Annotated in this window: 43 protein-coding genes (1 of these 43 running past the window's edge); 29 read left to right on the top strand and 14 right to left on the bottom strand. The window is 32.4% G+C overall.

The window, feature by feature from the left end; genetic code table 11:
* Positions 1-42: 42 nt before the first annotated feature.
* A complete protein-coding gene (locus LPB87_RS10215; RefSeq protein ID WP_230727831.1) occupies positions 43-435 on the bottom strand; it encodes a helix-turn-helix transcriptional regulator in 393 nt (130 codons plus the stop codon).
* A 231-nt stretch (positions 436-666) separates the two neighbouring features.
* On the opposite strand from LPB87_RS10215, the gene LPB87_RS10220 reads away from it, so the two are divergent.
* From LPB87_RS10220 to LPB87_RS10230, 3 genes are all read left to right on the top strand, one after another.
* Positions 667-1,722: a serine hydrolase domain-containing protein gene (locus LPB87_RS10220; protein WP_230727832.1), complete on the top strand. Its 1,056-nt coding sequence runs from the start codon at positions 667-669 to the stop codon at positions 1,720-1,722.
* A 58-nt stretch (positions 1,723-1,780) separates the two neighbouring features.
* Complete coding sequence (locus LPB87_RS10225; protein WP_230727833.1) at positions 1,781-2,287, top strand: GNAT family N-acetyltransferase; 507 nt, start codon at positions 1,781-1,783, stop codon at positions 2,285-2,287.
* 153 nt (positions 2,288-2,440) lie between these two features.
* Positions 2,441-2,989 (top strand): HutD family protein, encoded by a 549-nt coding sequence (locus tag LPB87_RS10230; protein ID WP_230727834.1) that lies wholly within the window; start codon positions 2,441-2,443, stop codon positions 2,987-2,989.
* A gap of 148 nt (positions 2,990-3,137) precedes the next feature.
* Here the strand turns inward: LPB87_RS10230 and LPB87_RS10235 are convergent, their stop codons facing one another.
* On the bottom strand, positions 3,138-3,722 hold the full coding sequence (locus LPB87_RS10235) for a Crp/Fnr family transcriptional regulator (protein ID WP_230727835.1): 585 nt from the start codon (positions 3,720-3,722) through the stop codon (positions 3,138-3,140).
* 164 nt (positions 3,723-3,886) lie between these two features.
* On the opposite strand from LPB87_RS10235, the gene LPB87_RS10240 reads away from it, so the two are divergent.
* On the top strand, positions 3,887-4,996 hold the full coding sequence (locus LPB87_RS10240; RefSeq protein WP_230727836.1) for a pectate lyase: 1,110 nt from the start codon (positions 3,887-3,889) through the stop codon (positions 4,994-4,996).
* A gap of 172 nt (positions 4,997-5,168) precedes the next feature.
* Here the strand turns inward: LPB87_RS10240 and LPB87_RS10245 are convergent, their stop codons facing one another.
* From LPB87_RS10245 to LPB87_RS10255, 3 genes are all read right to left on the bottom strand, one after another.
* Entirely contained in the window at positions 5,169-5,552 is a 384-nt protein-coding gene (locus tag LPB87_RS10245; RefSeq protein WP_129537894.1) for a DUF3037 domain-containing protein, read from the bottom strand.
* A complete protein-coding gene (locus LPB87_RS10250) occupies positions 5,542-6,324 on the bottom strand; it encodes a HipA family kinase (protein ID WP_230727837.1) in 783 nt (260 codons plus the stop codon). The genes LPB87_RS10245 and LPB87_RS10250 overlap by 11 nt, the downstream gene beginning before the upstream one ends.
* 1,061 nt (positions 6,325-7,385) lie before the next feature.
* The gene (locus LPB87_RS10255; RefSeq protein WP_230727838.1) at positions 7,386-8,231 is read right to left on the bottom strand and encodes an NAD(P)H-hydrate dehydratase; all 846 of its coding nucleotides are present in this window, start codon (positions 8,229-8,231) and stop codon (positions 7,386-7,388) included.
* A gap of 280 nt (positions 8,232-8,511) precedes the next feature.
* Between LPB87_RS10255 and gcvT the strand changes: the two genes are divergently transcribed.
* The 17 genes from gcvT to LPB87_RS10340 all read left to right on the top strand — a co-directional run bounded on the left by gcvT (position 8,512) and on the right by LPB87_RS10340 (position 40,221).
* Positions 8,512-9,594: a glycine cleavage system aminomethyltransferase GcvT gene (gene gcvT / locus LPB87_RS10260; protein ID WP_230727839.1), complete on the top strand. Its 1,083-nt coding sequence runs from the start codon at positions 8,512-8,514 to the stop codon at positions 9,592-9,594.
* Between the two features lie 188 nt (positions 9,595-9,782).
* A complete protein-coding gene (locus LPB87_RS10265) occupies positions 9,783-11,813 on the top strand; it encodes a S41 family peptidase (RefSeq protein ID WP_230727840.1) in 2,031 nt (676 codons plus the stop codon).
* Between the two features lie 257 nt (positions 11,814-12,070).
* On the top strand, positions 12,071-12,784 hold the full coding sequence (locus tag LPB87_RS10270) for a YebC/PmpR family DNA-binding transcriptional regulator (RefSeq protein ID WP_129537889.1): 714 nt from the start codon (positions 12,071-12,073) through the stop codon (positions 12,782-12,784).
* 1,079 nt (positions 12,785-13,863) lie between these two features.
* A complete protein-coding gene (locus LPB87_RS10275) occupies positions 13,864-15,930 on the top strand; it encodes a fibronectin type III domain-containing protein (protein WP_230727841.1) in 2,067 nt (688 codons plus the stop codon).
* Between the two features lie 4 nt (positions 15,931-15,934).
* Positions 15,935-21,160, top strand: coding sequence for a T9SS type A sorting domain-containing protein (locus tag LPB87_RS10280; RefSeq protein ID WP_230727842.1), 5,226 nt, complete (start codon positions 15,935-15,937; stop codon positions 21,158-21,160).
* A gap of 3 nt (positions 21,161-21,163) precedes the next feature.
* On the top strand, positions 21,164-26,140 hold the full coding sequence (locus tag LPB87_RS10285) for a fibronectin type III domain-containing protein (RefSeq protein ID WP_230727843.1): 4,977 nt from the start codon (positions 21,164-21,166) through the stop codon (positions 26,138-26,140).
* Entirely contained in the window at positions 26,137-26,652 is a 516-nt protein-coding gene (locus LPB87_RS10290) for a hypothetical protein (RefSeq protein ID WP_230727844.1), read from the top strand. Before LPB87_RS10285 ends, LPB87_RS10290 begins: the two co-directional genes overlap by 4 nt.
* A 35-nt stretch (positions 26,653-26,687) precedes the next feature.
* Entirely contained in the window at positions 26,688-27,047 is a 360-nt protein-coding gene (locus tag LPB87_RS10295) for a hypothetical protein (protein WP_230727845.1), read from the top strand.
* Positions 27,044-27,565 carry a hypothetical protein gene (locus LPB87_RS10300; RefSeq protein WP_230727846.1) on the top strand — a complete coding sequence of 174 codons (522 nt, stop codon included), beginning with the start codon at positions 27,044-27,046 and terminating at the stop codon, positions 27,563-27,565. Before LPB87_RS10295 ends, LPB87_RS10300 begins: the two co-directional genes overlap by 4 nt.
* Positions 27,566-27,569: 4 nt before the next feature.
* Positions 27,570-28,376, top strand: a complete 807-nt coding sequence (locus tag LPB87_RS10305) for a deaminase domain-containing protein (RefSeq protein ID WP_230727847.1) — start codon at positions 27,570-27,572, stop codon at positions 28,374-28,376.
* A 4-nt stretch (positions 28,377-28,380) separates the two neighbouring features.
* Positions 28,381-28,644 (top strand): hypothetical protein, encoded by a 264-nt coding sequence (locus LPB87_RS10310; RefSeq protein ID WP_129537879.1) that lies wholly within the window; start codon positions 28,381-28,383, stop codon positions 28,642-28,644.
* A gap of 5 nt (positions 28,645-28,649) precedes the next feature.
* Positions 28,650-29,159 (top strand): hypothetical protein, encoded by a 510-nt coding sequence (locus LPB87_RS10315; RefSeq protein WP_230727848.1) that lies wholly within the window; start codon positions 28,650-28,652, stop codon positions 29,157-29,159.
* A 209-nt stretch (positions 29,160-29,368) separates the two neighbouring features.
* Complete coding sequence (locus tag LPB87_RS10320; RefSeq protein WP_230727849.1) at positions 29,369-30,217, top strand: hypothetical protein; 849 nt, start codon at positions 29,369-29,371, stop codon at positions 30,215-30,217.
* 25 nt (positions 30,218-30,242) lie between these two features.
* Positions 30,243-31,562: an IPT/TIG domain-containing protein gene (locus tag LPB87_RS10325; protein WP_230727850.1), complete on the top strand. Its 1,320-nt coding sequence runs from the start codon at positions 30,243-30,245 to the stop codon at positions 31,560-31,562.
* Positions 31,563-31,635: 73 nt separating this feature from the next.
* Entirely contained in the window at positions 31,636-32,979 is a 1,344-nt protein-coding gene (locus LPB87_RS10330) for a PKD domain-containing protein (RefSeq protein ID WP_230727851.1), read from the top strand.
* Positions 32,980-32,986: 7 nt separating this feature from the next.
* Positions 32,987-35,443: a hypothetical protein gene (locus tag LPB87_RS10335; RefSeq protein WP_230727852.1), complete on the top strand. Its 2,457-nt coding sequence runs from the start codon at positions 32,987-32,989 to the stop codon at positions 35,441-35,443.
* A 122-nt stretch (positions 35,444-35,565) separates the two neighbouring features.
* On the top strand, positions 35,566-40,221 hold the full coding sequence (locus LPB87_RS10340; protein ID WP_230727853.1) for a hypothetical protein: 4,656 nt from the start codon (positions 35,566-35,568) through the stop codon (positions 40,219-40,221).
* 388 nt (positions 40,222-40,609) lie between these two features.
* Here the strand turns inward: LPB87_RS10340 and LPB87_RS10345 are convergent, their stop codons facing one another.
* Complete coding sequence (locus tag LPB87_RS10345) at positions 40,610-41,650, bottom strand: cysteine synthase family protein (RefSeq protein WP_230727854.1); 1,041 nt, start codon at positions 41,648-41,650, stop codon at positions 40,610-40,612.
* A 71-nt stretch (positions 41,651-41,721) separates the two neighbouring features.
* On the bottom strand, positions 41,722-43,782 hold the full coding sequence (locus tag LPB87_RS10350) for a S9 family peptidase (RefSeq protein ID WP_230727855.1): 2,061 nt from the start codon (positions 43,780-43,782) through the stop codon (positions 41,722-41,724).
* Positions 43,783-43,921: 139 nt separating this feature from the next.
* Between LPB87_RS10350 and LPB87_RS10355 the strand changes: the two genes are divergently transcribed.
* Positions 43,922-44,242: a YbaB/EbfC family nucleoid-associated protein gene (locus LPB87_RS10355; RefSeq protein ID WP_129537871.1), complete on the top strand. Its 321-nt coding sequence runs from the start codon at positions 43,922-43,924 to the stop codon at positions 44,240-44,242.
* A gap of 225 nt (positions 44,243-44,467) precedes the next feature.
* On the opposite strand, the gene LPB87_RS10360 is transcribed toward LPB87_RS10355, so the two are convergent.
* Positions 44,468-45,487: a GntG family PLP-dependent aldolase gene (locus LPB87_RS10360; protein ID WP_230727856.1), complete on the bottom strand. Its 1,020-nt coding sequence runs from the start codon at positions 45,485-45,487 to the stop codon at positions 44,468-44,470.
* A 152-nt stretch (positions 45,488-45,639) separates the two neighbouring features.
* Here LPB87_RS10360 and prfB point away from each other — a divergent pair.
* A protein-coding gene (gene prfB, locus LPB87_RS10365) for a peptide chain release factor 2 (RefSeq protein ID WP_129537869.1) occupies positions 45,640-46,735 on the top strand; the annotation gives its coding sequence in 2 pieces (ribosomal slippage) (positions 45,640-45,702 and positions 45,704-46,735; 1,095 coding nt in all).
* A 42-nt stretch (positions 46,736-46,777) separates the two neighbouring features.
* On the opposite strand, the gene LPB87_RS10370 is transcribed toward prfB, so the two are convergent.
* Positions 46,778-47,686 (bottom strand): phospholipase A, encoded by a 909-nt coding sequence (locus tag LPB87_RS10370; RefSeq protein ID WP_129537868.1) that lies wholly within the window; start codon positions 47,684-47,686, stop codon positions 46,778-46,780.
* A 321-nt stretch (positions 47,687-48,007) separates the two neighbouring features.
* Here LPB87_RS10370 and lpxD point away from each other — a divergent pair, with 321 nt between their 5' ends.
* The 6 genes from lpxD (at position 48,008) to hemN (ending at position 53,901) form a co-directional block, all read left to right on the top strand.
* Positions 48,008-49,006: a UDP-3-O-(3-hydroxymyristoyl)glucosamine N-acyltransferase gene (gene lpxD, locus LPB87_RS10375; protein ID WP_129537867.1), complete on the top strand. Its 999-nt coding sequence runs from the start codon at positions 48,008-48,010 to the stop codon at positions 49,004-49,006.
* 170 nt (positions 49,007-49,176) lie between these two features.
* Entirely contained in the window at positions 49,177-50,805 is a 1,629-nt protein-coding gene (locus LPB87_RS10380; RefSeq protein WP_129537866.1) for a carboxyl transferase domain-containing protein, read from the top strand.
* Between the two features lie 109 nt (positions 50,806-50,914).
* Positions 50,915-51,337, top strand: coding sequence for a DoxX family protein (locus tag LPB87_RS10385; protein ID WP_129537865.1), 423 nt, complete (start codon positions 50,915-50,917; stop codon positions 51,335-51,337).
* Between the two features lie 107 nt (positions 51,338-51,444).
* Positions 51,445-51,792: a hypothetical protein gene (locus LPB87_RS10390; RefSeq protein ID WP_129537864.1), complete on the top strand. Its 348-nt coding sequence runs from the start codon at positions 51,445-51,447 to the stop codon at positions 51,790-51,792.
* A 115-nt stretch (positions 51,793-51,907) separates the two neighbouring features.
* Complete coding sequence (locus LPB87_RS10395; protein WP_129537863.1) at positions 51,908-52,384, top strand: hypothetical protein; 477 nt, start codon at positions 51,908-51,910, stop codon at positions 52,382-52,384.
* Positions 52,385-52,536: 152 nt separating this feature from the next.
* Positions 52,537-53,901, top strand: coding sequence for an oxygen-independent coproporphyrinogen III oxidase (hemN, locus tag LPB87_RS10400; protein WP_230727857.1), 1,365 nt, complete (start codon positions 52,537-52,539; stop codon positions 53,899-53,901).
* Between the two features lie 8 nt (positions 53,902-53,909).
* Here the strand turns inward: hemN and LPB87_RS10405 are convergent, their stop codons facing one another.
* From LPB87_RS10405 to LPB87_RS10425, 5 genes are all read right to left on the bottom strand, one after another.
* Positions 53,910-54,611: a sulfite exporter TauE/SafE family protein gene (locus tag LPB87_RS10405; RefSeq protein ID WP_129537861.1), complete on the bottom strand. Its 702-nt coding sequence runs from the start codon at positions 54,609-54,611 to the stop codon at positions 53,910-53,912.
* A gap of 169 nt (positions 54,612-54,780) precedes the next feature.
* Positions 54,781-55,230, bottom strand: a complete 450-nt coding sequence (locus LPB87_RS10410; RefSeq protein WP_129537860.1) for a FixH family protein — start codon at positions 55,228-55,230, stop codon at positions 54,781-54,783.
* Between the two features lie 12 nt (positions 55,231-55,242).
* Positions 55,243-56,661, bottom strand: coding sequence for a cytochrome c oxidase accessory protein CcoG (ccoG, locus tag LPB87_RS10415; RefSeq protein WP_129537859.1), 1,419 nt, complete (start codon positions 56,659-56,661; stop codon positions 55,243-55,245).
* A gap of 4 nt (positions 56,662-56,665) precedes the next feature.
* Positions 56,666-57,607, bottom strand: coding sequence for a cbb3-type cytochrome c oxidase N-terminal domain-containing protein (locus LPB87_RS10420; protein WP_230727858.1), 942 nt, complete (start codon positions 57,605-57,607; stop codon positions 56,666-56,668).
* A 28-nt stretch (positions 57,608-57,635) separates the two neighbouring features.
* On the bottom strand, positions 57,636-57,671 hold the 3' portion of the coding sequence (locus LPB87_RS10425; RefSeq protein WP_129537857.1) for a CcoQ/FixQ family Cbb3-type cytochrome c oxidase assembly chaperone. 135 nt of this gene lie beyond the right edge of the window; 36 of the gene's 171 nt are visible here — the last part of the coding sequence; its start codon lies off the right edge, out of view — the gene reads right to left on this strand; it ends in the stop codon at positions 57,636-57,638.

Genomic DNA, 57,671 nt, shown 5'->3' on the forward strand with positions numbered 1-57,671 from the left:
ATTTAAGACCTCTTTTTATTTATTTAATATATGTTTAAACGTTTATTTCCCGTTTAGTAATTTCTCTAAATATTCAACTTTATCTTTTTCAGCTTGCACCAAGCGTTCGTAAAGTTCAACTACTTTATCAAGAGGATTAAAAGTGCAATTATAATTAAGTCCAGCATTTACAATACCATTATCATGATAAGTATTACCAATAATATTTAAAACCGCTTCTTCCGAAAAGTTTTTAATTGCTTCAACAGAAACTCCAAGAGCTTTTGCAATCTCAATTAGTTTTTGTTCGTCTACAGTTTCGCTGTTTTCAATAGCCGAAATTGCCTGCTGATTTGTTCCTAAAGCCTGTGCCAGAGCTTCCTGTTTCATATCTTTAAGCTCTCTGATACGGCTTATATTTCTGCCGATATGTTTTGGTTTTATTGCTGTATTCATAATTCAAAGATATTTAAAATTCTTAAACGAAAATAGATTTCCGTAAAAAACAAGCCTATTTCTGTAAGATACTCTTTTCATAATCAAGATAAATTGACAAATTCGGCTTTAGCCAAAAATACAAAAGATTCGGCTAAATATTTATTATTTACCGAAAACAGATTAACAAAGATTCTATTACTTTTACATTTTATCCCTTATCATAAAACACAAAAGTAATTTTCTTAAAAAATGAAGAACAAGCTACGTTTTCTCCCTATTGCCCTACTTGTATTTTTTGTATCAAATCAAACAATTTTGGCACAAGCCAAAGACAATTACAGCACTCGGATTGATAGTCTGATTCAAACTACTTCTGTTCGTCCGTTTAATGGTAATGTACTACTAACTCAGAATGGAAAAACTAAGTATTCAAAAGCTTACGGTTATTCTGATTATGCAAAAAAAACTCCTCTTAAATTAAGTGATCATTTTGTTATTCTATCCAATAGCAAGCAAATAACTGCTGTTTTGATTCTTCAGGAAGTCGAAAAGGGTAAAATCGTTTTAAATACTCCTATAAAAAAATATCTTCCAAACTTAAAACAGCCTTGGGCAAGCACCGTAACTGTAGAGAATTTACTAAATCATACTTCAGGTATTGTCGATTTTGAGAAACCAACAGCTTTTCCTGTCGGAACTCAATTTAAATACACCGATTTGAACTATATCTTGCTAGGTCAAATTATAGAAAGAGTAACCAATAAAACCTATGAAACTGTTGTAAACGAATTGTTCAAGAAAAACAAAATGAAAGATAGTTTCTTCCCCAACGCGTCTAACCAAAAAGAGATTATAAACGGCCGACAATATTTCAAAGACAATACAACCAAAGAAATTCATGGTATTGTTATTCCCAAAGAACGAATTCCTGCAGCAGGACTTGTAAGTACTGTTACAGATTTGGCACTTTGGAATGATTTACTACATAATGGTAAACTTTTGAATAAAGCTACTTATGGCCGAATGACCACTTATACTATTACTAACCAACACCCTGTTTTTGGTGATACAGCAATCGGGTATGGATATGGTATTCGTGTAAACGATAAAACTAAAATTAAAGAATTTGGCCATACCGGAATTGTACCCGATCAAGGATTTACATCGGTTAACTTATATTATCCTGAAACTAAAACTAGCATCATTGTTCTGGAAAACCAAACATTTGACAATTTTGATATTACTTATTATTTTGAAGCCAAAATTAGAGAGATTGTGTTGAAAAGTAGGTTATTGAAGAAATAATGAACTTTAAAATATCTAATTTTACATATAATAAAAAAGAAGAAGAAAAATTTTACGCATGATTACAAAAGCAACATTACAGGATATCCCAGCATTAAATGCATTAATAAATTCAGCTTACCGCGGTGAATCTTCAAAAAAAGGCTGGACTACCGAAGCTCATTTATTAGAAGGAAAAAGAACAACCGAAGAAGAATTAACAGCAATCTTTTTAGATCCTAAAAATACATTTCTGAAATATACAGAGAATGACAAAATTATTGGTTCTGTTTTGTTAATAGAAAAAGAACATCAATTGTATGTAGGAATGCTAACTGTTTCTCCTGAATTACAAAATAGCGGTATCGGAAAAAAGATGTTAGCAGAAGCAGAAGTTCATGCTAAAACTTTAGGATTGTCAACTCTTAGTATGACAGTTGTTTCAGTTCGTTCGGAACTTATTGCATGGTACAATCGTCACGGTTATGTAGATACTGGCGGAAGAGAACCTTTTCCTGCAAGCGATATTCATATTAACGTTTCTGATAAACCTTTGGAATTTATTCATTTAGAGAAAAAGATTTAATTATTTAACCACAAGTTTGTAAGACACCCAGAAAAATTAACCGCAAAGAAATACGCGAAGTTCCCTAAGATATTGGTGTTATCTCGCTAAAAAAAGCTTTGCTTCTTTGAACCTTAGAAAATCACATTTGATTTCTTATCAAAAACAATAAAAATGAATATAAGCCTTTTTCCTAAAAAAGATAGTGCAGTCTCTATTTGGAGTGGTGGATTGACTTATGAATATATGATATATCCGAAAACAGCAAATTATGCTGATAGAGATTTTATATTCAGAATAAGCAGTGCTACAATAGAGCAAGAACCCTCAATTTTTACAAGATTTAAAGGTTATCACCGATACTTGGTTATGCTGGATAACAGCCTGCATGTTGAGGTTAACAAAGAAAAAAAATTGTATGAGAAGTATGAAATCATGGAATTTAATTCGGATGATGAGGTGACTTCTTATACAAAAGGTATCGATTTTAATTGGATGGTTTCTGAAAAAGCATCCCATCACAAACTAAAAATAACGAGCAGTAATCAGAATTCTAATGCTCCACTAGTTATTTTATTTTCTTTACATGCAACCGTTATTAAAATTAATGAGAAGCCATACGTTCTACATCCTTATGATTTGTTAGTCATAGAAAATGAAAAAAGGGAAGATATACTGCTTCATTTTTCTAATGAATGCCTCTTTGGGATATTGGATATTTAATCCAGTTAATCCTTTATTCCGATAGCTATCGGGATACGCAAAGGTCGCTAAAGTATTATCTCGCTAAGACGCAAAGAAAAAACCTTTGAACCTTTTTCCGATAGCTATCGGAACTCTGCGCCTTTGAACCTTTGAACCACTCAAAAATCTAAACATTTCTTTTGATCTTCGATAAAAATTCATGAGAAACTCCAAGGTATGAGGATAGATTTTTGTTATTTATTTTCTGTGTTTTCTCAGGATGTATTTTTATAAATTCGAGATACCTTTGTTTCGATGTTTTATTTAAAACGTCTAAAAGCCTTTCTTGTATGAGTACATTGGCACTTTCTATCATTGCAATATGAAATTGAATTAGTTTTGGTATTTCTTTAAACAATAATGTTTTATTTGATTTATTGATAACCAATATCTCACTATCTTCTATCGCTTTAATATTGTATTTGGTAGGTTTCTGATGATAGAAACTTTCAATATCACACATCCAATCATTTTCGAAAGCAAAAAAGAGAACTGTCTCACTTCCACTTTCGTTTAAGATATATATTTTAAATGCTCCCTTCAAAATGAATCCTTCGTAAACACTATTAGAATTTTGAATCTGTAGAAACTCATTTTTCTTTAATTTAACGAATTCTGTTTTTTCAATAATTATATTCCATTCCGTATCTGTAAGGGCAATTTTGCGCTCAATATTATCCCTTAATAGTTTATACATATGGTTATTTTTCATTTTTAACAAAAACATTATAACTATTTAATTCACACTATATTTATAGATAATAAAAAATAAATGTAATCGATTACTAAATTAATAAAAAAGATAGAACTAGTTCAATTTTTTTAAAATATTTTATAAAGACTTTTGGTGTATTAATTAACCCCAAAATATCTATTATGAAGATTAAATCAACTTTATCAGCGTTATTACTAACTCTGATTTTAGGCTTTGCAAGTTGCAATAGCGAAGAAATTACTGCTACGCAAAATAGTGATAGCAACGCAAGTACTATTTTATCAACAAGTCAAAATCTTACTGCCAAAGTTGGCAATTGTGCCGAGGTTCCGGGATGGGCATCTCAGAACGGAGGAACTACTGGTGGTGGCAATGCTGCCGAAACGGTTGTTACCACCTACGCTCAATTAAAAGCTGCTATCGAAAATAGTGCTGTAAAAGTGGTAAAAGTTACTGGTACTATTACTATTACGACAAGATTATCTTTTCAGGATCAATCTGGCAAAACAATTTATGGTGCTAGCGGTGCAAAATTGGTTTCTACGGATCAAACTAAAGCAAACTCTGGTATCATCAATATTAAAAGATGTACCAATATTATCATCCGAAATTTAATTTTTGAAGGTCCTGGTGCTTATGACACTGATGGTTGGGATAATGCTATTATAGACGACTGTCGAAATGTATGGGTTGATCATTGTGAGTTTAGAGATGGTGTAGATGGTAATCTTGATATCAAAAACAAGTCAAATTACATTACTGTTTCTTATACAAAATTTGCCTACTTAAAACCTCCTAAAGCAGGTGGCTCTGGCGGAACTGATGATCACAGATTTTCTAACCTAATTGGTTCTAGCGATAGTGCTACGGCTGATCGTGGAAATTTAAAAATTACTTTTGCCCGTTGCTGGTGGGCTCCTGGCTGTAAAGAAAGAATGCCAAGAGTACGTTTTGGTCAAGTACATATTATAAATAGCTATTTTAATAGTACTGTTAGCAACAAATGTATTGCTGCTGGTTTTGAAGCTAATATCCGTGTAGAAAATAATGTATTCGAAGGTGTAAAGACTCCTATTGATTTAATGACTGGTTATACTGCTGTAACTGCTATTGGAAATGTGTTTACTAGCACAACTGGAAATACTGTTGGAAGCAATACCGCTTTTACTCCTCCGTATGCTATTGTGACTCTTGCTGCATCAGCAGTTAAAGCTGATGTTACTGGTGGAGCTGGCGCTACATTTACTGGTAATACTTGCGGATCTTTCTAATTTAATTTAACCACATAAGTTATGTAAATGCATTCAAGCTATTAGTGCTTAGATTTATTTATATGACTTATATGGTTTCTTTTTTTAGAATAAAATTTAAGATTTTAAACGCAAAGTGCGCAGTCCTGATAGCTATCGGAACTCTGAACCTCTGCACCTTTGTCCCTTAAATTTATAGAACCAATTCCTCAAACAATCTCTGAATCGTTTTATCCAAATCCTGACATAAACCCGGATGTGGTCTTGAGGTTTGAATTGCCGAACTACGTATAGCTGTTAGCCATCTAAATCGCTCAGGAATTTCCATTTGTCCAATGGGTCCGCCATCTTTGGCTCCATTGGCTATTTTTTCTAATGAGGTTAAATTACAATGCAATTGTTCGACATCAAAATCGGCTGAAAGAGCTTGGATTCTAGCATCGTTTATATGGTATAATACTTTTATAAATTTGGCTCTTTTACAAAATAATATAACACCTATATTTAGGAATTCTTCGCGCTCTACTCTTGGTACAACCCGAATTACGGCATATTCATATAAGTGACTATCTTGCATTTTCGGCTTGTTTTACAAAAATTTCAGAATGGTCTAATCGTGTTTGCAAGAATTGTAAATATACATTTCGCAATCCTTCGGGTGTTTCATCGGTATCTTCCCAATGAAGCCATTCGTCTGGAATAAGCGCTACAATTTCCTGTAATAATTCGGGAGTTAAAACTGCTTTATATTCTGAATCAACTTCTTTTAAAAGTGATGCCTGTGGCAACAATACGTGATCTTTTATTAATGCAAATGGACTTTTGGCATGTTGTTCCCAATTGTTCCATGAATGATGAAAGTACAAACAAGCACCGTGATCTATTAACCATAGTTCTTTATGCCATATTAGCATATTTGTATTTCTGAATGTACGATCTACATTGGTAATAAAAGCATCTAACCAAACGATCTGTGACGCTAATTTAGGATCAACCACTGTTACAACTGGATCAAAAGTAATTGCTCCTGATAAAAAATGTAAAGCCAAATTAAGCCCTTGGCTTCCTTGTAGCAAATCCTGAATTTCCTCATCGCCTTCGGTTCTGCCAAAAGCTTCGTCGAGATTGGCAAATACCAATTCAGGAATCTGAAGTTTTAATACATTAGCAATTGCCCCACCTACCAATTCGGCAATTAGTGCTTTTACGCCATGTCCAGCTCCTTTAAATTTTAGAACATATTTAAAATCATCATCTGCTTCGGCCAAAGCGGGTAACGAACCGCCTTCGCGTAACGGACTTATATATCGCGTTACGTTTACCGTTCTTAGATCGAGTTTGTTTTTCATAGTCTGCTTTACTAGAATACAAACTTACTAATTTAGATTTGTTAGTCTTCTGTGATTAGTTAGATTTTTAGAATTCTTAGATTATATAGAGAAAAGAGTATAGAATATAGAAGAAAGAATATAGAAGAAAGACTTAAAGAAGTTGTTTGCTAGGTTTTTAAAAATCTATACGCATTCATTATTAAACCATGTCGGTAAAGACTCATCGCAATGCGTCTTTTACAATATGATTCAGCGTTGCGCTTAATTTGGTTCACGCAGATTTTGCAGATTCAGCAGATTTTTTTCTCTGCATTGGTTTTAGGATTTTGTTTGTGGAATTTATTGTGCTCCTTCGACTCCGCTCAGGAGGACAATCTGAGTAATCTAAAAAAACATCATTAAATCTTATTTCATCAGTACGTTAATTTTGGTTCACGCAGATTTTGCAGATTCGGCAGATTTTTTTCTCTGCATTGATTTTAGGGGTTTGTTTGTGGAATTTGTTGTGCTCCTTCGACTCCACTCAGGAGGACAATCTGAGTAATCTAAAGAAATATCTTTAAATCTTATTTCATCGTTATGTTAATTTTGGTTCACGCAGATTTTGCAGATTCGGCAGATTTTTTTCTCTGTATTGATTTTAGGATTTTGTTTGTGGAATTTGTTTGTGGAATTTGTTTGTGGAATTTGTTTGTGGAATTTGTTTGTGGAATTTGTTTGTGGAATTTGTTTGTGGAATTTGTTTGTGGAATTTGTTTGTGGAATTTGTTGTGCTCCTTCGACTCCGCTCAGGAGGACAATCTGAGTAATCTAAAAAAACATCATTAAATCTTTTTTCATCGGTACGTTAATTTTGGTTCACGCAGATTTTGCAAATTCAGTAGATTTTTTTCTCTGCATTGATTTTAGGATTTTGTTTGTGGAATTTATTGTGCTCCTTCGACTTCGCTCAGGAAGACAATCTGAGTAATCTAAAAAAACATCATTAAATCTTCTTTTTAAAATCTTAAATCTAAACTCTTCCTTCTATATTCTATTCTCTATACTCTTTACTCTTTCCTCTATACTCTTTCCTCTAACTAATCTAATGATAAAAACGCTTTACCGAGATTAGCAATAATATCGGACGCTATAAATGACTGGTATCCTGTTTCGGGTAGAGCCATAGTAGCGGTTAAACCATGTAGATATACTCCTATTTGTGCGGCTTGAATAGGCAGATATCCTTGAGCTAATAAACTAGTGATTATTCCCGTTAGCACATCGCCACTTCCTGCGGTTGCCAATGCTGCATTTCCTGTTGTATTTTGGTAGATGTCTTCTCCATTTACAATTTGTGTTGGTGCGCCTTTCATAACTATGATTATTCCGTATTGCTTAGAAAATTCTATCGCTCTTACATGTTTTTCAATTTCGGAATTCCAACTTCCTATTAAGCGTTCTAGTTCTTTGGGATGTGGTGTGAGTATTGTATCCTGTCGTAGTAAATTAAACCATGATTTATTTTGTGATAGGATATTTAGTGCATCGGCATCGATAACTAGGGGTATTTTGTTTGTTTTTAAAAACTCATAAAACGCTCTTTGTGTATCGGGCTCCTGCCCTATTCCTGGGCCTATTCCTATGGCTTGAGGTTGGATATCGAATATGATTTCGGATATGTATTTTTCGTGTGTTGTGGTTACAACCATTACTTCGGGGATTGTAGATTGGAGGATTTCGTAGCCACATTTTGGAATGTATGTAGTTACGAGTCCACAGCCTGATTTTATACAGGCTTTGGATGCTAAAACGGCTGCACCTATCTTTCCATAACTTCCTGCAATTATTGTTGCGTGCCCTTGTATTCCTTTGTGTGTTTTAGGATTTATTGGTTTATAAATCTGTTGAATCTCTGCTTGGCTTATCAGAATGGGTATTTTCATGAAAAAGGTATTTTTATTAAAATTACAAAAAAACATGATTCTAAAATCACATCTATTCCCTGATATGCTTTAGCCCTGATTACTTGACTAATATTTTTATTTTAATAAGTGTTCAGTGAACTGTGTTTGCAGTGGCATCCTTTATGTTTTTCCTTTAAAAACATAAAGATATAGCGAATAGCAGGAAACAGCTCCTAATTTTTGCGATTTTTATAATTCTGAGTACTTGTTTACAACATTTTTTGAATAAATTTGCGATTAACTTTTATAAACACACACAATGAAAAATACTGCGCTAACGCACATACATGAGGGTTTGGGAGCGAAAATGCTGCCTTTTGCTGGTTATAATATGCCTATTTTATACGAAGGTGTAAATGCTGAACACGAAACTGTTCGTACTGGTGTGGGCGTTTTTGACGTTTCGCATATGGGTGAATTTTTATTAACTGGCCCAAATGCTTTGGCTTTAATTCAGAAAGTTACTTCTAATGACGCATCGACGCTAACTATTGGTAGAGCTCAATATTCTTGCTTACCTAATAATGATGGCGGAATTGTAGATGATTTGATTATTTATAAAATGAAAGAGGAAGAGTATTTACTTGTTGTAAATGCTTCGAATATTGATAAAGATTGGAATTGGATTTCTTCTCACAATGATGTAGGTGCTGAAATGAAAAACCTATCAGATGATTACTCTTTGTTAGCAATTCAAGGGCCTAAAGCTGTTGAAGCAATGCAAAGTTTAACTGCTGTAGATTTAGCTGCTATTCCATATTACCATTTTGAAGTTGGTACTTTTGCTGGAGTTGAAAATGTAATTATTTCAGCTACTGGTTATACCGGTTCTGGTGGTTTTGAAATTTATTGCAAAAATGATGAGGTTGAACACATCTGGAATAAGGTCTTTGAAGCTGGTGCCTCTTTTGGTATTAAACCAATTGGATTGGCCGCTCGTGATACTTTACGTTTAGAAATGGGCTTCTGTTTATACGGAAATGATATTGATGATACCACTTCTCCACTTGAGGCTGGACTGGGTTGGATTACAAAATTTACGAAAGATTTTACTAACTCTGAAAATCTAAAAAAACAAAAAGAAGCTGGTGTTACCAAAAAACTTGTTGGTTTTGAGATGCAGGAACGTGCTGTACCAAGACAAGGGTATGAAATTGTAGATGCATCTGGAAATGTAATTGGAATTGTTACTTCTGGAACGATGTCTCCTTCTATGGGGATTGGTATTGGTCTAGGATACGTTACTATTGCAAACAGCGCTGTAGATAGTGCTATCTTTATTAGAATTAGAAAAAATGATGTTCCTGCGAAAGTGGTAAAATTACCTTTCTATAAAAAATAATTTATTTTAAAGCCCAATACCGAAATACTGCTTATATAGCACAGCTTAAAATGATTAGCTTAGTTTTATCTTTAAAATCGGTCAAATCTGTAGCTGTATCCTATTTCGATAGTAACATTTTAGTGAGATTATACTCGTTTTATCAAAAAAATTAGTGTAATTTTAGTTTAAATGTTGATACTCGATTTATGAAAAAATTTTCATTGGTATTTCTGCTTCTTAGTTTTTCTCTGTTTGGTCAAAATAGTGATTCTACATGTGAGATTTTAACTAAAATAAATACGCTTATTCAAAGCGAACATATACAACCTAAACCGGTAGATGATAGTCTATCGGTTTTTGTTTTTGACAACTTGATTGATAATCTTGATCCTTCTAGAAACATCTTTCTGAAATCAGAATATGATGTTCTTGTTAAAAAATACCGTTTGAATATCGACAATCTAATTCTTAGTAAAGATTGTTCTTTCTTGAATGATATCATTTCTAAGTATAAAAATGGACTTATAAGAAATAAAGTTGCATTAGAGAAAATTTTAATTGAACCTATTGACTATTCTGCAAAGGATACAATTCGGTTTTATAAAAAATCTTTTCCTGTATATATGAAGGAAAATGAAGTCGAGAAAGTATGGCGCAAGAAAATGCGCTATGAAATATTAGATCAAATAGCTGAGGTAAGCTCTAATTTGGATTCGCTTAAAACAAATTTTAAATCTCTTGAAGCCACTTATAAGAAGTCTATACTTGATAATGAAATATGTCGAATTAACACACTCTTGCAAACAGAGAAAAAACCTCAAGAAAAACTTTACAATTACTTCTGTACTTACTTTGACCCTCATACTGCCTATTTTAGTGATGATTCAAAATCTAGTTTTGTTGCTTCTTTATCTAAAGAACACTTATCATTGGGATTAAGTGTTAATCTGAATGAAAAAAACGAAATTATTGTTGCCGAATTGGACCCAAATGGACCCGCATTTCAAACAGGTCAAATAAAAAAAGGAGACCAAATCATCTCTATATCTAGCCAAAAAGAAACCTTGAAAGTTTCCTGCGCTACTCTTGAATCTATTTCGACTATGATCTTATCTGAATCGAACAAAAGCATCACGTTTACTCTTAAAAGAAATTCTGGAAAAAGTTTTGATGTTTATATCGAAAAACAAATCATGAAAGATGAAGAAAACTCTGTTTTTAGTTTTATAATAGGCAAAGAAAGTAAGATTGGTTATATAAAAATTCCTAGTTTTTATGCCGATTTAGAAGGTAATAGTGGAAAAGGTTGTGCTGATGATACTGTCAAAGAAATTCTGAAATTGCAAAAAGATAATATTAAAGGTCTTGTAATTGATTTAATTGATAATGGTGGTGGATCTATGGAAGAGGCTATAAAATTAGCCGGAATGTTTATTGACAGTGGCCCTATATCTATTGTTGTAGACAATAAAAATGAACAATCTGTTATTAATGATCCTTATAAAGGAATGCTTTATAAAGGCATTGTTGTTGTTCTGGTTAATGGCAATACAGCATCGGCAAGTGAGTTTTTCGCATCGATTATGCAGGATTACAATCGTGCTCTTTTATTAGGAAGTACTACATTGGGAAAAGCAACTATGCAAACGATACAGTCACTAGATGAGAATAAAAACACAGATTTCTTGAAAATAACAATTAATAAGTTCTATCGAATAACAGGCAAAAGTCACCAATACATAGGTATAACTCCTGATGTCGTTCTGCCTGAATTCTATGAAAACATTATTGCTAAAGAAAAAAACTTTCCTACAGCTATCAAAAATGACTCTATTGTTCCTATTCTAAAATTTAGACCTTACGTAAAAAGAAGCTTAATAAATAGACTTGCTGATGATAGTAGCATCAGAGTAGCTGCTAGTGATTATTTTAATAATATAATTACAATAAACAAAAAAATAGACCAACTGGTTAACACACCTCGAACAGAGATTCCTATGACTTTAGACACTGTCTTTGATCAGAAAAAGACACGAACTAGCTTATGGGAGGAAATAACCTCTTTTAATACTAAGAATGATCCTCTAGATGTATATAACTCGACAGTAAATAGATTCCTTTTAGGGATTCATCCTACTGAAAAAATCATGAATCAATATCAAATTGATAATCTTAAAACTAATCCTTACTTAAACGAGGCTGTAAATATTATCAATGATTTTAATGCAGCCAGGTAATGGTTAATCTCTGTTTGTAGTTTAAACTTTATGGTTAGATCCTGATGCATACTATCTTTTTTACTGGTATTACTTACTCACTTCTGAACTATAAACTGGTGCTAGATACTGAGCCTGTAAACTATCTGCCATGTAGTATATAATCTCTATTTACAGTTTACAGTCACCTGTTTACATTTCACCAAAAAAAATATAGTGTTTGTTTTTATAAAATAACTAATAACTGTATTTTTGCAACTCAAAATAAAAAATCAGCAATGGGAAGAGCGTTTGAATTTAGAAAAGGTAGAAAAATGAAGCGTTGGTCAGCAATGGCCAAAACATTTACCCGAATTGGTAAAGATATTGTAATGGCCGTTAAAGAAGGTGGTCCTAATCCAGATGCCAATTCTAGACTTAGAGCTGTTATACAAAATGCAAAAGCTGCCAACATGCCGAAAGACAACGTTGAGCGCGCAATAAAAAATGCCAGTAATAAAGATACTGCCAACTATAAAGAAATTTTATTTGAAGGTTATGCTCCTCACGGAATTGCCATTTTAATAGAAACTGCATCAGATAATAATAACCGTACAGTAGCCAATATTCGTAGTTATTTTAATAAATGTAACGGAACTATGGGTACACAAGGTTCTGTTGAATTTATGTTTGACCATACTTGTAATTTCCGAATTCCTAAAGGTGATCTTGATCCTGAGGAATTAGAATTGGAATTAATTGATTTTGGTGCTGAAGAGGTTTTTGAAGACGAAGACGGTATTTTAATCTACGCGCCTTTTGGAAGCTTTGGAGCACTACAAAAAGAACTTGAGAACAGAGGTATCGAAATTTTATCTTCTGGTTTTGAGCGTATTCCTCAAATAACAAAAGAACTTACTGAAGCTCAAATTGCCGATGTAGAAAAACTTATCGAAAAAATTGAAGAGGATGATGACGTTATGAACGTATATCATACTATGAAAGAAGAATAATTTTTTCTTTTATTATAAACTAAACTCCAGAGCAATCTGGAGTTTTTTTGCTTTAATAATGAATTTAAAAAACTACAATAGAGCTCCTTATAGAATAGCTTCTCAAATTCATACCTAGAAAAGGGATTCTCTTATAATCAGTTTATTACTAGTATCTTGTTCAAGTTCTGACGACAATAATGACAAACCAGTCGTTGACGATACCGTTTTAATTTTACCTCAAACTGAGAAATATACTTCCACCTCTCATCCAGAAGAGAATAATATTACCACTTATACTTACAATTGAAATAAAATTGTAAGTGTTGATTATAGTGAGGGTAACAAAACAACAAGAGAAAAAGACGGAATTACAGTAGAAACTACTACTTATGAAAACACTTATAACAACAATAACTTTTTAACAAAGCAAGTAAGCAGTGGTGAAACCTTTGAATACACTTATTAGCCCAAAAACTATTTAAGCACATTTTAAAAAAGAGGATTTCATTTTATAAAATGCAACCTCTTTTTTCTTTGTGTTTTTCTAAAGAAATTACTCAAACTCCTTAAATATTTTTCAATTTAAAAAACTAACTTACAAACTATTAACCCCTAAAATATTCATAATTACAGTACTTACCCTGCTCTAAACACTTCAATTTATATATTGATTTTCTTTTATTAATCCTTTTTTTCTTACTATTAAAAGCTTATTGTGATACTTTTATATTTTATAATTACACTAAAATCGAAAAAAAAAGAGTCAGTTTACATAAATTTAAAAAATTGCTTGTCGTAGTATATAGTAAAATTTACTCATATGATCTTAAAAAATAGATTCTAATACACTAACCTACAATTCACTAAAAATAAATATTGTTACATATAAAAAAAACATACAGTTTATTTTATACAAATAAATCCAATTTATTGAAGTTTTAGTACCAAAAAGTTAATTCAATAATTGACTTTGCTAAAAAAAATATCCCTCCCCTAAAAGCTGTAAAGCCCTTTATTTCGGAAGATTTTTAGTGTAAAAATATTGTTAATTAAACATTAAAAAGCTAGTTTTGTAGCTTTTAAAATTATTCCATAGAATGTTGAAGATAAAATTACTTTTCTTACTAATTATTTCGTGTTCATTAGGTTACAGTCAAAGCAAAAATGCAAAAATAATGATCAATGCCAGAGCTCAAAAAGATAACATTTTGATCCGTTGGGCTATTAATTCTCCAATAGAATGGCAAAAAGCAAATAAAAAGGGATTTGTAATTACTAGAACTACAATACTTCGAGATGGCAATGTTTTGCCTAAACCCGATAAAATAGTACTTACGCCAAAACCACTTCTTCCAGAACCTCTGGATTCATGGCTTGACTTAGCACAAAAAGATAATAATGCGGCTATAATTGCACAATCTATCTACGGAGAAAGTTTTGAGGTAACTGGTGCCAAAGAAGGGGAACTTGCTAAAATAGTAAATATGGCTGATGAGCTGGATCAACGGTATACTTTTGCTTTATATGCGGCCGATATGAGTTTTACTGGTGCAGTAAAAGCGGGTTGGGGATTTGTAGATACCAACGTTAAAGCAAATGAAGTGTATGCTTATCAGGTAAGTGTTTTTGAAAGCCCAAAAGTTAAAGAATCTTCTTATATGATCGGTTTAAAAGACTTTAGTGTTTTACCCGCACCAACAGATTTTATTGCGATTCCTGATGATAAAAAAGTACTGCTTTCCTGGGATTACGAAACCTTTAAAAGAATATATACTTCTTTTATGGTCGAAAAATCTTCTGATGGGATCAACTATACCCCAATAGCAACTACACCTTTAGTTAACCTGAATGATAAAGACGAACATCCATCTAAAACCATGTATTATATTGATACGCTTAGTGTAAACGATAAAATGTATCAATATAGATTATACGGTATAACCTCATTTGGAGAAAAGGGAGAAGTAACAAAACCAATTACTGCAACAGGAGTGGCTGCTATCGTTACCACTGCAAGGCTTATCGATTATAATATTGTGAACTCTAATGAAGTTAATTTGGAATGGGAATATCCTGTAGCGTCCGAAGGCTTTATTCAGGGCTATGAAATTAACCTAGCAGATAATGACAAAGGTCCCTATAAAGTGGTTTCTAAAATGATTCCTCCATCGGAGAGAAAACTCAATTATAAAGAAAATTTATTTCCATCTAATTATTTTACCATATCTGTTGTGGGTAAGAATAACCAACGCTTAACCTCACAGAGCATGTTGGTTCAGCCTGTAGATTCTATACCACCAGCAAAACCAATCGGGCTTGAAGGTGTAATTGATAGTCTTGGAGTGGTTCGTTTGAAATGGAAACCAAATCAGGAAAAAGATTTGCGTGGATACCGAATTTTAAAAGCTAATAATGCTGGTGAAGAATTTGTAGATATTTATCATAAATCCTATGTAGGCAATGATTACAAAGACAGTGTGAGCCTTAAAATGACAAATAGTAAAGTGTATTATAGAATTGCTGCTGAGGACATGAGGTTTAATATTTCAAAACCATCCGATATTTTAATTTTAGATAAACCCGATAAAATTCCCCCTGCAGCACCCATTTTTAAAGACTATGAAAATAAAGACGGTAAAGTACATCTAAAATGGATACGCAGTTATAGTGAAGATGTAGTAGGACACAGTCTAAGAAGGAGAGAAAAAGGGCAGGAAAAATGGCTGGAGATTAAACAAATAAACGATACCATTCAGGAATATACAGATGACAGGATAGAGAACAAAAAAACATATCAATACGCTATTCTAGCTAGGGACAAAAGTAATCTGTGGTCATCATTAGATCATTCTATAATAACGGTACAAGTTTTGGATTTTACACCTGTAAAAATAATTACATTTTTGCAAGGACTACCCGATCGGGAGAATAAAAAAATAGTCCTGACATGGAATTATAATAAAAGTAAGGACAAAGTAATCAGTTTGAGTATTTATAAAAATGTAAAAGGTACGCCACCAACATTATGGAAAGAATTAAATGGTACTGTTTTTACTATAGAAGATAAAAATTTAAATATAAACTCGGAATATGAATATCATTTAATTCCTAATTTAGAAAATGATAGCCCTACAAAAGTCGAAACCCTAACAGTTATATATTAAGCCTATGAAGAATTTTTACTTATTGATAATTTTATTGGTTTCGGGTTTTAGTTTTGCTCAGATTAATTTAACAGGTGATGCTAATTACAAATTAAATATTATAGGATATCAAGGTAGGGATAGTGATGGATGTGGTAACATTGATGGACTAAAGCATATTAAAGCAACTCGACGTGATGGTAGCACTTTTTTCATATTTAATGGAAGAAAAATTTTTGATAATGTAGACCATGAGTCCGTTTACACCAAAAATAACCCTATTGTAAACTTAGAATTTTATAAGGTAGTAAAATGGAAAAACTGGGCAGGTAACTGTGATGGTGGACCAAACCACAATTATGATAATGTTAAAATAGATAATACTTGTTTTTCTTCCTACCAAGCTGATGCTGGAAGCTCTTTAGCCCAATTAACAGTCACTTCTAAACCTAGTGTTGTAATTAATGAGTCCGATGAACCATTATATCTAGACGAAACAGCAAGCCTAAAGATTGCATTGCCAGACAATCTTACTAAAAATCATTATAATTGGAAGTTTAGAGTAGGTAATGGACCTGACCAAGATATACCTGCACCTTTTAATCATAGTTCTATCTTAAATATTAAAGGAGGAGATTTTCTAAAGCAAGAAGATTTTGGAAAGACTGTTAATGTTTGGCTAAACATGAATTGTAGTGCTGGTGGTGAACAAGCGAAAGGATATGCTAATAGAGAAGCCCATGTACAAACCCTAAATTGCATAAGCAAATGCCCTAGTATTAATTTTGGTTGTAGATTAAGGTGTAAAAAAAACACACCTAATCTTTACAATGCAATTTACACACCTGAACTACAAAAAAAATATAAAAGTCTTGACTCGAATCCTATTTCATTCGTTTATTTAAAATCTGCCCCAAAAGTTATCTCTAAAATCTCAACTGATGCAAGTTGTTATGATGAAAATGATGGGTCTGTTAAGATTACATTTAATAAACCTTTATTACAAGGAGAAAATTTGGAATATTCTTTGTTAGTGAATGATACACCTAAAATATCTGGTAAAGTTACTATGGATGCAAATAACTCATTTACAATTTCAAATTTAATTCAAGGTGATTATACTTTTCAATTAATTGGTTTTTATGACGGCTCTAATACTCAAACTATTACTCCTATTCCTGTAACATTCCTAATAGAAAAGCCAACCCCAGTAGATTTTTTTTTATCATCTACAGATGTACAATGTTATGGTGGTCAAGACGGAACTATAACTGTTACGCCTACTGGAGGAACCCGCACCACAGGAGGTAATGATTACTATTCAACAGATAATGGGCAAACCTGGATTCCTTTTCCTAATAACAAACCACATATTATTACCGGTTTAAAACCTGGTACATACAAAGTTAAAGTAAAAGATATGAATGGCTGTATAGCTAAAACTCAAAAATTAGTAAATGGAGTGATAAAACTTGGTGAAGATAAAATAATAGAAAAAACAATCTCAGAACCATTAGTACCTTTAACTCTAAAGTATACATTCAAAAAAGACCCCACTTTTTACGGAGCGGCCAACGGAAAATTAGTTACCGCCATATCTGGTGGGACTATTAATGATGACAAATCCTATGGTTTTGAATGGAAAAATAGTATTGGTGTTGTTATGCCTGCAACAGCTCAGTATAATTCTGCTGATAAAACATATAATATTACATTAGAAAATGCTCCTGAGGGAGAATACAAACTAACTGTAAAAGATAAAAATTACAATAACGCCATAAATAAAAAAGGCTGTTCTATTATCGAGTCCTCTCAAATATTAACGCAGCCCGAAAAAATTAAAATTACTTTACAAGAAACACAACCTATTTCTTGTAACACTGAAAATTCAGAATCAGATGTAAATAAATTCTCAGACGGGATTTTAAAAGCAACAGTAAGTGGTGGTATTCCATTTTCAGGAACAGTAAATAATGGATTACCTTATATCTTTATTTGGTCAAAATATAATACTATAACAGGGTTATGGGAGGAATTGTCAGAATATAAAACAGCAACTGCTGAGAATCTTTCAAAAGGAAACTATTCATTAAATATTATTGATGCTAACGGCATAGTACAGGGAACTTATAATACTACAGATTTAGTAACAGCTACTCCAACAACAAAAGAAATAGTAGAACCTGCTAAACTAGAACTAACATTTGATTCTGGAAATATTTCTTGTCACGCAGGAAATAATGGATGGGTTCAAGCGAATGTTACAGGAGGATCTAGTCCTTATAGCTATACTTGGTACAATACAGGTGAAGGAATTATTGACCTAAATAAAATATCTCATTTAACTGCAGGTACCTATACTGTTGAAGTTATTGATGCAAAAGGCTGTTTTACAAAAGGGAGTATTGTAATAAGTGAACCTGAATTTCCTGTCGCAATTGAGTATATAGACATTTTTACTCCTACTTTTTCAGGAGCAACCAATGGAAGAATTGTAGCTAAGATAACAGGAGGAACACCAAATGATGATAAATCATATCATTATCAATGGAAAAACTCGGCGGGAGTATTACAAACTACAACTGCAGAATTAAAAGATGGATTTTATACTATTACTCTAAATGGTGTTCCTGCCGATGCTTATTTTTTAACGATTAAGGATAAAAATTATAACGAAGGAACAACTCAAATTATTAATTGTTCCGTGTTAGAATCAGAAGTAAAACTGACCGAACCAGATCCACTTGTAGTTACCTTCGAAATTAAACAAACCATTTCTTGTAATACAAGTAACGAATTTGGAAATGATAAAGATACAACGCCAAAAGATGGTCAACGTGACGAGTCGCAAGATGGTATTTTACTAGCCCATGTAACTGGAGGAACTCCACTGGCCTCTTCTGCAAATAATGGATTGTCTTATTATTTTTATTGGAAAAAACAACAGGCAGATGGTTCCTGGTTAGCTTTGCCTAACATTACAAGTGAAACAGCCTCAAACCTTTCTCATGGAAATTATGCGTTGAATGTAAAAGACAGAAACGGCATTATGTTAGGAACTTATCTTAACAATGTGCTCACACAGGAAATTGATGTTACACAATTAATGCAGGAACCTCCAAAATTAGCTGTAACTATAACGCATGGAGATGTTTTTTGCAATGGCGGAAATGACGGTTGGGCTACAGCAAATGTTGTGGGAGGAACGCCTCCTTATGATTATAGATGGTCTAATGAAGTAGATATTGATGAAAATACGATTCTAAAAGCAGGCGAATACTGGGTGTTTATTACAGATGCTAAAGGATGTACAACACAGGAAAGTGTTACTATCTTACAACCTGCAACACCTTTGTCTATAAAATATACAGAAGTTCTTGACCCCAGTTTTTACAAAGCTACCAATGGAAAAATTGTTGTAGAAGTTACAGGTGGAACAATTTTTCCAGACAACTCCTATTGGTTTGAATGGAAAAATAGTAAAGAAATAATACAAACTACAACCACAACGAGCTTTAGCAATGGTGTTTATACGATCTCTCTAAGCGGGATTCCTGAGGAAACCTATAGCCTAACAGTTCGTGATGCTAATTATAAAGCAGCAACAAATAAAATAAGTTGTACGGTGGCAAATTCAATTACAACTTTGGATGATCCGGATCCGCTTGAAGTTACTTTTGAAGTAGTTCGTACTATTTCGTGTAATGTAAGTAATGAATTTGGAAACGAGACCGATGCGAATCCACAAGACAACCAAAGAGACGAATCGCAGGACGGAATTTTAGTAGCTCATGTCAAGGGAGGAATTCAGTTAAAGGCAGATAAAAATAACGCACTACCCTATTTTTATACCTGGAAGAAACAGCAAAAAGATGGTTCATGGATTATTTGGAACGATCAGGATGAAACAGCCGAAAACGTATCTGATGGAACATATGCCTTAAATATTGAAGATGCCAACGGAATAAAACTCGGAACGTATGTCAATAATCTTTTAGTAAAAGAAATAGATGTTACTCAGTATATGCCAGAACCAGCAAAGCTTAATCTGACTTTTACAAAAGCGAATGCCAGCTGTAATAATGGAGATGATGGTTGGGCAGAAGCACACGTTTCTGGCGGAACTCCGCCTTATACATATGAGTGGACAAATGGTGAAACAACAGCAAGAATTGAAAATATTACAACAAACAACTACTTTGTAATTGCAACCGACGCAAAAGGCTGTGTTATTCAGGGGAGCATTTTTGTAGGTGATCCGAAAGGAATATTCACTACCGAAACAGTAACAAATCCAACTTGTTATAGTGGTAATGATGGTTCAATAGAACTAAATGTTACTGGTGGAAATTTACCTTATAGTTTTTTATGGAATACAGGAGCTACTACCAAAGATCTAAATAATCTGGTAGCAGGAAATTATGAAGTAACGATTATTTGTTCTGATTGCTGTGTTTATAAAAAGAAGTTTGTTTTAAAAGATCCAAACCCAATTGTGGTTGATTTAGGGAAAGACAGAACTTTATGCAACGATCAGGTATTAGATTTAGATGCTACAATCGCAGATGATAAAGCACAATACAGTTGGAGTTCTACAAATGGATTTACATCAAATCAGGCTAAAGTAAGTTTGACCAAAGCTGGAACTTATACTGTAAAAGTAACTTCTGCTTTGGGCTGTGTTGGAGAAGACGAAATTATAATAAAAACAAATCAGGTGGTAATCAGTTCTGAGTTTTTACTCAGCTCTCAGGCTTACTCAGATGAAGAAGTCATTTTGATAAATACTAGTAATCCTTTTGGAGAAAGTACCCAGTGGATACTACCTAAAGGGGTTAGTATTGTAGAGCAAAAAGAAAAATACATTACACTTAAATTTGATGCTACTGGTATTTATACAATAGGTTTGCAACAAACACAAGGAGATTGTTTTGCAACCTACAATAAAAACATTACAGTAGAAAAACGAAGTACATTACCAAATGTAGGTACAATGTCAAAATTTATTACAGATTTTATAGTAACACCAAATCCAAGTAACGGTAATTTTAAAGCTATTATTAATTTAGAGAATAATAGTACAGTCAATTTACGACTCTTTTCTACTACAGGAGAATTTGCTACGCAGAAAAAAGATTCAGGAAAGAAAAAGTACGAAGTCGATTTTAACACTTCATTGCCCTCTGGAATGTATATTTTGGTACTCGAAACAGAGCAACAAACGCTTGTTAAAAAAATTATCATCTATTAAAAAATGAAAAACTTTTTCAAAAACATAATATTATTTGCTCTTTTTTGTTCCGTTTTGGGGGGCTGGGGAGCTCATGCCCAATTATTTCCTGTCCAATTAACACCTGTTTTTAATAGCCCGTACAGCGTCAAATTATCCGATTACGCTACCAGTATGGATACTAAAATGCGACTGCTAATCAACCCTACTGATATTTCAATATCACAACGACAGGTACGTTTAAAATTACATATCCAAGGTAACGGGCTCAACATACAAACCAGCGATTATATGGTAGGACAACGTCCTATTTTTATCAATGGAGGCGAATTGCAGACCTTAACTAACACTGATATTGGAGCCTTATTTAGGTTAGAAAACCTACAAGGAATTACAGCATTACAATATGCCAACGGATTACCAGAAGGCATGTACAGTTTTTGTTTTGAAATGTTTGATTATATGACCAATCAAAGAATTTCGCAAAAAAGCTGTGCGAGTTTATATTTGATTTTAAACGACCCTCCACTTTTAAATACGCCTCAGAAAAATGAGCAAATAGCTTCAAGCGATTTCCCCAATATTATGTTTACCTGGACTCCGCGCCAGATGAATGCGACTAATATCTCCTATAAGTTCGAGTTAAAACGCCTTATTGATCCTACACTAGACCCACAGTTTGCATTCCAGATGTCTCCCCTATTATATGAGGAAACACTTTTTGGAACTGCGCTACTGTATAATTTAAGTATGCCAATCCTGACGCCGGGCATGCGTTATGCATGGAAGGTAAAGGCTATATCTACAACAGGACTTTCCGAAAATGCTGTATTTAAAAATGATGGCTATAGTGAAATTTATTCGTTTAAATATACTGCTTCTTGCCCTGCTCCTACCTTTTTGTTAAGCGAATCTCAAAGTTCAAAAAGTGTAAAAATCACATGGGAAGGAATACCAGAACACACCCGTTATCAAGTACAATATAAAAAACAAAATGTTCGTAATGCGCAATGGTTTTCGACAAATAGTTTAAACACGCAAAGTTTAATCACCAATTTAGAGCCAGGTTTAACCTATGAGTTTAGAGTTGGTTCAAGTTGTGATCCAGCAACTGATGGTGTTCAGTCGTTTACCTATTCGGGAATCAGCACATTTACCACACCAACAGAAACTAGTGCCGTTCCTGCTTATAATTGTGGTATTATACCCCAAATTAATATTCAGAATCAAAAACCGCTTACCAATTTAATACAAAGCGAAACGTTTAAAGCTGGAGATTTTCCGGTAACTATTCTTGAACTCAAAGGCGAGAATAGTCCTTACTCTGGTAGAGGTTATATTATTGTACCTTATCTAAAAGACGCCAAAATTGCTGTTGAGTTTAACAATATTGTAGTAAATACCGATTATCAGTTGATTAGTGGTATCGTTGAAACAAGTTATAATCCCGAATGGAAAAACGTTACCGATGTAGAAGATTTCACAGGCGAAGGTCAGGGCGGGCAAATTGAAGAAACTGTTCCGTTTGAGATAAAAGACATTGTTATTAATCCCAATGGAGATATTGTTGTAAATGGTAACGATGGACAACAAGTTACCATTCCGGGAGGAAAAGATACTGTCATTACTGATAGTAAAGGAAATACGTATACTGTAGACAAAAATGGAAACGGAAGTAACCAACCTACTGAACCTGCCGAGGGAGGAAAACCAACACCAGAGAATACCGATGGTGTAGATAAAAACGGTCAGGCCACTGCATTCACAGCCAAAGGAATCTCGATTGCTTTTTCAGGAAACGGAAGCAAATATGCTTTTGATGTAATGCCGAATAACGCAGCTACCGCTTTACAAAAGCTATACAAAAAAGTAGGTGATGTTGCCTTGCCTTATAAAGCAGTTTTAAATGGAGATACGGATACCGTATTGGCTACGATAAACATTACAGACGCGAATGTAAAAGCAGATAGTATTGTGTTTAAAACCCAAAATGGTGCCAAAATAAACGTTACAAGAAATGATAAAGTCTTCGTGCTAACAGTAAAAGGAAATCTGAGTTATGCCGAAGAAGAAATATTAGCCACTATAAAACAAGGAAAAAAATGGAAAGTTATAGGAGCTTTTATGCTCGTACATATTTCTCCAAAAGAAGTAAATGTGGCGCTGGTACCTACAGATAATATTTCGAAAAATAGGCTTGATGAAGTGATTGCTAATACTCAGGCGATTTATAACAAAGTTGGAGTAAAGATTAATTTCAAGAAAGAGGATGTACTAGAAGATTTCGATCGTGTTGTTCCTGGGAAAACAATTCAAACAGAAAAAAACAGCCTTACCTCTACCTATAGTACTGAGCAACAAAACATAAATGCATTATATCATGGTACAGACAATAGTTATGTACTGTTTATAACAAATAAGCCTTCAAGCACTGGACAGGATGGTTATATGCGTTTGAACGGACAGTTCGGATATGTATTTCCTTCCCGAACGGAGGCTGTGGGACTTAAAACCCCTGCACACGAATTAGGTCACGGAATTTTTAAATTACAACACCCTTTTGAGCAGTACAAGACTTCAGAATCTGGTACCGATTTTTTAATGGACTACAGTTCAGGAACTATCTTAAATCACCTAGATTGGAAACAAATCAATGATCCTGCGTTTAAGCTGTATGCGTTTCAGAGTCAAGCTAGTGGGCAGTTTGCATTAGCTCAATTAACCCCTAATTGGGAACCATTCACTTATGAAGACTCAAATACTTATGTGACTTTCAATAGAAATACTCCTTCATTGAATGGTACTGTACAGGGGATATCTGTAAATGATGTTGTGTATAAATGGAATTCAACCCAAAATAATTATTTTAGAGAAGGTTCGCTTGAACCATTAAAAATTAAAGTAATTGATAAGCCAAAACCTGATCTGGTTGTACAATTATTTTGGATGAGAGATAAATGTGGATATGATGAAAGATACAGTTCTAAGTGGAGCTATCTTTCTGATAAAAAAGGTTTTAATATAGATGATGTCAAAGAAAAGGGCTTTGTGACCTTTAATGACAGAATACCATGTCAAGTGGAGGGTGTAAATCAAGGAAGTGATTCTGTAGATACGAATTGTGATGGTAAAGATATTGCTCTTTTAAATAAACAGAAAGAAGATGTTGTTGCTCTTATAAAAACTGTTGATATTAATGTACTAACTAAGAAAATAAATGAAATTGATATTTGTGCCATTAGAAAACTCACATATGAACAAATTGAGAGCTTAGTCACTAAGATTTCATCTTTAAAAGACATTGATGATGAACACGAAAAAGCCTTATTGAGGCTAATGAATAGTGTAAAAGAAGAAAAATATCGCTCTTTATATGATTTATTAGAAAATGGTAACAACAAATTAATAAAGCATTACATTAATGAGTTCAATGACCATTCTATAAATCCTTTCGATGGTAATAATTATACATCATTAAACATGATGTTATTAAAGATGTATCAGTCTAATCCTAAAGCATGGATTGACAGAATACCAGTTAGTGATTTACCAGAATATTTTGTAGACAAATATTTTACAAAACCAACGGTAAAAATACTTTCTCTGAATGATTTGATTTCAGGTACTTCTGAAATATATGAGCAAGGTTTTCAATACAATCCAGATAATGGAAAAATAAGAATAACACACACCGCCACAGCAATTCAAGCAGTTATAGGTAATGCAACTGGTGCATATTATGCTCCGGTAGGAATGCCACGAATAATCAGTACGATAGAAGTGGATCCGCTTACTCCTGTAATGATTGATTTTAATGATGATTTGCAGGTGATAGAAATCGCTTTGAACAATGCAGGCTATCAAAAAGGTCAGGAGATTGTGATACCAGCCTTGTTTTTAAAATTTGGTTTAGATAAACTGAAGAGCAATACTATTGAAAAATCTTCTTTACTTGCATTAAATGGATTGACGATAGTAACGGGTGCACCTGCAATTATTCAAGGCGCAACTCTAGCCAAGCGTTTATGGGCACTTGCAGAAGTAGCTGGAGCAGCTGGAGATATAGCTGTAAATACAGAATATGTTCAAAAAAATCATCCTAAATTAACTACTGCTACCAATATTTTTAATGGTACCATGGGAGTTGTTGGATTAAAAAATTTAATAACAAATACAGGAATTAGAAGTTTTGTGAAAAATTTACCACCTCAGGTAAAGCAAGCTTTTAAGGATAGTAAAGAAATAAAATCCATACTCGCAGCTAAATACATAAATTGGAGAATTGCCGTTTCCGAGATTAAAGATATTAGCACAGCAGAACAACAATTAATCTCTAAGCAAGAAAAAATTTGGAAGGCTTTTGGAATGACTGAGAAAATGATAGAAGCGGAAAGTTCTATTAACAAAATGCTGAAAAATGCTGATTTCAAAAATATCTATGACGATTTATTGAGTGGAGCTACAGCTAGGCGATTTGCTAAAGAATTATCTCTAGAAGAAGAAGCTATTTATAAGTTTTACACTAATGTATCTTATTATAAATTTAATCAATCATTGATTGAAGGAAGTAAAACTGAGGATATTATAGAAATAGAAAAATTATTAAATAGGTCTTTAGATAAAGTAAAATCATCTCCCTCAACTTACTATCGTGGTATAGGTAAGGTAGAAATGGATAAATTAGATAATTTTAAAGAAGGAGATAAAATCTCTTATGAAAACTTTTTATCTAGTACCGACGATCAATTAATAGCTGTTAAATTTATAGAAAATAATATCCGAAAAACGGGAGAAGGAGCTTTAGTTATTATAGAATCAAAAAATGCTAAAAATATCAAAATGTTTTCTGATGCATCCAAAGAAAATGAATTTTTACATAAAAGTAATTCCAAATTTATTTTAAAAGAAGTCTTAAGGAATAAAGTGATAAATTCTTTGGAAGTTGCTATAGATGGTGCAACTCCACAATATGGAACAATTTATAAAATACAAGAATTATGAGAAAATTAAAAGAACTTACAAAATTATACGATAGTAATGCTGAACTTTTTACAGAAAAAGGTTTTTTAGATGCAGTCATATATATTAAAGAATGGAGTAGTCTTACAGATATTGAAAAAATTAAAAAAAGAAAAAATCGTTTAAAATATAACGAAATTCATTTTAATGAAACTATTCAAGAAAAAAAGAAGTATGATTATGAAAAAAGTGTCATAAAAACATCAGAATTGATAATGCTTTTCATGGAAAAAACAGATATATTCCTAGATATAGAAATGAAAAATATTACTAATAATTATTTATTTCGAATTAGTAATTTATTATACTGTGAAAAGTTTTTAATCAACAATCATTTATCATATAAAATGATTAATCATGTCCCATATGAAATTTTTGAACCATTAATCGAAAAAATTAATAAATCTCAAGAGTATAAAGAATACGGATTAGAAGGATTATTTAAAGAATATAAAAAAATGACCAAGCTTTATAACGAAGAACCATATGAATAATCAGGTAAATTTAAATGCTGTACTACTAAATGTTTATGTTAGATATAAAAAAATTTCCTAAAAAAGAATTATCTGAAATAGAATTAATCTTATTAGCTCAAATGGCTGAAGACGATTCCAATTTGATTAATTGGATAGAATTCTCTAATACATTAACTGGAGAACAAAAATTAGAAGTTCATAATAAATGTATTGAATTATCAAGGAAAATCGAAAAGGATAAGTTTGAATCAATGACTTCTGAAGAAAAAAAGGCAGAAAATGAAAAATTAAATAAAAGTATAAATACCAATCATTTCACAGGAAATATGGGAGAATTAAAAGGAGAACATGGAAACGATGAAAACGGAAAAAGCCTTGAAAATGGTCGAGATATTATGAAAGGAGAATTATGAAATTAGATAGTCAACACTTATACAAAGCTTTAAAAAGTAATACTGAAATTCTTACTACAGAATTAGAGGAACTTAATTATGGGAGAATGTTTTGGAAATTCGATTTTATTGTTGATAACCAAAAAGTCAATAATCCATTATTAAAATGTGAATTCGAAGGGCTTTTTGTAGACCTTAACCATTTTAAAATGGAATCAGAAAACGGAAAATATATTTATATTCCAAAATACAATCCTGTAATATACAATACCCAATCAAAAGAATTTAAAGAGTATAAATCACCTATCGAACCACAAAACAATGATTTTGTGAGAAACTATTTCTTTGATAACAATTTGATTATTCTTCATGAAAGAAGTGTTTATAAAATTAATTTAGAAAGCGGAACTATTACAAATACTTCTTTTGAATTTGGGAGTGTTATATTAAATGATATTTATTTATCCGATGGACGATTCCTACTGGCATTTAAAAATCTAAAAAACTATGAAGATGAAGAACAAGAAATTAAACTGTAGTACTATGAAAAGGATAATAACCCTATTTCTTGTATTCTATTCGTTGGTTTCTTTTGCACAATGTCCTCTTAATGTATTGGCAGATGACTTGTCAAAAACCAATAAAGAATTTAAAGAATTCGTTAATGAAAGTTCTGGTTTTAAAGCTTGGCAAATATTAGAAAAAGAGGCTCCAACATTACGCACAGACATTAGTGAGCTAAGTTTAGTTTCTAAAAATCTAGACGCTGTTGAAAAAGCTGGAGGATATACTAAGTGGAAAGCATTAGGAGATGTTGGGAAGGTTCCAACAAGACTTGTAATAGATGGAAAAATATTAAGAGGGTCTTCACAAGAATATTCACTTGCAAAAAAAATAGTTAATGAGTATATACAAGGAGAAATTTATAAAATTAAAAAATCTGGTTTACCTGAAATTGAACAAAAAAAGGCAATTGCAAATTTGCAAAAACAAAATAAAGCCTATTTAGAAGGCAAAATTGATAATTTGATATTTGATAAAAGTGAGATTAGAAAAAGTGGTGACATTTTCGATAAAGAACAGATTTTCAACGCATATAAGGTTGATAAAGATGGAGGAGTAAATACGAATGATGCTTGGTTAAGAAACCAAGATACTGAGTATGTAATGCTTTCAGAAATTGCTCACTCATTAGGTGCAAAAAAAGGAGAAATTTATAATAATATCACAGGGGAATTAAAAATTGTTTCGGAATTGACATACTGCACTTCTTGTCAGGGTGTGATTCAAGATTTCAGTAAGATGTTTCCGAATGTAGATATTGTATTGATCGATAATTTAAAATACTAAAAAAATGAAAGTTACACAGGTAATGTATGCGCCAATTGCAGCACGACAATATACATACAGATTTAATAAAGAAAATAACACCAATATTGATGTTACAGATGAAATTATTGACGGTTCTCCATTTGTTTATATTGATTTTAAAGATACTTCTGCTCAATTAATACACAAGTATTCATACGAATTAGGACAAATTCAATATTATTTGGCGAAAAGTAAAGAAAGTTGGTTACCAATAGCTGACTACCCTTTTCCTCCTACAGAAAAATAAATATTATGCTTAATTTAAAAAGTATTCTTGAAATTTATAAAAAAGAAAATATAAGTCTAGATGAAATCATGTTTATCGAAATGATTGATAAACATAAAAGTTGGCAATTAATGACTGATGAAGAAAAGTTTCAGGATAAAAAGCAATCTTATTTAATAAATATTAAATTCGATGGGGCTTCTTTAGAAATTGAATATGAAAAACAAATTATTGTTTTTTTAGAAAAAGTATTGTTTTTTATTAGAACCATTAATGAACAGGAAATTTTTAGTGAATATTTATCTCTTAATAAAGAGGATAAAATACTATTTCGTATGTATTATTTGTTGTATAGTGAAAAAGAATTATTACTACATACGAGAAGTTCAAGAGGAACAAAAGTTCATATTCCATTTGAAACTTTTGAGGATTTAATAAATCAAATAAATTTTACTGCATTATATGAAGAATATAAACTAAAACAACTTTTTGAAGATTATAGTTTGTTGTTGAAACTATTTTCGGAAAAACCTTAAAATTAAAGTAAAAAGTAAATATTTGATGAAAATACAATGAGTTACGTTTTTTAGTTTCCTAGCTAAGATTATCCCTAGCTCGCGCGAGTATTTTGCTCGTGAATGAATATGCAAAGAAAAAATACAGATTAAATTAAGGAATAAACCATACCTTTTTGAATGAAGGCTACCAAATAACAAATAAATTAATGGAAACTAAAAAATTACACATGAAAAAAAATATTTTAACCCTAATAATTGTGCTAATAAGCATTAGCAGTTTTGCACAAAAGCTAAAGATCGATAAAGGAGAAATCAAATTAGATGATAAAACAATTGGTTATATAGAGGGTAAAAAACCTGTTTTTAAAATCTACAGTTTAGATAAAAGTTATGTTATTACTGCAGAATTAAAGGATGCTCCAAATGCACCATCTATGACGCTACCATGGATAGAAATTAAAGATGAGGCAACAGGAAAGTCGAATGAATTAGAATTTAAGAATAAGAGTAGAAAATTTAGTGCCTTTAATTATGATAGAAGCATTGTTTACGAGCTCATGGATAGAAATCTAGTAACTGCTGAAGGTTTAAATAAAGAAACTACGGAAAGTTTTATTAACGGAGAATCAGCAGGTATTGCTAAAAAACGTTTGGGAGATCAAAGTGTGATAAACAATGCAAGTGCTATCGCAGATACTCATCAATTAGCGATTGATGACGCAGGAACTATTTACAGTATAAAAGCACAAAACCCTGATCCTTTAGATAAAAGAATAGGTTATATCAGGATGACATCTCCATCAACAAATGGTGAATTAAAATATGAAATTTTGGATCTAGACAATAGAATAATAGCAACTTGGTATGCAAAAGCGGCTATGGTTTCAGGCTATGATAAACTTTTAAATCAAGAACTTATTACGTTTGATAATAAGGTTTTTAAAGCCACTTTTGACAATAGAGGTAATCCGATTGGATATAGAATGAGTAAAGATATAACTGCAATGAATATTGTGAGAGTACTTGTTGGTAACGGATACACTTTAGGGAGTCAATATTTAGAAAGCAGAAAATAATTAAGTTAACAGAAATTAAATAAAAATGAAAAAGAGAATTTTAATCGTAGTTGCATTACAACTTTTTTTAACGCTAAATAGTTGTAGTTCAGACTCAGGAAATGATTCGCCTACTCAAGAGCCACCAGTTGTAGTGATAAAAACAGCAAAAGTAACATCCTATTCAAAAAATGCTGGAGAAACTGGAGAAACTGTTAGTATCTATGGTGAAAATTTTTCGGATAAAGTAAGTGATATAAAAATAACATTTGATAGGGTACCTGCAACAATTCTTTCCGCTACTGCCAGCGAAATATCATTTACACTACCAGCTACGGAAAAACTATTACCATCATTAGTTCTAACAATTGTAAACAGAATAGTAACTAATGATGTAAAAAATACATATAATGGCAACATTGGTATTTTACCAATTCCATCAACTACAGGCTGGTTCACTATTCCAATACATAGAAAAAGTGACTCTGCAATTCCTCGCATACAAATGTTAAGTGATAAGATTTTATATTACACTCAAAGTGGTGCACGTCTCTCTAGAACTTTAGATGGAGGTATTACTTGGACAGATTGGTCCAATAATGGTTTTGGTGCTGGATTTCATGCAACTATAAATGATGAAGGATGGTGTCATACTGGTTTTGGAATTTCTAAAATAGCAGTTGGTGGATATCTTGGTATTGACCAATTTGCCAATTTTGGAGATAACAAAGTAGAAACAGCTTATTCTATCTATGTAGATGATAATATGAAAGATGGAACAATTATCTCTCAAAAAGGAAAAGTATTTACCACAAAAAATGGAGTTGATTTTACTAAAGTTTACGAAATAGAAGATAATGGAGCCAATCTTTATCAAGCAACAGAACTTGATAATGATCATATTTGGGCTATTGGATATAAAAATATAAAAGATGCAAATGGATTTTCTGGAGACCACCCTTTTATCTTATTCAAAAACAACACAGCAGATGGCTGGAAAGAGTATCCTTTTGTAAAGGAAAATTCAGGTTATTACGCTAGAGAAATTTGTTTTGTTGATTCTGAAAATGGTTTTCTTTTAATCAATAAATATCTAAAAACATTATTAGATGTTAAGTTGTTTAAAACCATTAATGGAGGTGACTCTTGGTCTCAAATTTATAATGGAGAGATGTTTACCAAATTTACTTTTAAAGATGCCAATACAGGTTGGGCAATTCTAGATAATAAAATCTATAAAACAATTAATGGCGGTAGTGTTTGGACTCTTGACTACACACACGACCAACCTATCCGCAATATTTCATATAAGAACAATGTTGTTTGGGCTTTTTCTACAGATAAGATTATCAAACGCTATTTGTAATATTTAGCGATAGAATACTGTATAATAAAAACATTACAGCCCTAAAAAGCTGTAATGTTTTAAAATAAATGGAATGAAAAAAACTTTACTCTTACTATTATTTATTGTTATTACTTCGTGTTATCAGGAAACTTCTATAGCCTTAGAAGGTGATTTTACGACTTCGTATGTAAATGAGGATGAATCAATTCCTGTTATTATCAAAATAGACAATAAAGTCACTGGAGCAGATACGTATGAATGGACTTTTGAAGGAGGCAATCCAAGTAGTTCATCTTTAAAAAATCCAGGTGAAATATTGTATGATAAGCAAGGAACGTTTATCATAAAACTCAAAGCATCAAATGTAGATGGAGAGCATAAAGAATTTAGTCAAACCGTTGTTATAAAAGACGGAATCAACATTCAGTTTACCCATGAAATTACTAAGAGTAATTATTCTCCGGTTGAAGTCGTTCTAAAGAATACTACCCCTGGGGAAGGATTAACTTTTCAGTGGGACTTTCAAGACGGAATTCCTGCAAGTTTTACAGGAAAAACACCTCCAAATGCTGTATTTACAACTCCTGGTGAACACACAATAACGCTAACAGTTTCTAATGGTTTTGAATCACAAAAACAAACTAAAACAATTACTGTTGCTCCTTATTTAGTGAGTTTGTTCACTTACGAACCAAAGTTTGAAGATGATGACTACCAGGCTCCGGTTACGATACATTTTATCAATAAATCTACTAGTGCAACAAACTACAAATGGACTTTTGCTGGCGGAAATCCAGCAACATCAACTGAAGAAAATCCTACGGTTGTTTTTGCAAGTGCAGGCGGCCATGAAGTTACACTAGAAGCTATTAACGATAAGACTAGTCAGATTTTTAAATCTACAATTACAGTTTTACCAGATACGAATCTGCGTATTTTGACCAACGTTAAATTGGGAATCAATGCAGCACATAACAACAATACTATTGGGGCAATGTTCTCAACAGTTACAAGACAGGTATACAAGGCAAATGAAATCAACGATCAAAATAGCAATTTAATTGATATTGTTTTTCAGGGCCTGAACAACAATTTTACCTATAACAGATTTATATCTCCAGATCAGGTAAACAATTATGGTTTTTTAGCATTAAAAAATGCACAAAGCACCATTTTTATAAATTCTCAAAATTTGTGTAATTGTGGTTTAAATTTTACCGAAACTCAATTTGACGCGATGGTAAATGATTACCCCATAAAATCTTTAAATATAAATTATAACGCAGCTGGCGAACAGCAATTTGGCTTTACTTATCCAAAAATCATTTTGTTTAAAACACAAGACGGCAGAAAAGGAGCCATCAAAATTAAAGATATGGTAAAGAACGGAACTGGTTCTTATATTTTATGCGATATCAAAGTACAAAAACAATAACCGATAAATGAAGAAAGAGAATAAGAAGATCTTGTTTTGGTTATGTATTGTTTTTGCCTGTTGTATTTGCAGCAAAGGATATACCCAGGATGTGGATTTAGAGAGTTTTTATAAACCCAATTTTAAAGTTACGGGAAATGTTAATGCCAATATGATGTATTATAATTCTAATATGCCAAATGCACGTGAGCCTTTTACTTATTTGCTTTCAGGGAGTTTAAATATTAGTGCTTTTAATTTTAATGTTCCGTTATTTTATAGCATTACCAATCAGGGAAATAATTTGGGATACACAGCACCGTTTGATTTCAACAGATTAAGTATTATGCCCAAATACAAATGGGTAAAAGCCTATATAGGCAATGTAAGCATGACCTTTTCTCCTTATACCTTAAGTGGTTTTCCTTTTAAAGGAGTTGGTCTGGAACTTACTCCAAGAAGCCCTTTTAAAGTAACTTTAATGGGAGGACAATTACTTAAAGCCGTTTCAGAAGAGAATGCAATGGGAGGAATTCCAGTGTATCAGCGTTTTGGTTACGGAGCAAAAATAGGTTTTGAGCAACCACAATATAAAATTGGCTGGATTGGTTTTTATGCCAAAGACAATGTTAATTCTCTAAATATGACCAATGATAAGGGAGTAACGCCAAAAGAAAATTTTGTAAATAGTTTGACCTTTAGTACTTCTTTACTTAAAAATTTAAATTTTAATGTTGAGTATGCTTTGTCTGTTTTAACGGATGATACTCGAAGTAAAAATCTTTCAGGTGGAAGTTTCAGAGACAAGTTATTCTCTGCTAAAGAAAGTACAAGTTATATGAACGCCTTTAATGTTAATTTTGATTATAATATCCAAAAGAGTGTCATAGGATTAACGTACGAGCGTATTGATCCTAACTACAACACATTGGGAGCACTATATTTTAATAATGATTTAGAAAACATTGCTTTGCGTTTTTCACGTCCTTTTTATCAGGATAAAATTACGGTTTCTACCAGTTTAGGATTTCAAAGAGATGATTTAGCAAAAGCTAAAAAACAGGATACTAAGCGGGTTGTAGCTTCCATTAATATGAATTACACAGTAACAGATCAACTTACTATTTCGGGTAGTTATTCGAATTTCTCTACTTATACAAATAAAAAATTAGATCAATTTGAGCTTATAAATAATCCAAATGTAGTACAGTCTGATACTTTAGATTATAGACAATTATCACAAAATGCCAATGTAAATATGTCCTATGCTTTTGGGGAAAAGAGAAATCAAAATTTCAATTTCAATTATAGTATTGCTGGCCAGGCAAATGAACAGGGAGGCATTATAAGAAAAGGACAAGCCAGTACTGTGCAGAATTATAATTTGTCCCATTCAGTAAATTTTATTGGAACCAAAGTAGCATTAAACAGCTCTCTTAATTACACCAATAATGAGGTTGGTCAAAATAGTAATTCTTCGATTGGAGGTTCTATTGGAGCCTCAAAGAAGTTGTTCAAAGATAAGCTAAATACAAATTTTGGGGTGCTGTATAATAATTCTCAGTCAAATATGAATTCAAGTTCTGTATTTGGAGTTAAGTTTAACAATAGTTATATGCTACTCGAAAAACACAACTTGAATATGAGTATTATTTCAATGTTCAGGAGTAGTTCTAATGCGAAGAAATTTAATGATTTAACTGCTACATTAAATTATTCTTATTCATTGGACAAAATAAAACTACCAGCAAAAAAAGAGCCTAAAGAAGAAGTCAAAATTGTTTCAGATCCTATTTTAGAAATAAAACACAAAGACAAAACTTATAAAGGAACTAGAAATGAAATCATAAAACAGTTACAGGATCTCCAACTTGCATTACGACCGATGCCAAAAGAAGATTCAGATGAATTAGAGTATTTATTAAGGCTGACTACTCTGACCCCAGATGGTAAGAGTTTTAAAGAAAAAGCTTTAAATTATTTGAAAGCGTATGACTTAAATAATGACATTTTAAACAGATACAATGAATTCATTCTTGAAACTGTAAAAAGTTTAAAAGAAGAAATGATTCGCAAAGACGGAGCTTTTGAAAATGAATATGTTATAGCATTAGGAAGAGTTAATAAACACAAGATGCATGGAGTCAGTGAACAAGATGCAACCAATAAAATTGGTTATAATTCGTATTTAAAATTGGTTGAAAGAAAAAATAAAAAGCTACAACCTTTATTAATTCATCGATGGATGCTTAATGAGATCTCAATACTTGCTAATACTTCTGCAGATGATATTCATAAAAATGAAAATCTTTCCAGTTTTAATAAGCAAGAGTTGAGTCACTTCTTTAAAATGATGAAAGATAAAAAAATAGAAACAGAAGTAATAGAAGAATTAAAAATCAAACTAATTCCGTTTTATCACAATTTAGCAAATAAGAATGTTAAAGATGATGAAGTTGATTTTAATTATTTAAAGAATAATTAAGGGATTAAAAAATAGGGTTCTTTACGAAGTAAAAGTGTAGCTATTGTTTCGAAAAGGGTTTTGGCTAAAATATAAAAGAAGTTACTATGCTTTATTGTATAAAAAAACAGGATTATTTGTTTATGAAAAAAAATTATAGAATACACCTATCGGTCTTATTTATCATGCTTTCGGTTATTTTTTCGTACGGGCAAGATAATGTTGCGTCAAAAGAAGCAGGAGCTGCTTCGAGTGCTATCGAAAAAATAGCAAAGACTGATCGTTGGATAGATAAATTTTCGAATCAGGATTTGGTAGAATTACCAGTCGGAATTCGTAATACGGTAAATAATGTTCAGTATTCTATTGGAATCACAAAAGCTGTTTTTTCGGCAGAGTACACCACTCTAACCGTTTTTTGTAGAGTAGATATTCCACAAAAAGATAAAAATGGGCAACCGATGCAATTATTCTTTGGAGCAGATAATGTCAAATTATCGCATCAAGGAGGTATAATTGGGGAGGCCAAATTAGTATTGTTAGGTAATGTTGATATTCCGTTTAGTGATAATAAATGGCAGGTTTCATTATATGGTGGCTTTGATATGGCAACTGGAAGTGTTGATGATTTAACTTATGTAACAATTGATTGTGATGGTTTTAAAGAAATGAAAATTTCTGGAGCCGTTGAGTTTTCAAGGAATTTGATATTGCCAATTGATCCAATAACAAAAAAAGTTGATGAAGCAAAAACAACGATTCCTAAAACCTATTATAACGGAAAAACAGTTCAGATTCCAAACAGAGTTAGAGGTGAGTTTAGCTTTATGGCAAGTAGCTGGAATGATATTTTGGTCAATGTAAGCTTAGAGCCTTTTACACTAAAAGACAAAAGAAACGGAAAAGATTTTGACGGTAATTTTGAGTTTTGGGTAAGTAATGCAGTATTGGATTTAAGTGATTTAAAAAATGATGCCACAGTTGTGTTTCCGGAATATTATGCAAAAAATGCACTTTTAGTACCAAGTCCAGAAGCTTGGAAAGGGGTTTTTATTCAGGCTTTTGAGGTAGGCCTGCCTAAAGAATTTCAGACTACAGATACGGCATCAAGTAAAGGGAGGCTTTATATAGGTGCTCAAAATCTTATTATTGATAAATATGGAGTTTCAGGGACTTTTTATGCAGATAATGTGTTCCCACTGGATCGGGGTATAACCAGTCAGGAAAAATCATGGGCTTATTCTTTAGACCATATTGATGTAACTATTGCAGCAAATACTTTTGTAAAAGCAAATTTAAGCGGTCAGATTCTTTTACCAATAACTAAAGCGACAACTGGGAAAAAAGAAACCTCAACTCCTGGAACACCAACTCCAGATAAACCAGCACAAACCAATAGAGCTGGCTTGGCATATAATGGATTTATATCCATGAACGAACAGCAACTGATTGTGGTTACAAAAGATTCAATAGCTTTTGATATTTGGAAAGCAAAAGCGTTGTTGCTACCTAATAGTTCTGTTGAACTAAAATTAGTTAATGGACGGTTTTTACCCAAGGCTAATTTAAACGGAACAGTTTCTTTTGGTACCAATAAAGGAGCGACAGATGATAAAGACGTAGAGGGAAAACGTACGGTTGATTTTAAAGGAATTTCTTTTGAAAATCTGCAATTGCAAACCGTCTCCCCTATTATTTCTGTTCGAAATATGGGCTATAAAGGTACAGTTGCCTTTGGGAATTTTCCTGTTTCCATTGGTAATATAAATGTTGCTATTAATGGAAATGATTCCCGAATCGATTTTGATTTAGGGATTAATTTGATGGATGCCGTTGGTGCAGGTGCTACAGCCCGAATCGGAATACTAGGAAAAATGTATGATGACGGTTATAGGCAACGAAGCCGATATGATGGTTTAGATTTATCAGCTATAAATATTGATTGCCAATTTAGTGGACTCACCATTAAGGGAGGTCTTATCTTAATGGAAAAAGACCCCATCTACGGAGATGGTTTTAATGCTGATTTAGAGGTGGATGTGGCAAAAGTTGTCAACGTAAAGGCTAAAGCTATTTTTGGACGTACTACTTTTAGATATTGGTATTTTGATGCCGCAGTAAAATTTCCTCCAACGCCTGGTGTCCCGTTCATGATTACCGGTTTTGGTGGAGGTGCCTATTATAAAATGCATAGAAATCAAGATATAGCCATTGGAGATTTCTCCCCATCAGGATTAAGTTATACGCCAGATGAAAAAGTAAGTTTAGGAATTAAAGCTTTAATTTATTTTAATATTGGTTCAGAAAGTATATGTGATGGCGAAGCTGGATTTGAAATGGCTTTTAACTCAAAAGGAGGAATCAATAGATTAGCCATTTTTGGAAAAGCAAATGTTATGGCTACTATACCAGGACTCAAAGATGTTACTGACTTAATGGAAAAAGTAGCATCTGATGTTACTTCAAAGAAAAGTTTTTTAGGCATAACTGAAAGTGATCTTAAAGGTTCTTTCGCTAGTAAATATATTCCAGAGGCAAAAGCAGCAATTCCAGGAGATTTATCAGCTGCAGTAGGTATAAAAATGGCAGCGGCAATAGAATTTGATTTTCAAAATAATTCTATGCATGCTACAACGGATGTATATATTAATACACCAGGAAATTTTCTTTCAGGTACTGGGCCTGGTGGGCAGGCAGTTTGGGGTGTATTTCATAAAGACCCGAAAGATTGGTATATGTACATGGGAACTCCAGATAAAAGATGCGGTATAAAGATTGGAGTTGCCGGTTTATACCTTAAAACAACCAGTTATTTTATGGCAGGTACATTATTGCCTGGAAGCCCACCCCCACCCCCTATTGTAGCTCAGATTCTAGGTGTCGATGTCAAACAATTAGATTATATGCGTGACGAAAATGCACTGGCAAATGGAGGGGGAATAGCCTTTGGTGCAAGTTTGGATTTTGACACTGGAGATTTAAGTTTCTTACTTTTTTATGCCCGTTTCCAAGCAGGAATGGGATTTGATATCATGCTAAAAGATTATCAGGAAGCCAGATGTTCTAATACAGGAAAAACTGTAGGTATAAATGGTTGGTATGCTAACGGACAATCGTATGCTTACCTGCAAGGAGAATTAGGAATTAGAATCAAATTATCATTCTTGAGATTAAAGATTCCAATTATTTCAGGTGGTGCAGCGGTTTTATTACAGGCAAAATTACCAAATCCAGTTTGGATGAGAGGGTATGTAGGTGGAAACATGAATATTTTAGGAGGATTAATCAAAGGGAAATTCCGCTTTAAATTTGAACTTGGAGAGGAGTGTAAATTTGAGAATGGATCTCCACTAGGAGGACTTAAACTGATAACAGATGTAACTCCAAAACAAAACACAAGTGATGTTGATGTTTTTGCTGTACCTCAAGCTGCTTTTTCTATGAAGGTAAATGAAGCTTTTGTGATTCCGGAAGATGAAGGTGATGTTACCTATAAGGTGATACTAGAAAAATTTAAGATCCTTGATGGTACAAAAGAAATTCAGGGAATTTTAGAATGGGGGTCTTCAAAAGACAAAGCTAATTTTGTTTCGACAGATATTCTACCTCCAAACAAAGAATTAAAAGTTCAGGTTGAGGTTAGTTTTCAGAAGATGATAAATGGTGTATTTCAGCCTATAAAAATAGACGGAAAAGTGGCAACAGAATATGAAGAGAGACTATTTACAACGGGAGGAGCTCCCGATCATATTCCTCTTACTAATATAAAATATTCCTATCCAATTGTAGATCAGAAATATTTCCTTGAAGAAGAATATCCAAAAGGATATATCCAGCTTAAACGTGGGCAGGATTATTTGTTTGAAGATGAGAATTGGGAAACTAGTATCAAGGTAAATGAAGATGGAGTTTCTAATGCAAAAGCTACAACTTTTAATTATAACACCAGTTCTAATGAAGTCTATTATGATTTACCTAATATTAATCAGGACAAGAAATATAATTTTTCCATAGTGAGTAATTTAAAACAAGCTCCGTCGAGAAATTCAGTAACTGCGACAAAAACGAATACTATTAGTGATGCCGGTAATGACATACAAGTAAGAGAAAACCAAGCTGATGCATTATCCAAAACAGAGGGAAGTATTAATCGTTTATCTTACTCATTTACGACAAGTAAGTACAAAACTTTTACTTCTAAAATGAATGCGATAAACACTCAAAATTATAATTTTGGAGTATTGTATTCAGATGTTATTTATTTAACCAACACAATTTCAAGTCAGGAAGCATTTGATTTGGTTGAATTGCAAGGAGTAACATATAGCGATAATAAGCCTATTATAACAGCCCAATCTAAACTAAATGACACGTATTATGCGACAGATATCTTTCCGTATCTCTATAAAGATTATCCTTTAAATGGTAAATATTCTATAAGTGACAGAGATACTAGTGAATTAGGAGTGATTCCAGCAAAAGCGATACCGCTCAATGCCTATTATATAACCAGTATTGAGAATAACGTAAACCAATCATGGACAAAAGGTAATTTCCCATTTAAGTATAATATGCCATTGCTTTACAAACAGGATTGGGTTGATTTAAACAATCAGATTGCTAATGATTATGTAAACGGCTTGGTGAGTAGTACATCTGTTGCAAACCGTTTTCTAAATAGTAATTTCTTGTTTATGCGCTATGGTAATTATGAAATAGTAATGAAATACAATTTGCCGGGAGATAAGAAATCAACAGAGTTTACATATAAGTATAAAAACAATAATAATTTTAGATAATGACACATTTCACCTCAACAATTTAGATAAATTTAATATTAGAAATGATGTTTTAATTTCAAAAATTAAGGAATAAAAAAGCTACATCTCAAAAAGATGTAGCTTTTATAATTTATCCAAACCAATTCTATTTATTTTAGAAAATATATTGATCCCATAAAACCCTCTTACTAATTTGTCTTCAAAAGTATCGTGTAAAAATCATTACTATTTGCGTGCGCTTGTTTCTGCTTAATATTCCTTTTTTTATATTCCAAAGGAACTTTTAGCACCTTTAATTAATCTATCACTGCAATAAATTAAAAACAACTACTCCAATACATCATTATAAAAACACAAAAAACTCCAGATATCTCTGGAGTTTTTCTATATATAAATACTATTTTATTTACTTTACAAATTCAATTTTTTGAACTTCTTCTTCATTGACACTGTCAAAGAAGCCTTGTTCGTTCATCCAATCATCGCTAAACACTTTACTCATGTAACGCGAACCATGATCAGGAAATATTGCTATTATATTGCTATCTTTAGTAAACTCCCCTTCCTCTGCATATTGTTTAATCGCTTGCATTACTGCTCCAGATGTATATCCTACAAATAAGCCTTCTTTTCTTGTAATTTCTCTGGCTGCATGAGCACTTTCTTCATCGGTTACTTTCATAAACTTATCGATGATGTCAAAATCTGTGGCTGATGGAATTAGATTTTTTCCTAAACCTTCTATACGGTATGGATAAATCTCTTTATTATCAAATTCTCTTGTCTCGTGGTATTTTTTTAATACCGATCCAAAAGCATCAACTCCAAGAATTCTAACATTAGGATTTTGCTCTTTCAAGAATTTTGCAGTCCCTGAAATTGTTCCTCCAGTTCCACTACAAGCAATAAGATGCGTTATCTGACCTTTTGTTTGTTCCCAAATTTCTGGTCCAGTAGTGTTATAATGTGCATCAACATTTAATTGATTAAAATATTGATTAATATAAACCGAACCTTTGGTTTCCTCATGTAATCTTTTAGCAACATTATAATAAGAACGTTCATCATCTGCAGAAACGTGAGCGGGGCAAACATATACTTTGGCACCTAAGCTACGTAACATATCAATCTTATCTTTGGATGATTTTGAACTAACAGCTAGAATGCAATTATAACCTTTTATAATGCTAACCATTGCTAAGCTAAAACCTGTATTACCGGAAGTAGTTTCAATAATTGTATCTCCTGGAGATAAAATCCCTCTCTTTTCGGCCTCTTCAATAATATATAATGCAATTCTATCTTTTGAGGAATGTCCTGGATTAAAAGCTTCTACTTTTGCATAGAAATTACCTTCTAACCCTTCTGTGATTTTATTTAGTTTAATAAGCGGTGTATTGCCTATTAATTCTAAAACGTTGTTGTAAGCAGTTATTTCTTCTTTCATAAAAAAATAGTTAATCGAGGGTATTTTTAAATTAACCTCGACAGGATGCAAATTTAACAAAAAAATTCTAATTACATTTTAATTTTCTCTAAATCTAATAAAAAACTAAACTCTTTCGCTAGTTCCTTTAGAGCTTCAAAACGCCCGGAAGCACCGCCATGCCCCGCATCCATGTTAGTATTTAGGAATAATAAATTATTATTAGTTTTTTTATTTCTTAATTTGGCCACCCACTTGGCTGGCTCCCAATATTGTACCTGAGAATCATGTAACCCAGTAGAAATGTACATATTAGGGTATTTTTGAGCACTTACATTGTCATATGGCGAATAAGACAACATATAGTCATAATATTTCTTTGTATTAGGATTTCCCCACTCATCATACTCTCCTGTAGTTAACGGAATAGTACTATCTAACATTGTGGTCATAACATCTACAAAAGGTACTTGGGCTATTACTCCATTATATAATTCTGGAGCCCAATTTACGATAACTCCCATTAAAAGCCCTCCTGCAGAGCCTCCTTCTGCGTATAAATGCTCCGGAGAAGTATATTTTTGTTCAATTACATATTTAGAACAATCTATAAAATCTGTAAAAGTATTCTTCTTTTTTAATAATTTACCATCTTCATACCATTGTCTTCCTAGATCTTCTCCGCCGCGAATATGGGCTATTGCAAAAATAAAACCTCTATCTAACAATGATAATCGCGTTGATGAAAAATAAGTATCCATTGTAATTCCATAAGAACCATATGCATAAAGCAATAATGGATTCTTACCGTTTTTTTCTAATCCTTTACGATAAACCATCGAAATAGGCACTTTTACACCATCTGTAGCAGTAGCCCAAATACGTTCTTCGATATAATTGTCTTTATCAAACTCCCCTCCTAAAACTTGTTGTTCTTTTAGAATTACTTTAGTTTTCGTTTTCATATTAAAATCGATAACCGAAGATGGCGTTGCTAAAGATTGATAACTATAACGTAAAATATCGGTATCAAAATCAACATTAGTGGTAGTAAAAGCGCTGTATGTTTCGCTTCCAAAAGGCAAATAATAATCTGGTTCATCATTCCAAGGCATGATTCGGATGTGATTCAAGCCGTTTGAGCGCTCCTCTACAACCAAATAATTCTTAAAAATTTCAATATCTTCTAATAAAACATCTTCTCTATGCGGAATAAGATCTTTCCAGTTTTTCTTTCCAGTAGCATTTTCAGGCGTTTTCATCAACTTAAAGTTAGTCGCCTTATCTTTATTGGTCAGAATGTAAAAATGGTCTTCAAAATGCGAAATACTATATTCTAAACCACGAACACGAGGTTGAAAAACAGCAAACTCACCATCTGGATTATCAGAGTTTAATGTTCTATATTCAGTAGTCAATGTACTTCCTGAACTAATTACAATATATTTTCGTGATTTTTCTTTACCAACAGAAACATTAAAAGTATCGTCTGTTTCTTCAAAAATCAATACATCATTAGCTGAATCAGTATTTAATTTATGCTTAAAAACTTTATCGGCGCGCAATGTAACCTCATCTTGCTTAGTATAAAATAGAGTTTTATTATCATTTGCCCAAACTGAGCCTCCTGTTGTGTTTTCAATTTTATCTGAAAGAACCTCACCTGTTTCCAAGTTTTTAATCTGAATTGTATAGATTCTTCTTCCAACTACATCTTGTGCAAAAGACACAAATTTATTATCTGGACTTATGCTCAAGCCTCCTAATTTAAAATAGTTATGCCCTACCGATAATTCATTGCAATTGAATAAAATTTCTTCATCGGCAGTTAAACTTTCTTTTTTTCGGGAATAAATTGGGTAATCTTTGCCCGTTTCAAAACGAGTAATGTAGAAATATCCATTATAAAAATAAGGAACCGATTCATCATCTTCCTTAATTCTAGCTTTCATTTCCTCGTACAATGCTTTCTGCAAATCTTTAGTATGCTCTGTCATACTTTCGTAGTAAGCATTTTCTTGATTTAGATAGTCAATGACTTCAGGGTTTTCTCTATCATTCAGCCAAAAATAATTATCAATTCTAACTTCTTTATGTTTTTTTAATGACTTAGGAATTTCTTTAGCTATTGGAGCAGCAATTTTATTTGGCATTTTCTGAATTTTAATTTTAAAATGAATGTACAAAAATAACATAAACGAACACGCAACTAAATTCTTTTTTATGTAAATTAACACTTGATTTTAAAATTGAATTAGTAATTTCGTTCCATAAATTTAAAACAACCGAAAAATGGATTTAATGGGAATGATGGGAAAACTTAAAGAAACCCAACAAAAAATAGAGGATACAAAGAAACGATTAGACACGGTTTTAATAGATGAACAAAGCGCTGACGGATTATTAAAAGTTACTTTGACAGCTAACCGAAAAATAAAATCAATAACAATTGCCGATTCTTTACTTGAAGATAAAGAACAATTAGAAGATTATTTAATTGTAACATTAAATAAAGCTATAGAAAAAGCTACAGATGTTAACCAAACAGAGCTTGATGCTGTTGCAAAAATGGATATGCCAATGATTCCTGGAATGGACAATCTGTTTAAATAAGATTCAAAAGTTAAAGAAAAAAACAAAGGTTCAAAAGTTTTACGACATCGTAAACTTTGAACCTTTTTTATTTAAATAAGATTTTTAAAATTTTATGCTATTGTAAAATAGATAATCTTTTAAATTATATAGAATTCAAAGCCTCAAATATTTCACACTAATTAGTAGACTTTCAGCTTCTGAACGTTTGTTTCTCTACACCTTTGCTAAACCTCTGAATCTTTTTTATAATTTCTGTAACGTTTCTAAAACATAAGTATGCATTACTTGTCTATAATCAAGATGAGTCACAATTCTGAGTTTACCGTGCCCCATTGAACTTATTGAAATATTTTTCTGCTTTAATTTTTCTATCAAAAGTTGCTCGCTAAAATTAGGCTGCAAAGAAAAAATCAAAATATTAGTTTCTACAGGCTCTATTGAAGCTACCCAATGTTTTGTGCTTAAAACAGCAGCAATTTCTTTAGCTCTACGATGATCCTCAGCTAATCTTTCTAAATTATTTTCTAGCGCAAATATTGCAGCTGCAGCCAAATAACCAACTTGACGCATTCCGCCACCTAACATTTTTCGGATTCGCAATGCCCTTTTAATATCCGCTTTAGTTCCTAATAACATCGAACCAATAGGCGCACCCAATCCTTTAGAGAAACAAACAGAAATAGTATCGAATATTTGACCAAATTCTTTAGGATCTTGCCTTTTAGCAACTAAAGCGTTCCAAATTCGGGCTCCGTCTAAGTGGAATTTCAAATTATTCGCATCACAAACTTTCTTTATTTTCTTTAAATCTTCAAGTTCATAGCATGCTCCTCCTCCTTTATTAGTAGTATTCTCAACACATACTAAACTTGTAAGTGGGCTATGGTAAAATTCAGGATCATTAATTGCTCCTGCAACCTGCTCAGCGGTTATCATGCCACGGTTTCCGTCTAACAAACAGCAAGAAACACCGCTATTAAACGAAGCTCCTCCTCCTTCATAATGAAAAACGTGTGCATATTTATCAGCAATTAATTGCTCTCCTGGTTGTGTATGTAATTTTATTGCAGTTTGATTTGCCATGGTTCCTGATGGAAAAAATAACCCAGCTTCCATACCAAACATTGTTGCTACTCCAGCTTCAAGTTCAATAACCGTCGGGTCTTGCTTGTAAACATCATCTCCTACTTTTGCATTGAACATGTATTGCAACATTTCAATACTAGGTTTGGTGATTGTATCACTAATTAAATTTATTTCCATATTCTAAAAACTATATCTTATTTTTGTCCAACAAAATTACGTATTTCGTGTTTTCTAATTCAATGAAGTTATATAAATTTTAACCCATTACAAAACTGTTAAGCACTAAAACGAGTTATTTATAAAAATCTTATTAAAACTACTAATAATTTATGACAACTACCGAACAAATAAAAGGTATTGTAGAGCGCCTTGGTGCGTTGAGGAGGTATCTTTGACGTTGATGCCAAATTAATTGAAATCGCTAACGAAGAAGAAAAGACTTTTGCACCCGATTTCTGGAACAATGCAAAAGAAGCCGAAGCCATTGTAAAGAATCTGAGAAACAAGAAAAAATGGATCGAAGATTACAACAAAGCTATCGAACTTACTGATGAGCTACAAATTGCCTACGATTTCTATAAAGAAGGAGCTATTTCTGCTGAAGAGTTAGATGAGCACTATAAAGCCGTAGAATCGCATATTGAAAACATTGAGTTCAAAAATATGCTTTCAGATGAAGGAGATAGTTTAAGTGCCGTAGTTCAAATTACTGCTGGTGCTGGCGGAACTGAGAGTTGCGATTGGGCAGGAATGCTTATGCGTATGTATATGATGTGGGGCGAAAACTATGGATACAAAATAAAAGAGCTTAACTTTCAGGCTGGCGAGGTTGCAGGTATAAAAACTGTTACGCTTGAGTTTGAAGGAGATTACTCATTTGGTTATTTAAAGGGAGAAAACGGAGTACATCGCTTAGTTAGAATCTCCCCTTTTGATAGTAATGCCAAACGTCATACCTCTTTTGCATCCGTTTATGTTTACCCGCTTGTGGATGATAGTATTGAAATTGATATTAATCCTGCTGATATTGAAATTACAACTTCGCGCTCTAGTGGTGCAGGAGGACAAAATGTTAATAAAGTAGAAACAAAAGTGCAATTGGTACACAAACCAACTGGAATTCAAATTCAATGTTCCGAAACAAGGTCGCAGCAAGACAATAGACAGCGGGCTATGCAAATGTTACGATCTCAATTATATGAAATCGAATTAAAAAAACAACAAGCACAACGTGCCGATATAGAAGCAGGGAAAATGAAAATCGAATGGGGATCACAGATTCGAAATTATGTGATGCAACCCTATAAATTAGTCAAAGATGTTCGTACTGGTTATGAAACTAGCGATGTCGATGGAGTAATGAACGGTGAAATCGACCCTTTCCTAAAAGCATTTTTAATGATGATGGGACAAAAAGAAGAATAATCTTAATTATTAAACCCAGCTGGTGCTGGGTTTTTTATTATTCTAAAGCGGTCCAATTAAAGAAACACCTACTCCTATCGTTGTTTGCAAATGATTATAATCAATCAAGGTTTCTCCATAGCCATGCGTTGCTAAAAGAAATCCTTTTAGATTTCCAGCAATTGGATACGACCATGAAAGTGCTGCATTCCCCCTGTTATTATTAAAACTTAAATTATTACTTCCTGTAAATGTAAATATGCTTTTATTTTTAGTGTAAATTATATTTATATCTCCACGTCCTATATATTGAGCAATATCTGGATTATCATCTTTTGTTGCGCGAAGTCTTAGCCACGGTCTTACATAGACACTCCAATTATCACGATCAAATCCTAGATGAAAAATAATTCTGTTCCAACTTCTAGAAAAAGGCAACCCTTTTCCATTTGATTCATGATTGAATGCAACACCAGCCATTCGCATATTAAAGCCTAAAAATTTAAAATTAAGAGGGTAATTAAAGATAACTTCTGGCTCATAGTTGATTTCTCTGAATGGCCTTGATAAACTTTCATTGTAAATCTGCCATTGCGACTTCTGTGTATAGGCAACCCATAAATCTCCTTTCCCAAAAAGAGCATTGTGAAAAATTTTTGTTTTAAAACTAAGCTGAAACTTTGTTTCAAGATTATTATAGTTGGTTCCTGGAGGCGTAACATACTCTGGCTTACCGTTCCCTGAATAAGGCTGTTCATTTGGTGAACTATACCAATTAAGAGGTAAGACATAAATAGGCTTATATGGGGTTATCAAAAATGTTCCGTTTGATGATTCTGGAGTTAATTCCCACCTTTCAGATATTGTATGAAGCTTAGTGGGCTTACTAAACAAATCTTTTACTTGAGAATAAGTAAACACAGAATTAAATAATAGGAAAAGAAGTATTTTATTATTCAAAAATAATTTCATAAACTTTTTGTTGTTTTTTGTGATAAAAATACGCCATAAAGAATGAATTCAGGTTATATATTTACATTTAAATATTATATCTCACACAACCTCATCAACTTACTAATCTACGTATATCTCTAAATAATTTAATAAAAAACACTTATTAACAGCAAATTAAAAACTATCAACAATTTAATAGATTTAATAACGTTTTTATAATAATCAGATTGTTATTTTATCTTTTTATTAAAATCCATCAAAATATAATTAGGTAATTAAATACTAATTGATTTTATTTGGCAAAAAATACCGCAAAACCCTAAAACTAATTCATAATAAATGAAATCCTATTCTATCCAAGAGATTAACGAAGTAATTAATGGTGTTATTTATGGTGATACTTCACAAAATATTACTGCTACAGAACAATTAGACAAAGCCACCAATACCGAAATTTCGTTCATTGGAAACAAAAAATATGAAAAACATTGGCAAGATTCCAAAGCTAGTGTAGCTATTGTTAATGAAGATATTTCGATAGAACCAGGAGAAAATCGAGCTTTTATAAAAGTAAAGAATGCCGATTTAGCAATGTCGCAAATATTAGCACTTTTTGCACCACCTACACCTATCTTCCATAACAACATACACGTTAGAGCAGTTGTAGATGAATCTGCAATTATTGGTGAAGGTGTTCGAATTGGAGCTGGATGTTATATTGGCCCTAAAGTTAAATTAGCCGATAATGTAACTATCTATCCAAACGTAACTATCCTTGATGAATGCACTATTGGTAAAAACACCACTATTTGGCCAGGAGCAGTAATCCGCGAGCGTTGTCATATTGGTAACGATTGTATCATTCATCCTAATGCAACTATTGGAGCGGATGGTTTTGGATTTCGCCCATGTAATGAAAAAGGATTGGTTAAAATTCCACAAATCGGAAATGTAATTATAGGAAACGGGGTTGAAATTGGAGCAAATTCATGTGTTGATCGTGGAAAATTCAGTTCAACTATTCTTGGTGATGGATGTAAAATTGACAATTTAGTTCAGATAGGCCACAATAGTAAACTAGGTAAATTTTGTATCATGGCTGGAAATAGCGGTTTAGCTGGTTCTGTAACGCTAGGTAACGGAGTTATCATTGGCGGAAGCGCTTCTATTAAAGACCATACAACTATAGGAGATGGTGCTATTGTAGGTGCAGGATCAGGAGTTACTGGTGATATTCCTGCTGGTAAAACAATGCTAGGATATCCAGCCGTAGAAGCTCGTGATGCTTTAAAACAGTGGGCAATCTTAAAACGATTAGTTTGCGATTCTAAAAAATAAAAATATATTTCAATAGATATTTAAAACAGAAGTTCGCTTCTGTTTTTTTTGTTTCTATTTGTAAACAAACACTTTACGACTTACATCATTAAAGTAATTATATCATATCAATTTATTTCGATCGATTTCGTAAATTAGCACACACTATTTTATAAAAACACTATTTTATTATGGATTTAAACTTCAATAAAAACGAAGATCACAATAAACTCTTACTTTCTGAACTAAAACAAAAATTTGCTAAAGTAAAATTAGGCGGTGGCGAAAAACGCATAGAAAAACTTCATTCAGAAGGTAAAATGACAGCAAGAGAGCGAATTGATTATTTGCTTGATGAAAATTCAAAATATATAGAAATTGGTGGTTTTGTTGGAGACGGAATGTATGCGGAGCATGGCGGATGTCCATCTGGCGGTGTTGTTGTAAAAATAGGATATGTAAGAGGAAAACAATGTGTTGTTGTTGCCAATGATGCCACTGTAAAAGCAGGTGCCTGGTTTCCTATTACTGCTAAAAAAAATCTACGTGCTCAAGAAATAGCAATGGAAAACAGATTACCTATAATTTATCTTGTAGATAGTGCTGGAGTTTATTTGCCGTTACAAGATGAGATTTTTCCAGACAAAGAACATTTTGGGCGTATTTTTAGAAATAATGCTCAAATGAGTAGCATGGGAATTACCCAAATAGCTGCTGTAATGGGTAGCTGTGTAGCTGGCGGTGCCTATTTACCTATTATGAGCGATGAAGCTCTAATTGTAGATAAAACAGGGAGTATTTTTCTTGCTGGAAGCTATTTAGTAAAAGCTGCTATCGGAGAAACAATAGATAACGAAACTTTAGGTGGTGCAACTACTCATTGCGAAATTTCGGGTGTTACCGACTATAAAGCTAAAGATGATAAAGATGCATTAGACAAAATAAAAAATATTGTAGATAAAATTGGTGATTACGACAAAGCTGGATACAGCCGTATTAAAGCCCAAAAACCCGCCTTAGATCCAACAGAAATTTATGGCATTCTACCAAAAGCACGAAATGAGCAATACGATATGATGGAAATCATTAAGCGTATGGTTGATAATTCTGAATTTGAAGCCTATAAAGACGGCTATGGACAATCATTAATAACGGGTTATGCTAGAATTGATGGCTGGGCAGTAGGAATTATAGCCAATCAAAGAAAAGTAGTAAAAACTGCCAAAGGCGAAATGCAATTTGGAGGAGTTATTTACTCAGATAGTGCCGATAAAGCAACTCGTTTTATTGCCAATTGTAATCAGAAAAAAATACCGCTAGTATTTGTACAAGATGTTACAGGTTTTATGGTAGGTTCTAAATCTGAACATGGCGGAATCATAAAAGACGGTGCAAAAATGGTAAATGCAGTAAGTAATTCAGTAGTCCCAAAATTTACCGTTATCGTTGGAAATTCATACGGGGCAGGAAATTATGCCATGTGTGGTAAGGCCTACGATCCAAGATTAATCTTTGCTTGGCCTAGTGCAGAACTCGCTGTTATGGGAGGAACACAAGCGGCGAAAGTATTGGCTCAAATAGAAGCATCTTCTTTAAAATCAAAAGGAGAAATTGTAGATGAGGCAAAAGAGGCCGAATTATTTGCAAAAATTAAAGCTCGTTATGATGAACAAGTTTCCCCATACTATGCAGCTTCTCGATTATGGACTGATGCTATCATAGACCCGTTAGACACTCGTAAATGGATTTCTATGGGAATAGAAGCGGCTAACCACGCTCCTATTACAAAACCATTTAATCTTGGGGTTATTCAAGTATAATTTTTAAAGTAAATAAAATTACAGAAGGCATTTTTTACACCTCAAAAAAAACAACTATATTATTAAAAATTAGTAACTTAGCGTTATTATTTCAAATAACTATAGTATCATGGAAAATGTAAAAAATTTAAATAAATGGGCAAATGCGCACACTTATTTACCAGTAGATTTATTACGTATTGCTTTGGGGGTATTTTTATTTATGAAAGGAGTCTTCTTCATTACTAATATCCAGTATTTACATGATTTAATATCTCCAATTGACAAATTTGGTGGTGGAATGTTTCTTATACATTACATTGCACCTGCCCATATGATTGGAGGTATTATGATTGTTTTTGGATTGCTAACCCGATGGGCGATTGGTGCACAATTGCCAATCTTATTAGGAGCAATATTGGTTAATTTTATGGGCGAAATGCATTCACAAAATTTACTATTGGCTATTTGTGTTTTTATGGTATGCCTATTTTTCTTTTTTTATGGTAGCGGAAAACATTCAGCCGATTATTATTTTAAAATGCAACAATAATAAATCTAAAAAAACATTTAGAGACCAACAATTGTCTTATTATTATTATTATGCTATTTTTTTCATAAAAAGTACCTAAATTACATTTTATAGATTAGATTTGTAGCATGACCTGGATTCGAAAAGTAATCATCTTTGTTGGGCTCTTAATGCTCTTTTTATCTGCTTATAATGCAGACAAAGTTGTTATTGATGTAATTCAACCTCAGAAAACAGAATCAAATTTCACTTCCGATAGCATTAAATCTTCGGCTTTTATTCAGCCTCAAGCAAGTTTTCATGTTATTGCTGATTTAAAAACAAATTATCCTTCTTTATCTAAATGGTTTGATACTTTTTTAATTGTAATCCCCGATTACAACATTAAAAAAAGCATATTCAATTTTGCAGATCAAATCATAAATCAGAGAAAAAAAATCTCAATATTACTTTATCCTTTCCATTATTTCTGGTAATTAAATCTCATGATTTTAGCAATTGAAGATTAACATCTTCTCAAATAAATAGTTTGCCCATCGCATTCTGTTTATTATTTCATGTTATATAATTAAATTTTAAATAAAAACAATAATGGATAACTCCGTAACTATCATAGGTATCGCACTTGCCGTAATATCACTTTTACCTCTTTATTTCTCTTACCGTTCAAATTCTCTTAACAAAGCTAGAATACAAGCTATAAAAGAAAAATATAGCCAAAATGGAAAATTCAACTTTGATTTAACCGAATCACAAAACAAAAAAATTCTAGCTATAGATAAAACAAACAAAGGTTTTATATCAATGAATTTCAATAAAGGAAAAAATGAAAGTTCATTCATAGATTTAAATCTTGTTAAATCTTGTCGATTAGTACCAACAACAGATGCAAACTCAGATAGTATCATAAAAGTTGATTTTGAGTTTCAAGATAAAACAACAGGACAAAAAATTGTAATTCCATTTTACAATATTGAAGATGATCAAATAAATCAAGTTTGTTTGCATGAAGATCAACAATTAGGTAAAAAATGGGTACAAATCATCCAAGATTGCATTTCAGATTAATTCTTAATTCAAAAAAAAAGAGGCTCCAAATAGTGTCTAACTTTTTGGGGGCAGTTCAAGATGAGCCTCTTTTTTTTGAATTACATTATGATAAATATCATTTTAATCACTTATGTTTCTGATTAATTTTGATTTCCATTAAATTTCTTATTATGAAAAATTCGTTGATACAAAAATATAATGTTCCGGGACCAAGATACACTAGCTATCCTACTGTTCCTTACTGGAATGAAAATGATTTCACCTATCAACTTTGGATTGATTCTTTGCAAAAATCATTCGCCGAAAGCAATCAAAAAGACGGAATTAGTCTATATATTCATTTACCTTTTTGCGAAAGCATGTGTACTTTTTGTGGTTGCAACAAACGAATTACAAAAAACCATGATGTAGAAAATCCATATATAGAAGCAGTAATAAAAGAATGGAGTCTGTATTGTAAACTTCTTAATGAAAAACCCATAATAAAAGAGATTCACTTAGGGGGGGGAACACCTACTTTCTTCTCCCCTAAAAATCTTGAAGATTTAATTAATGGTATTTTTTCTTATGCTGAAAAAGCTAAAGAACATGAATTTAGTTTTGAAGGGCATCCTAATAATACAACTTACGAACATTTACAAAAACTATATAATTTAGGATTTCGAAGAGTGAGTTACGGAGTTCAAGATTACTCTCAAAAAGTACAAAAAGCAATTCATCGTGAACAATCTTTCCATAATGTGGCTAAAGTTACGTTTTGGGCTAAAGAAATTGGCTATACTTCTATAAGCCATGATTTAATTTTTGGCTTGCCTTTTCAGGGAGTTGAAGATATTATCGACACCATAGAGAAAACAAATTCATTACAGCCTGATCGTTTGGCTTTTTATAGCTACGCACATGTGCCCTGGATTAAAGGGAACGGACAAAGAGGTTTTAGTGATGAGAACGTCCCTAAAGATGCCGAAAAACGAAAATTATACGAAATTGGAAAAGAACTATTATATAAAAATGAATATTATGAAATTGGAATGGATCATTTTGCTTTAAAATCTGACCATTTATACACTGCTTTTAAAGAAGGAAAATTGCATCGTAATTTCATGGGATATAGCGCTTCCAAAACCCAATTAATGATTGGACTTGGCGTTTCATCAATTAGCGACAGTTGGTATAGTTTTGCTCAAAATGTAAAAAGCATTGAAGACTACTACCAATTATTAGAGTGGGATAAACTTCCTGTTGTAAAAGGGCATATACTAACTGAAGAGGATCTTATTATTAGAAAGCACATCTTAAACTTAATGTGTAATTTTGAGACTACATGGAGTAAAGAAAGTGGCTATTTTAAAGAGATACCAGAAATCCTAGTTCAGCTAAAAGAAATGGAGAATGATGGATTACTTATTATCGAGAATCAAAAAATAAACGTTACAGAAGCAGGAAAACCTTTTGTACGTAATATCTGTATGGCTTTTGATTTACATTTAAAGAGAAAAGCACCAGAAACAAGTTTGTTTTCGATGACTATTTAAACTCCTAATTAATGACAATTAGGTGTCTCCTGAACAAATAAGCTCATATTTGATGGAGATAAATACGGAATTCCAAGACCCAAGCCTCTCAGAATAAACAAAACTCCAATAATAACAGCAACATAAGGAATTGCTTTTTGAAATTTATTGCGAGTTGATTGTGAAATAAACGAATTAAAATATACTACACTGGTCATTAAAGGAACCGTTCCTAAGCCAAACAAGATCATATACAAAACACCCAATTCGGCACTTTGCATAGCAATAGCTCCAAACAATGCTACATATACCATTCCGCATGGCAAAAATCCATTAAGTACTCCAATAATAAAAAGTGACTTATAACTTTTACTCCTAAAATGCTTACCTAGATTGGTTTTTATTTTTGAAATGAGCTTATAAACTGGTTTTGAAAAGTTGTATTGTGCAAATATTCTCTCTGGAGTTAGAACTACAATTATCATAATTACTCCAATAACAATGGATATTTTTTGCTGAATTCCAGCAAGAAAAAAACCTTTTCCTAGTAATCCAAAAACCAATCCAATTGTCCCATACGCAAACAATCTACCTAAGTGGTAGACTGTAACTTGTGTTGCTTTTTTAACCCCAATTTGCTTATCAACAGGCAACATCATAGCAATAGGGCCACACATACCTATACAGTGAAAACTACTGATTAAACCGAATATAAAAGCTGAATAAAGCATTGTTATTTATATTAGTATCTATTCTCGATAGATTGTTTATGAAATCTAAAAGAGATATTTTTATCTAAATAGACTACACCAGACGTGCGATTATAAACTAAATTCTTTTGCATTTAGTATCCTTTTGCCTATTACATTCAATAAACTACTTGATACTGTAAATACCATTTTAATTAATGTAAACAACTTCTTTAGTTAAATACTGTTTACCATCATATTGCCATTCCATATTAACATCCCAACGTCCTTTTATTAATTTCTTTTGAGGAATCAATAATTCAGAATTTGTTAAAGTAATTGCTGTATTAAAATCTAGTTTTTTATTTGATGGACGGTACATTAGCACCTCACCTTTTATATTTTTACTTTCAAAAGTATTTGGGAAAATAATTTTAACTCCATCTTTCATAGCAATAATTGTAGGTCTTGATTTCAAATCATGAGCATTTTGAACACGATCCATTTCTTCTCCAAAATGGGAATCATGTTTATAATATTCTTCAACAACCAAATCATTGCTATACTTACTATCGGATTGTACTTTAAAAACAAAGTATAAAATGAATGTCATAAACAATCCAAATGCAATTACTATTGCTGTTCCCCAGTTAATTTTCATGATATTATTTTTTTAATTAAAACTTCTCGGTCCTAAAAAGTTTGTTGATGTCTTTTCGATTAATTTGTCACCGTTAAAAACACCTATTTCTACCTTAGTTTTATCACTTTCTAAAAGTGCCTGATCTATTTCTATGAACAATGTTCCTTGTGAAATTCCTTGTTTTGGAACTTTAAACTTTTGAGTACCAACATTTTTTATAGTACCTTTTTGATCAATCAATTCAAAATGAATATCATTAAAATCATTTATTGTTTTATTGACAATCTTGTACGTATAAATATTACTTATTTTATCTCCTTTGTGTTGGAAAAGCTGTCCAGGTAAACGTAAAACTACAGCTTGAACATCATTTCTTAAGAAAAGCATTCCAACAAAAATACCCAGCAAGATAATCAATACTGCTGTATATCCTTTCATTCTAGCAGTAAATCGGAAAGGTTCTTTTTTCTCGATTTCATCTTCAGAAGCGTATCTAATAAGTCCTTTTGGTAAACCTATATTTTCCATGATAGTATCACATTCATCAATGCAAGCTGTACAATTTGTACATTCTAATTGAGTTCCGTTTCTAATATCAATTCCCATCGGACAAACATGCACACATTGCTTACAGTCAATACAATCTCCTTTTCCTGATGCTGCTCTATCTTCTTGTTTATTATATTTAGCTCTACCTAGTTCTTTTTCTCCTCTAACAAAGTCATAAGCTACATTAATAGATTTATTATCCAAAAGCACACCTTGTAATCTTCCGTATGGACAGGCTATAATACAAACTTGCTCACGAAACCAAACAAATATAAAGTAGAAAACCCCAGTAAATAATAATAAGGCTATAAAGTTATTTGATTGTTTGATTGGCCCTTCTTCAATCATTAAAAACAATTGATCACTTCCTACTAGATAAGCTAAGAAAACGTTACCAATTAAAAACGAGATTAGAAAAAAGATAAACCATTTGGTTAGTCTTTTTCTAATTTTCTCTCCATTCCATTCTTGTCTGGCTAATCGAGATTGTGCTCCTCTATCTCCATCAATCCAATATTCTATTCGGCGAAAAACTAGTTCTAAAAATATAGTTTGCGGACAAATCCATCCGCAAAAAATACGCCCATACACTACTGTAAATAAGATTATAAATACAATACCAACGAGCATTGATATTACAAAAAGATAAAAATCCTGAGGCCAAAAAGGGAATCCAAATATATTAAAACGGCGTTCTAAAATATTGAACATCATAAATTGATTTCCATTTACTTTTATAAACGGATTTGCAACTAAAATGGCTAATAAAACATAACTAACCAATTTCCTGTATTCATAAAATTTACCAGACGGTTTCTTAGGGAAAATAAATTTTCTATTACCCCCTTCATCTATTGTTCCGATGGTATCTCTAAAAGCTTCGTCTGGTAAATTTGACATTGTATTATTTTTTAACTTGTGTAGAATCTGTTTGTGTGGTTACTCCTCCTGCATCAGTTTTTGATGCATCTTTATCAACCCAAATTTCCCCTTCTGGTTCTTTTGGGTCTTTAGGGTTACTTCCTTGTAGAGACAAAATATAACTGGCTACTTTTTGTATCTCTTTAGGTTTTAACGTCCCTTTCCATGCTATCATTCCTTTTCCGTCTCGCCCTCCATTGGTTATGGTGTGGAATATTTCTTTTATTCCCCCACCTAAAATCCAGTGGTTGTCTGTTAAATTTGGACCAATTTGCCCTCCTCCATCAGCTCGGTGACAGGCAGCACAATCTGTTGTGAAAATTTCTTTTCCAGTAGCAAGATCAGCTGGATCTGTTAACAGGGTAACTGTTTTCTCATCCATCAAATCTGGAGCTGTTTTAAGATATTCTTCAACATCTATCTTAGCTTGTGCCATCTCTTTTTTCAACTCCATCTCTTGGTCTTCTCCACCTAATACATCATAATGTACTACATAAGCAACAGCGAAGACGATAGTGATATAGAATAAATAAATCCACCATGGTGGTAAGTTATTATCTAACTCTTTAATGCCATCATAATCATGATCTAATAACAAACTTGCTTCTGTTTCCATCGGCTCCGTTTTTGTTAATTTTTGCATTAAATTTTTATACCAAGCTCTTTCTTTTAAACTCAAATTACTATCAATTTCAAGTTTCGCTTTCTGTTCATCTGTTAACAGATTATAAGTAATTCGGTCTATTGCACTTACTGTAATTTCTATTGCTATTAAAAGGAAAAGAAATACGAATAAAAAGACAGAAACCATTGGGTATTTTATAAATGCAGGCTTATCACCTGAGTCTATAAAATATTCCATTGCACCAAAAACGATGAAGAAAATTAGTGGCAATCGTATATATACTGGAATTAATTTTTTCATTTTATATATTATTTTTTAATTCTACAATTTAATTTTCGTCCAACGGAATTTGACTCATTTCATC

It is taken from the genome of Flavobacterium sp. EDS, from assembly GCF_020991525.1.
Lineage (GTDB): Bacteria > Bacteroidota > Bacteroidia > Flavobacteriales > Flavobacteriaceae > Flavobacterium.

Excerpts from the sequence above, each read along its gene's own strand:
- LPB87_RS10215 (WP_230727831.1), bottom strand. The coding sequence starts at position 435 with ATGAATACAGCAATAAAACCAAAACATATCGGCAGAAATATAAGCCGT.
- LPB87_RS10220 (WP_230727832.1), top strand. The coding sequence starts at position 667 with ATGAAGAACAAGCTACGTTTTCTCCCTATTGCCCTACTTGTATTTTTT.
- LPB87_RS10225 (WP_230727833.1), top strand. The coding sequence starts at position 1,781 with ATGATTACAAAAGCAACATTACAGGATATCCCAGCATTAAATGCATTA.
- LPB87_RS10230 (WP_230727834.1), top strand. The coding sequence starts at position 2,441 with ATGAATATAAGCCTTTTTCCTAAAAAAGATAGTGCAGTCTCTATTTGG.
- LPB87_RS10235 (WP_230727835.1), bottom strand. The coding sequence starts at position 3,722 with ATGAAAAATAACCATATGTATAAACTATTAAGGGATAATATTGAGCGC.
- LPB87_RS10240 (WP_230727836.1), top strand. The coding sequence starts at position 3,887 with ATGAAGATTAAATCAACTTTATCAGCGTTATTACTAACTCTGATTTTA.
- LPB87_RS10245 (WP_129537894.1), bottom strand. The coding sequence starts at position 5,552 with ATGCAAGATAGTCACTTATATGAATATGCCGTAATTCGGGTTGTACCA.
- LPB87_RS10250 (WP_230727837.1), bottom strand. The coding sequence starts at position 6,324 with ATGAAAAACAAACTCGATCTAAGAACGGTAAACGTAACGCGATATATA.
- LPB87_RS10255 (WP_230727838.1), bottom strand. The coding sequence starts at position 8,231 with ATGAAAATACCCATTCTGATAAGCCAAGCAGAGATTCAACAGATTTAT.
- gcvT (WP_230727839.1), top strand. The coding sequence starts at position 8,512 with ATGAAAAATACTGCGCTAACGCACATACATGAGGGTTTGGGAGCGAAA.
- LPB87_RS10265 (WP_230727840.1), top strand. The coding sequence starts at position 9,783 with ATGAAAAAATTTTCATTGGTATTTCTGCTTCTTAGTTTTTCTCTGTTT.
- LPB87_RS10270 (WP_129537889.1), top strand. The coding sequence starts at position 12,071 with ATGGGAAGAGCGTTTGAATTTAGAAAAGGTAGAAAAATGAAGCGTTGG.
- LPB87_RS10275 (WP_230727841.1), top strand. The coding sequence starts at position 13,864 with ATGTTGAAGATAAAATTACTTTTCTTACTAATTATTTCGTGTTCATTA.
- LPB87_RS10280 (WP_230727842.1), top strand. The coding sequence starts at position 15,935 with ATGAAGAATTTTTACTTATTGATAATTTTATTGGTTTCGGGTTTTAGT.
- LPB87_RS10285 (WP_230727843.1), top strand. The coding sequence starts at position 21,164 with ATGAAAAACTTTTTCAAAAACATAATATTATTTGCTCTTTTTTGTTCC.
- LPB87_RS10290 (WP_230727844.1), top strand. The coding sequence starts at position 26,137 with ATGAGAAAATTAAAAGAACTTACAAAATTATACGATAGTAATGCTGAA.
- LPB87_RS10295 (WP_230727845.1), top strand. The coding sequence starts at position 26,688 with ATGTTAGATATAAAAAAATTTCCTAAAAAAGAATTATCTGAAATAGAA.
- LPB87_RS10300 (WP_230727846.1), top strand. The coding sequence starts at position 27,044 with ATGAAATTAGATAGTCAACACTTATACAAAGCTTTAAAAAGTAATACT.
- LPB87_RS10305 (WP_230727847.1), top strand. The coding sequence starts at position 27,570 with ATGAAAAGGATAATAACCCTATTTCTTGTATTCTATTCGTTGGTTTCT.
- LPB87_RS10310 (WP_129537879.1), top strand. The coding sequence starts at position 28,381 with ATGAAAGTTACACAGGTAATGTATGCGCCAATTGCAGCACGACAATAT.
- LPB87_RS10315 (WP_230727848.1), top strand. The coding sequence starts at position 28,650 with ATGCTTAATTTAAAAAGTATTCTTGAAATTTATAAAAAAGAAAATATA.
- LPB87_RS10320 (WP_230727849.1), top strand. The coding sequence starts at position 29,369 with ATGAAAAAAAATATTTTAACCCTAATAATTGTGCTAATAAGCATTAGC.
- LPB87_RS10325 (WP_230727850.1), top strand. The coding sequence starts at position 30,243 with ATGAAAAAGAGAATTTTAATCGTAGTTGCATTACAACTTTTTTTAACG.
- LPB87_RS10330 (WP_230727851.1), top strand. The coding sequence starts at position 31,636 with ATGAAAAAAACTTTACTCTTACTATTATTTATTGTTATTACTTCGTGT.
- LPB87_RS10335 (WP_230727852.1), top strand. The coding sequence starts at position 32,987 with ATGAAGAAAGAGAATAAGAAGATCTTGTTTTGGTTATGTATTGTTTTT.
- LPB87_RS10340 (WP_230727853.1), top strand. The coding sequence starts at position 35,566 with ATGAAAAAAAATTATAGAATACACCTATCGGTCTTATTTATCATGCTT.
- LPB87_RS10345 (WP_230727854.1), bottom strand. The coding sequence starts at position 41,650 with ATGAAAGAAGAAATAACTGCTTACAACAACGTTTTAGAATTAATAGGC.
- LPB87_RS10350 (WP_230727855.1), bottom strand. The coding sequence starts at position 43,782 with ATGCCAAATAAAATTGCTGCTCCAATAGCTAAAGAAATTCCTAAGTCA.
- LPB87_RS10355 (WP_129537871.1), top strand. The coding sequence starts at position 43,922 with ATGGATTTAATGGGAATGATGGGAAAACTTAAAGAAACCCAACAAAAA.
- LPB87_RS10360 (WP_230727856.1), bottom strand. The coding sequence starts at position 45,487 with ATGGAAATAAATTTAATTAGTGATACAATCACCAAACCTAGTATTGAA.
- LPB87_RS10370 (WP_129537868.1), bottom strand. The coding sequence starts at position 47,686 with ATGAAATTATTTTTGAATAATAAAATACTTCTTTTCCTATTATTTAAT.
- lpxD (WP_129537867.1), top strand. The coding sequence starts at position 48,008 with ATGAAATCCTATTCTATCCAAGAGATTAACGAAGTAATTAATGGTGTT.
- LPB87_RS10380 (WP_129537866.1), top strand. The coding sequence starts at position 49,177 with ATGGATTTAAACTTCAATAAAAACGAAGATCACAATAAACTCTTACTT.
- LPB87_RS10385 (WP_129537865.1), top strand. The coding sequence starts at position 50,915 with ATGGAAAATGTAAAAAATTTAAATAAATGGGCAAATGCGCACACTTAT.
- LPB87_RS10390 (WP_129537864.1), top strand. The coding sequence starts at position 51,445 with ATGACCTGGATTCGAAAAGTAATCATCTTTGTTGGGCTCTTAATGCTC.
- LPB87_RS10395 (WP_129537863.1), top strand. The coding sequence starts at position 51,908 with ATGGATAACTCCGTAACTATCATAGGTATCGCACTTGCCGTAATATCA.
- hemN (WP_230727857.1), top strand. The coding sequence starts at position 52,537 with ATGAAAAATTCGTTGATACAAAAATATAATGTTCCGGGACCAAGATAC.
- LPB87_RS10405 (WP_129537861.1), bottom strand. The coding sequence starts at position 54,611 with ATGCTTTATTCAGCTTTTATATTCGGTTTAATCAGTAGTTTTCACTGT.
- LPB87_RS10410 (WP_129537860.1), bottom strand. The coding sequence starts at position 55,230 with ATGAAAATTAACTGGGGAACAGCAATAGTAATTGCATTTGGATTGTTT.
- ccoG (WP_129537859.1), bottom strand. The coding sequence starts at position 56,661 with ATGTCAAATTTACCAGACGAAGCTTTTAGAGATACCATCGGAACAATA.
- LPB87_RS10420 (WP_230727858.1), bottom strand. The coding sequence starts at position 57,607 with ATGAAAAAATTAATTCCAGTATATATACGATTGCCACTAATTTTCTTC.